A 56,832-nucleotide genomic window follows, 5' to 3' on the forward strand; every position below is an offset into this window, starting at 1 on the left:
AACAGGCGTCGAACGCGCCACACGACCTGCCGGACCAGTGCTCATGTGGGCTATTCTGCTGGGCAGAGGACTCGGGCAGCGTAGCCCCCGGGTCCTTTTGTGCTTTCGGAAGCGTTGTATACGAAGCGGGAAACCGCAGGTGTACGGGCCCCGGGATCGCAGAGCAAATCCGCTGTGCTTGCAAACGTCCTCGCAGGGACCGAGGAGGAACCAGACGTATGAGTTCTCTGCTGCTCCTGACCAATGCCCTCCAGCCGTCGACGGAGGTGCTTCCGGCCCTCGGCCTGCTCCTGCACAACGTGCGGGTCGCTCCCGCCGAAGGCCCCGCGCTCGTCGACACCCCCGGCGCCGACGTCATCCTGATCGACGGCCGCCGCGACCTGCCCCAAGTGCGCAGCCTCTGCCAGCTGCTGCGCTCCACCGGACCGGGCTGTCCACTCGTCCTGGTCGTCACCGAGGGCGGCCTCGCCGCCGTCACCGCCGACTGGGGCATCGACGACGTCCTGCTCGACACCGCCGGTCCCGCGGAGGTGGAGGCCCGGCTGCGGCTGGCCATGGGCCGGCAGCAGATCGTCAACGACGACTCCCCCATGGAGATCCGCAACGGCGACCTCTCCGTGGACGAGGCCACCTACAGCGCCAAGCTCAAGGGCCGGGTCCTGGACCTGACCTTCAAGGAGTTCGAGCTCCTGAAGTACCTCGCCCAGCACCCCGGCCGCGTCTTCACCCGCGCCCAGCTGCTCCAGGAGGTCTGGGGCTACGACTACTTCGGCGGCACCCGAACGGTCGATGTGCACGTACGACGGCTGCGCGCCAAGCTCGGCCCCGAGCACGAGTCGCTGATCGGCACCGTCCGGAACGTGGGTTATCGATTCGTTACCCCGGAGAAGGCCGAGCGTCCCGCCGAGGAGCCGCGCTCCACCGCGGCCCGGCCAAAGGCGGCGGATACGGACGAGACGGCGGTCCTGGACGGCGTGGAGGTCAGCGCGGATGCCTGACGCGCTCCGGCAGCGCTCGGGCGGGGAGTGTGCGGGCGCCCGCACGCCCTGCCCAGCGTGGGTATATCCGCGTAGACTCCGCGCGTGGCCAAGGTAACCAGGGATGATGTGGCGCGGCTGGCAGGGACCTCCACTGCCGTCGTCAGCTACGTCATCAACAACGGACCCCGGCCGGTCGCACCGGCCACGCGCGAGCGTGTCCTCGCCGCGATCAAGGAGCTGGGGTACCGGCCGGACCGCGTCGCGCAGGCCATGGCCTCGCGGCGCACGGACCTCATAGGTCTGATCATCCCGGACGCGCGCCAGCCCTTCTTCGGCGAGATGGCGCACGCGGTCGAACAGGCCGCCTCCGAGCGCGGGAAGATGGTCCTCGTCGGCAACACCGACTACGTCGGCGAGCGCGAGGTCCACTACCTGCGGGCCTTCCTCGGGATGCGGGTCTCCGGGCTGATCCTGGTCAGCCACGCGCTGAACGACCTGGCCGCGGCGGAGATCGACGCCTGGGACGCCCGTGTGGTCCTGCTGCACGAACGCCCCGAGGCGATCGACGACGTCGCCGTCGTCACCGACGACCTCGGCGGCGCCCAGCTCGCGGTACGCCATCTGCTGGAGCACGGCTACGAGTACGTGGCCTGTATGGGCGGTACGGCCGAGACCCCGTCCGTCGGCGACCCGGTCTCCGACCACGTCGAGGGCTGGAAGCGCGCCATGGAAGAAGCCGACGTCGACACCGAGGGGCGGCTGTTCGAGGCGCCCTACAACCGGTACGACGCCTACCGCATAGCGCTGGACTTCCTCGCCGGGCCCAAGCGGCCGCCGGCCATCTTCTGCTCCACCGACGACCAGGCGCTGGGTGTGCTGCGCGCGGCGCGTGAACTGCGCATCGATGTGCCGGGCGAGCTGGCCGTCGCCGGGTTCGACGACATCAAGGAAGCGGATCTGGCCGATCCGCCGCTGACCACGGTCGCCAGCGACCGCTCCGCGATGGCGCGGGCCGCGGTGGACCTGGTCCTGGACGACGGCGTGCGCGTGGCGGGCTCGCGGCGGGAGCGGCTGAAGGTGTTCCCGTCGCGGTTGGTCGTACGGCGGTCCTGCGGCTGCGAGTAGCCTCCGGGCCCTGACGCGTCCTATCCCCCTGGCATCCCTGGCGCGTCTTTATATCGGGCATACGAGGTTCTGCCGGGCTTCTCAGGCGGCACTCAGCAAGCTCTCATGGTCGGGCGACAGGCTCATGGACATGACCGAGAGCTTCCGCCGTGAGGGCGACTACGAGCAGAGTTCAGCGTCCCAGAACCCGTACCCCCAGGCCCCCGGGCACGCTCCGGGGCACGCCTCCGCGAACGCCTCCTTCAGCACCCCCGTGAACCCGGAGTGGCCGCCTCCGCCGGCCCACCAGCCGACCGTCGGCACGCACACCCCCGCCCCGGACGCCTCCGCCCCGGACGCCCCCATCCCCGACGCCCCTGTCTCCGACGCGCAGGGGCGCCGCAAGAAGCGGACCCGGGGCCCCGTCGCCCTGCTGGCGGCCGTCGCGATCGTCGCCGCGGCCGTCGGTGGCGGTACCGCCTACGCCGTGCAGGAACTCTCCGGCAACGACACCGTCGCCTCCTCCACCACGACCAGCGTGGTCCCCTCCAGCAAGAAGGGCGACATCGCGGCCATCGCCGAGGCGGTCAGCCCGAGCATCGTGGAGATCAGCGCCTCCTCCAACTCCGGTCAGTCCACCGGCTCCGGTGTGATCATCACCAGCGACGGCGAGATCGTCACCAACAACCACGTCATCTCCGGCGCCTCCTCGATCAAGGTCACGACCAGCGACGGCAAGGAGTACACCGCCGAGGTCGTCGGCACCGACAGCAGCAAGGACCTCGCGCTGATCAAGCTGAACAACGCCTCCGGGCTGAAGGCGGCGAGCCTCGGGAACTCCGACGCGGTGCAGGTCGGCGACACCGTCGTGGCGATCGGCTCGCCCGAGGGCCTGACCGGCACCGTGACCAGCGGCATCGTCTCGGCGCTCGACCGCGATGTCACCGTCTCCACGGGCGAGGGGCAGCAGCAACAGCAGCCGGACGGCGGCTGGCCGTTCGAGTTCGGCGGCCAGGAGTTCAACGGGGACACCGGCTCGTCCACGACGACGTACAAGGCGATCCAGACGGACGCGTCCCTGAACCCGGGCAACTCCGGCGGCGCGCTGATCGACATGAACGGGAACATCATCGGCATCAACTCCGCGATGTACTCCTCCGCCTCGTCCTCCGCCGACGCCGGCAGCGTGGGCCTCGGGTTCGCCATCCCGGTCAACACCGTCAAGTCCGACCTCGCCCAGCTGCGCGCGGGCCAGCAGAACTGAGGGGAACGCCATGATCACGCAGGTACGGCGCACGGCCACCGACACCGACCCGGCGAGCTTCGCGGCCGCGCTGGAAGTGGCGTACGAGCTCCACCGCCCCACCGCCACCCGGGCGCCCGAGCTGGCCACGGGACGCGGTACGGCGACGGCCGCCGCCCGGCGCCGCAACCGGGGCCGGGGCCGTACGAAGGCCCATGCCTGACCGCTCCCCCGGCGACGTGCGACGCTGAGAGCCTTGCCGAACCGACCCTCCGCACCCGAGGAACCCAAAGCCCATGAGCCCCGCCGATGGCGACCGTGACCCCCAGCGCATCCTGATCGTCGACGACGAGCCCGCGGTGCGGGAAGCACTCCAGCGCAGCCTCGCCTTCGAGGGGTACGCCACCGAGGTCGCCGTGGACGGCGCCGACGCCCTGGAGAAAGCCGGCGCCTACCGCCCCGACCTGGTGATCCTGGACATCCAGATGCCCCGCATGGACGGTCTGACCGCCGCGCGCCGCATCCGCGGGGCGGGCGACACCACCCCCATCCTGATGCTGACCGCCCGCGACACGGTGGGCGACCGGGTGACGGGCCTGGACGCCGGGGCCGACGACTACCTGGTCAAGCCGTTCGAACTGGACGAACTGTTCGCCCGTGTCCGCGCGCTGCTGCGGCGCAGTTCCTACGCGACGGCGGCCGTCGCCGCGGCCGAGGACGACGACGTACTCACCTTCGCCGACCTGCGCATGAACCTGGCCACGCGGGAGGTGACGCGGGGCGAGCGGCAGGTGGATCTGACCCGGACCGAGTTCACCCTGCTGGAGATGTTCATGGCGCACCCGCGCCAGGTCCTCACCCGTGAGCAGATCCTGAAGGCCGTCTGGGGCTTCGACTTCGAGCCGTCGTCCAACTCCCTCGACGTGTACGTGATGTACCTGCGCCGCAAGACCGAGGCGGGCGGCGAGCCGCGCCTCGTCCACACCGTGCGCGGCGTCGGCTATGTCCTGCGGCAGGGCGGCGCGGAGTGAACAGGTTCTTCCGCGGGTTCCGTGCGCTGCCGATCCGGTCGCGGCTGGCGCTGCTGGTGGCGGCGGCGGTGGCGTTCGCGGTGGCGGCGGTGTCGGTGACCTGCTGGTTCATCGTGCAGGGGAAGCTGTACGAGCAGGTGGAGAAGGATCTGACCAAGGCGTCGATCGTGAGCCCGGCCCAACTGCAGAGCGCCCTCGACAACTGCACGGACACCCCGTACGGCCCGCGGCTCTTCCACAACTTCTCCCAGGTGGTCCAGCAGGACGGGACCGTCTGCCTGCTCGGCGGCTCGGTGTCCGCGGTGCAGGTGACCGACGGGGACCAGGACGTCATCGAGAACGGGAAGACCGGCCAGAACTACTTCCGCAACGGCACGACCGAGGACGGCACCCGTGTCCGCGTCCTGACCCGGCCGTACGCCACGACCACCAATACGGGTGAGCCCGGCCCCCAGGTCGGTCTCGTCGTCGCCGCGCCCCTGAAGAACACCGAGGACACCCTCAAGGACCTCGCCCTCATCCTCCTCCTCGTCGGCGGGGTAGGAGTCGTGGGCGCCGGGGCGGCCGGACTCGCGGTGGCGCGCGCGGGCCTGCGCCCGGTGGACAAGCTCACCGAAGCCGTCGAGCACGTCGCCCGCACCGAGGACCTGAACATCCGCATCCCGGTGGAGGAGGAGTCGGACGACGAGGTCGCCCGCCTGTCCCGCTCCTTCAACTCCATGACGTCCGCCCTGGCCAGCTCCCGCGAACTCCAGCAACAGCTCATCGCGGACGCGGGCCACGAACTGCGCACCCCCCTGACCTCCCTGCGCACCAACATCGAACTCCTCACCCGCAGCGAGGAGACCGGCCGCCCGCTGCCCGAGGCGGACCGCAAGGCGCTGCTCGCCTCGGTGAAGGCGCAGATGACAGAACTGGCCGCGCTGATCGGCGACTTGCAGGAACTGTCCCGCTCGGAGGGACAGCGCGGTGAGCGCGTCCAGGTGGTCTCCCTCCAGGAAACCGTCGAGGCCGCGCTGCGCCGCGCCCGCCTGCGCGGACAGGAACTGACCATCACGGCCGACCTGACGCCCTGGTACGTCCGCGCGGAACCGGCGGCCCTGGAGCGCGCCGTGGTCAACCTCCTCGACAACGCGGTGAAGTTCAGCCCCGAGGGCGGCACGATCGAGGTACGGCTGGCCGAGGGTGTCCTCACCGTCCGCGATCACGGTCCCGGCATCCCCACCGATGAACTCCCGTACGTCTTCGACCGCTTCTGGCGCTCCCCGAGCGCGCGTGCCCTGCCGGGATCGGGCCTCGGCCTGTCGATCGTGGCCCGTACGGTCCAGCAGGCCGGGGGCCGGGTGACGCTGGGGGCGGCCGAGGGAGGCGGAACGGTGGCGACGGTACTGCTGCCCGGGGCGCCGACGCCGCCGCCGGAGGTGCCGTAACTCCCCTCCCCCCGGCAACCTTTCGCCGTCCGGCGGCGACCGCACGTCGACCCAACCGCCCGTACCCGACGGACGAAACGGAGCCGACGACGCATGGACGCCCCCAGGCCACGGTCCGCGAAACCACCCTCAGCGCCGCCATCAAGTCCACCCCCTGGACCGACATGAGCGGCTTCTCCTGGAAGAACGACCGTTTCGCCGAGTACAAGAACACGGGCCCGGGGGCGGGGGCCGCATCGACCGAGCGTCCCCAACTGACGGACGCGCAGGCCGCCGATCAGGAGACCGGGGACTGGCTGGGGGGATGGGTGCCTACGGCTTCTTGACGCGGAGGAGTTCGAGCAGCTCCCGCAGACGGCCCCACCCCTCCTCGGCCCGGCTTCCGTCCCCCAGGCGGTAGTGCAGGGCGCGGCCGAGGCGCAGAGGGGTGGGGCCGGTGGGTGGTGGGTCGGCGACGACCGTGAACGCCACGGGAACCGGCGCCGGTTCCAGCCGGGCGGGGACGGTCAGATCGCGGCGGGCCGTGCGCAGCGAGGTCAGCAGGGAGATCAGGCCGTGCCCGGAGCCGAGTTCGGCCGCCAGGGTCTCGATCGCGTCCAGGGGTACGTCCTCGTCGGTGCCGTATCCGAGGGCGAGCGTGATGTCCTCCTCGACCCCGGCCGGGGTGCGCAGCACGCGCAGGGTGGCGACGGCCGGCCGCTCGGGGTGGCCGACAGCGACCAGCCAGGTCGACCGGGGGGCGCGGGAGCGGGCTAGGTCCGTCAACTGCCGTGTGGACCAGGGGAGGTTGACCGGCTCGGCGGTGCTCCACCCGGCGGGCGGGCGTCCGGTGAGGTGCTGCCAGGCGGTCTCCAGGGCCCGCCCGAGGACGAGGTCCGCCTCGGCCGGGTGCCGGGTGCGCAGGGTCAGCAGGAGCTGGCGGTCCCCTGTGTCGGTGAAGGCGGGCCACTCCACTGGCGAGCCCGTGGGGGTGAAGGCGCCGTCCTTCCAGTGGAGTCGGGCGCCCGACAGGCCATCGTAGAAGCCCTGCTCGGGGTCCTGCACGACCCAACGGTTGGGCAGGCCCCGGAGGGCGGCGCGGGTGGGCAGGGTGAGTCGGGTGGTGGGCGGGGTGACGATCTGGAGGGCGAGCTCGCCTTCGGCGGCGGTGCGCAGGGCGTCCGACAGCCAGCTGGTCAGCGGGACCACGGGGCGGTCCTGCATCACCACGGCCGCCCGGTCGGTGAGGACGTCCACGGCCGGGGTGGCGGGGGCGGGCACCGCGGAGACGTCGGAGGTGATCGGGACGACATCGGTGGTGGCCGCTTCCGAGGGCCAGACCGTGCCGCCCAGGACCGTGGCCAGGCGTCCGGCGAAGGAGCCCGCGAGCCGTCCGGCCTCGGCCGCCGCCGTGGAGGCGCGGGCCTCGGTCCACCACACGGGCCCGTCCGCCACCGGATGATCCAGCAGCCGTGCCGTCTCGCCGGGGACCTGCACCAGGATGGGCGCCTCGACCGAGACCAGCGGGCGTCCGCCGGGCGCGCACAACTGCACGACGGCTCCGTCGGCGAGGGTCCGGACCCCGAGGTCGGGTCCGCCCGCGTACAGGCCCGCGAGCAGTGTGGGCAGGTCCGGCATCCTCGGGGTGAGGGCGATGACGTCCTTGGTCACGGGTTCTCTTCGTCCACTACGGCGGTCTGGATGAGCTGGTGGGGGCGGCCCCGGCGGACCAGAGTGCCCCGCCCCGGTGGCTGCCGGGAGGCGTACAGGCCGGGGAAGAGCTGGCCCTCGCTCCGTTCCCCGGCCATGACGAGGGTGGTGGCTCCGGTCTCGCGCAGGCTGGTCAGGAAGGGCTCGAACAGGGCCCGGGCGGCGCCGGACACGCGTCGTGCGACGACGAAGTGCAGCCCGATGTCCTGGGCGGAGGACAGATACGGCAGGAAGGGCGCGAGCGGCTGCTGACCGGCCGCGGTGAGGATCTCGTAGTCGTCCACGAGGATGACGATCCGCGGCCCGGTGAAGGACGGTTCACCCGTCACCGGTGCGTCCGGGTCGGCGGTCTCGGGCAGGCGCTTCTCCAGTTCGGTCGCGATACCGGAGGACAGGGCGGCGGCGAGCTTGGTGTTGTGCGCGTAGCCCCCGCGGTAGGGCTCGGGGACGACTCCGCGCAGGCCGCGGCGGGGGTCGTAGACGCCGAAGACCAGCTCCTTGTCCGTGTGCCGGGCGACGAGTCGGCGGGTGATCAGCTTCAGCAGGTTGGTCTTGCCGCACTCGTTGTCCCCGAGGATCAGCAGGTGCTGATCGGCTCCGGTGAGGTCGAGGAGCACCGGTGCGAGGGCGTCCTGGTCGACGCCCAGGGGAATACGGGCCGGGTCCTCGTGCTCGGGGAGCGCGGTGACCGGCAGGCGGGCGGGGAGCACCCGTACAGGCGGGGCGACGTCCCCGTGCCAGGAGGCGCGGACCGTGCGGACGGTGGCTTCGAGGGCCGCGCCGAGGTCGTCCTTGGCCGGCCGGCTGTCGATACGCGGCAGGGCGACCTGTGCGAACAGCTTGCCGTCGGTGAGCGCCCGGCCGGGCACGTCCGGGGTGAGCGTGTCGGAGAGCTTGCGGTCGATGGAGGAGTCCGCGGGGTCGTTCAGGCGCAGTTCGATCCGGGTGCCGAACATCGACTGGGCGGCGATGCGCACCTCGTTCCAGCGCAGCATGCCCGCGACGACGTGGATGCCGTACCCGGCACCCCGCTTCAGCAGGTCGGACACGGCGTCGTCGAGTTCGGCGAACTCGTCGCGCAGGGCGCCGAATCCGTCCACGAGCAGCACGATGTCGGTGGCGCCCAGTTCGGGCAGCCGCCCTTCGGCGCGCAGTCGGCGCAGCTGGTCGACGGAGTCGATGCCGTGCGCGCGGCACAGTTCCTCGCGCTGGGCGAGCATGGCGCGCACCTCGGCGACCGTGCGGGCGGCCCGCTCGTGGTCGGCGCGCCCGGCGATGCCGCCGACGTGCGGCAGTCCGGCGAGCGCGGCCAGGCCGCCGCCGACCAGGTCGAGGCCGTACACGGCCACGTCGTACGGGGTGTGGGTGAGCGCAAGGGACAGGGCGAGGGTGCGCAGCAGGGTGGTCTTGCCGGACTGCGGTCCGCCGATCACCGCCAGATGGCCACCGGCGAGGGTCAGGTCCAGCTCCCAGGGCTGCTGGCGCTGGCGCGCGGGGTCGTCGAGGGTGCCGAGGGGTATCCGCAGTGGGCCGCCGCGGTGTGCGAGGCGGAGTCCGCGCTGGTCGGCGGTGAGCGGACCGGCGGCCGCGTCCAGGGTGACCTCGGCGGGCAGCGGGGGCAGCCAGATCCGGCGCACCGGGGGTGCGGCGGTGGCGAGCTGGCGGACCATGTCCGACAAGACGGTGGGGCCGGTCTCCCGCCGGGCGGGCTCCTGCGCGGGGGCGGCCGCCTCCTTCGGGGTGTGGTACGCCGAGTAGGGGCGGACGAGGGGGTCGTCCTCACGTGAGGCGGTCGGCCGGTGGTGGGCGCCGGAGACGTAACCGGCCTTGAACCGCTCGTACGTCGAGGTGTCGACCTTGAGGTAGCCGAAGCCGGGCAGCGGCGGCAGGTGGAAGGCGTCGGTGGTGTCCAGGACGGTGCGCGACTCGTCGGCGCTGAACGTGCGCAGGCCCAGGCGGTACGACAGATAGGTGTCCAGGCCCTTGAGCTTGCCGCCCTCGATGCGCTGGCTGGACAGCAGCAGGTGGACCCCGATGGAGCGGCCGATACGGCCGATGGACAGGAAGAGGTCGATGAAGTCCGGCTTGGCGGTGATGAGTTCACCGAACTCGTCGATGACGACGAACAGGTGCGGGAGCGGTTCGAGGTCCGGCCGTTTCGTGGCGCGCAGTGCGGCGTAGTGACCGATGTCGGCGATGTTCCCGGCGTCCTTGAGTACCTGCTGCCGTCGGGTGACCTCGCCGGCCAGGCTGGTGTGGACCCGCTCGACGAGCCCGGCCTGGTTCTCCAGGTTGGTGATCACCCCGGCCACGTGCGGGAGTTCGGTGAACGGGGCGAAGGTGGCGCCGCCCTTGTAGTCGACCAGGACCAGGGCCAGGTCCTCGGGCGAGTGGGTGGCGGCGAGCGCGAGCACGAGGGTGCGCAGCAGTTCGCTCTTGCCGGAGCCGGTGGCGCCCACGCACAGTCCGTGCGGGCCCATGCCGAGCTGTGCGGACTCCTTCAGGTCCAGCAGCACCGGCTCGTGCCGGTCGGTGACGCCGATGGGCACGCGCAGGAAGTCCCGTTCGCCGCGCGGCGCCCACAGCCTGTGGAGATCGAGGTCGGCCGGGTCCTCGATGCCGAGCAGCGCCGGGAAGTCGACGGGCCCGGACACCGGTGTGCCCTCGGCGGCGGACTCCGCGGACAGCCGCAGCGGGGCGAGCATCCGGGCGAGGCCCTCGGCGGTCGCGGTGCTCACGGGGTCGACGGTGCCCGTGGCGGCGCTCGCGGGGGTGGCGCTCATGGGGGCGGCCTTGTCCGTGGCCGTGCTCGCGGGGGCGACCGTGCCCGTGGCGGCGCTCATGGGGGTGACCGTGCTTGTGGCGGCGGACCCGCGCAGGTCGTTTACGGCGATCCGGTCGCCGTCGACGATGATGCGCACGCTCACCTGGTCGGGCTCGTGCACCTGGCGCTCCAGCAGGTGCAGCACGGTCACACCCATGTCGGCCATGGTCACCGCCGAGTCCGGCAGCGGGAGTTCGGCCGCGGTGTCCCCGTGGGTGTCGCTGACGACGAGCATGCGGGAGGTCAGGCGCAGGGCGTCCGCGCCGCGGCCGGTGAGTCCCCGGCGGACCTCGGCGGCGTATCCGGCGCGCTGCCGCAGCTCGGCGGAGCAGAGCCGGGCCAGCGCGGACAGGTCCGGGGCGATACGGCGGGCGGCGACGGGGCCGTCGAAGGTCCGGGGATCGAGGACGTGGGGAAGCCACTTGGCCCAGGTCCACTCCGGCTCGTCACCGGAGGCCAGGGCGAGGGCGACGTCGTCGGGGGCGTGTGTGACGGCGGTCTGGACGAGCAGGGCGCGGGCGACGCGCAGGACGTCCTGGCGTTCGCCGATGACGCTGACGTTCCCGGCCCGGTCCAGGGGGACGGTGAGGGGGAAGTCGGTGGCTGTGCCGAAGCGGTTCTGGAGGGCGCGGGCCTCGTTGAGCATGAACGGGTCGGGCGGGGTGAGGACGCCACCGGTGCCGTTGTGGGCGATGGTCAGCTCCTGCGCGGGCATGTCTCCGGTACCGGCCCGCACGCGCAGGAAGTCGGCGTCGGTACGGCGTCGCTCCCACAGCCGCGCGGGGTCCCGCAGGAGGTCGTAGAGGGCCTCCGGGGGTGGGTTGAGCAGCCGGGACTCCGAGCGCCGCGCCCGCTCGGCGGCGCCCAGTTCCTCGCGCAACTCCTCCAGGTACTCCAGATAGCGCTCCCGCTGGACGCGCCGCATGCGCTGGGCCTTGCCGCGCTGGGAGAGGAACAGGGCCACGGCGCCGAGCAGCGCGACGACCAGCACCATGGCTCCGATCGCGGCGAACCGGCTGTTGCGGATCACGGTCATCAGTACGACGGAGCTGACGACACCGGCCATGGGCAGCAGCGCGGTGGCGGCGTTGCCGACCTTGCCCTCGGGGAGGTTGGGCGGAGCCTCGACGGTGCGGGGAGCGGCGGGGGCGAGGGGCCGGGTGGAGCGCGCGGGCCGGTGGACGATCTGCTGCGTCACCGGGCGCTCACCGCTCGCCGCATCGTTTCGGCGGCCAGACCCACGGCCGCCTCACGGGTGCTCCGGCCCAGCATCGCGGTGTGGATGGGCCCTCCTTGGGCGAGATGGCGGTCGTACGGGATCGGGACGACCGGAACGCCGGGCTCGCGCAGATACGCGGCGGCGGCCTTCGGGTCGAGGGTGGTGTCCGGGGCGGCGGCGCTGAGGGCGACCACAGTGGCGGCGAGGGCGGAGTGCGGCAACCGGGCCAGCCAGTCCAGCACTTGGCGGGTCCCGGCCACGCCCTCGGCGGTCATGGGGGCGACCACGACACGAGCGTGCGCGGTGTCCATCGCGGTGCGCGCCACCTCGCCGGGCAGGGTCTCGCAGTCCACGACCGTCACCGCGAAGTAGCGGCGCAGGGCGAGGGTCACGGTGCGGTAGGTGTGTACGTCCAGCGGCGGGCCGACCCGGCCGTTGCTCGCGGGGAGCAGCCAGCCGCCGTCGGCGACCGGCACCAAGTAACCGGTGAGGTCGGTGAGTTGCATGGAGGGCGTGAGGATCCGGGCGAGGTCCCCACAGGACCAGCGCACGCTCTCGGCGCCCATCCGCACCGGCAGCGTGCCGAGCGCCGCGTCCGCCTCCAGGGTGAGCACCGGATCGTGCCGGTAGTGGTTGAACGAACGGCCGAGCAGCGCGGAGACCGTGGACTTGCCGACACCGCCCCGGATCGAGGTCACGGCGATGACCCGGCCGGTGGTGACGGGCTGCTGCAACTCCTGGGCGAGACGCGTCTGCTGGGCGACCTCCTGGGCGGCGGAGGCGGTGAGCCGCCGCAGCGAGCCACCGGCCCGGCGGGTGACGGAGTCACCGTGCTGGGGGCGGCCGAGGGCTATGGCTATGCGGGGGTCGATGGTGGGGGTGGATTCGGGGGCTGGGGCTGGGACTGGGGCCGGGACCGAGGTGGGGATGCGGGGGTCGGGGGTGGGGCGGGGGGTGGGGGTTGGGGACGACGGGGCCTGTGCGGGGGCCGTGCGGGGCTCCGGGGTGGCGGATTCCGGGACTGCGGGTGCCTTGGCGGGCTCCGGGGTGGCGGGCGCCTGGACGGCAGGCTCTGGGACGGCGGGTGCCGTCGCACCGCCGGTCAACTGGCGCAGCACGTCTCCCTGCCAGTCGTTCCCTCCCCCGGTCATGCAGCCCTCCCCTTCTACGCGAAGGTGTCCAGCAGCCGCCCGTACACCCCGAACACGCCGATGACCAGCGGGAACAGGGAGATCACGGCCAGCGACTCCAGCAGGTCGCCGGCCCGCCGCAGCCGCACCCGCACATGCTCGGCAGGTTCAAAGGCGAGCGCGACGACCGGAAGGGCGGCAAGAAGGCCGAGCACGGCGACAGGCCCGGTGGCGTCCACGGCATGCTCCGCCCACCCGACTACCAGCCGTACGGCGACGGCCGAGGCGGCGAGCAGCAGCACGACGACCTCGGCGGTGAGCGGGAAGGCGCGGGCGCGCAGGGCGAGGGAGAGGGCGATGACGACGGCCAGCGAGACGGTCCACGCGGAGGGGTCCCGCAGCACGAGTACGCCCGAGGCCGCGGCGGAGACCGCCAGGACGACGGTGGCGAGGGCGAGTCCACGGTGGGTGGCCGCGAGGGCGGTGCCGACCTGGTACCGGCTGACCGAAGCGCCCCCGGTGCGGCGGTCGTCGAGCCCTGTGAGCCCGGAGGCCATGAGGGCAAGCCGGGGCAGCAGGCCGAGACCGACGACGGCGACGACAGCGAGCAGGGATCCGGCCCTGACCTGCTGCGCGCCCGTCTCGACCCCGCCTTGCAGGGCGAACCCGGCTTCCCAGAGAACAAGGAATCCGCCGAGTGTCGCGCCCCCGATCAGCGCCCCGCGCCCGACGGGGGTAAACCACCCAACGAGCAGCATGCTGAGGGTCGCGGCCCCCGCCACACCGGCCAGCCGCGCGGGCGCGCCCCAGTCGTAGGCGTCGGCACAGGTCCAGGTGGCGAGCACGGACAGGGCGGCGGCGGTGGAGAGGAGGGTGGCGGCGAGGGCGTGGCGCCGGGCGCGGCCGAGGAGCACACCGGCGAGGGCGGAGAGGGGGGTGACGGCGAGGAGGGCGGTGCCCACGGCGGGGAGTTCGAAGTGACTGCGGGCGACGAGCGCGGCGGCCACGGCCCACAGCACGGTGGCGGCACCGGCGACAACGCGTCGGGCGGAGGGGCTCCAGCGCCACGCCCTGAGGTCGAGGTCGTCGGCCACTTCATCGGTGACGTCGTGTACGACGGGCGCGGAGGGGGCGTCCTCGGCGCGTACCAGCCGCAGCACGGCGCCGTCGGCTATACCGGCCGACTCCAGGGTGCTGTCGTGCGCGAGCGCGGAGCCGTCGGCGGTGACGAGGTGCCGCAACTCGGGCCGCTCCCCGACCCTGTCGTCCAGCAGCCGCATGACCTCCGGCAACAGCACGCCCACGGGCTCCTGGGAGGGCAGTACGAGGTCCACCCGGCGCCGCTCACCGACGAGGGTGACCCGGCTGAGCGCGGTACGGCTGCGCGCCGTCGGCGTACTCAAGGCCCCCGTGGAATTCACGCGTTCGAACCTATCACCGGGCACCGACACCGGTTCCGTGCCCGGAGGAGGGCACGGACGCCCCGTACGGGCTCTCCCCGATGACTCTGTTCTCCACGAACGACCACCCGACACATCCGGCACACCCGATCGCGGCGATCACCACTCCGGCGAACACCTTCCCCAACCGCTCATCGAGCGACCGCCGCTGACGCTGGGGGCCGAAGAGCAGGGCGTCACGGAGACGGCGGCGGCGGACGGAGACGGATTCCAGGAGCTGGTTGTCGTAGTCGTGGGCGGTCACGTGGGGAACTCACCGAGCCAGCTGTGCTCGATGAGGTGCTTGGGGAGGTAGTCGGACTCCACACCGAGGGGGACTTGGCCGTCGTAGGCCCAACAGGCCATGGCAAGGGGGCCGAGGGCGATGCTGCCGTCGATGTCCGACGCCCGGTCCTCGTTCAGAGTCCAGTACGTCTGGTGCAGCTTCAGCGCATCGACCATGCCGGCCGCGAAACCGTCCCAGTCCCTCGCAATCAAGCGGGAGAAGAGGTGGATGGGCGGGTAAAGCACACCGTCCAGCAAGTCGCGCGGGGCGATACGGGCCACATCCGGGTGGGACATCTGCAGCGTGTTCGTGAGCTTCTCCACCAGACCCGGGCGGCGCAACCAGTACGTCTGAAGCGTGTCCACCCAGCTGTAGATGTACTCGTCGTACGCCCCCGGCGGCGACAGCAACCGGTCCAGCGGGATCTCACACAGCTGCGTCATGCGCTGCGTGTCGCGGCAGATCACCGCCAGCCAGAACGCAGTCAGCCAGTTACCCGCATCGGCCGATGACATCGGCCCAACCGCCGGAATCCTACGCACCTTGTGATTAATGCGACATTCAACGAAACCATCGCTCACCCCTGTCACAGCAAACAGAGCCGAGCCCAACTGCATGGCCGTCACAGCCGCTTCCCAGGTCTCCACTTTCGCCGCGATCGGGTCGCCAACGCAATGGGCACGCAGCGCAGTCACGGCTGTGTTGAAGGCGAAGCTGATCCTCCCCGACGACTCGTCAAGCCAGTCGACGCGCTCAGCCACGTCCTCGCTGAAACCTTCCGCATCGACGGTCGGCAGCTCATGCCTGGAGATGTGTACGGTCACGGAAGGGTCCCCCTGCTGATGTCAAACCGTCGATACCGGTAACCAGTGTACGTACCCGAGTTTCTCTCACCGTGGACCACGACGTACTCCAGCTTCCCCTCCTGCAACGCCTTATCCATTGCACGCACAAGATCGCGTTCACCACGCTTCGCCATTGCCGCAAGGATGTCTTCAAAATATTCTCTACTCCCTTGATAGACCTGCTTACCATTTGGAAGGGTCCGTATACCAAGTTCGGTGTCAGGGCTGCTCTTGGCCTCAATAACCAATATTCGACCGTCATCATGCTTCCAGACCTGGTCGAACTGATGATTACCGTTCTTCGGGCCGAGAAGCCTCTGCTCCACAAATCCCGGACCTTTTTCGGCCATGTAATGGGATCTGGCAGCGGTCTCTCCGAACTCCTCCGCCAGCTCCACCATCTGAGTATGCGACTCTTTGTATGTACCTCCGGCCTCAGCCCAGTCAACATAGGTCTCATCAGTGCCATACTGCTGGTGAGCGGCACCTGCCTCCGCCTTCCACTTTCGGACCAAGTTGTCCCACTGGATGGCGAGATGACGCCTCAACGCTGCATCATTCAGCTTCTTGAGCCTGGCCGCATCAGTGACGGTATCCGCCCCCTCGCGAATATACTTCTCGTCGAGGTAATACGGCCTAGGCGGTTCTGGAACATCCTTCGCCCGAATCCACGGGCCGTTGTCCGGTAGCTGTACGAGCTGAGGCGGCGTATATCCGCTCTCGTCGTAGAGACTCAGACTCAGACGGGTTCCGTTTTTCCGGTAGAAATGCTTGAGGTACCCGGGTTCATGATTGGCCCGGTATACCTGGATCTCCTCGATCTGCTCCCGCGTGAGATTTCCGCGAGGGCCGTAAGGATTGGGCCCGTCCCGCATGAAACTCGGGCGCGGAGGCTCCGAGGGCCAGCCGGGGCCCCCGCCATTCGTACCGTTGGCACCGCCCGACCCGCCGGAGCCAGCGCCGCCATGACCGTGGGCAACCGTTCCTGCACCGCCCGACTCAGGCGTATGAGAGCCGGATGCTTCATGCGTGCCCGCGCCGACCCCGGCCAACTCCCGTTCCCGTGCCGGTACGGTCCCCTCGGCCAGGGAGGGTTCCTGTCGCGGGGCCTCCGCGACAACCTCCCCATGCCTGTCGTACGCGATGAACCGGCCGTCCTCGATGACGAGTTTGGAGCCGTCCGAGAGCTCCAGCACGCTTCGGGGTCCCGTCAGTTCGGGAATGGCGTTGGTACCGCGAAGGCTTGCTGTGACGTCGGCCAGCTTCGGGGCCACGTATCCCGTCACCTTCGCCGCCGCGCTGATCGGGTCGATAACCTGCTCGACCTTTACGACCGTGCTGGCAATCTTCGCCGCAGTGCCCGCCCGCCCCGCGGTCGCTGCCTTCAGGGGGCCGCCCCATCCCAGTGTGAGGAAGTTGAAGGAGACCAAGCCCGCCGCTCGGGCGGGGTTCTCCTTCCACTGGTCCCAGGCGACGAAGCCCTTGGCGAACTCCTTCGCGTACACCTTGCTGCCCTGGGCAAACTCGGACGCGAAGACGCCAGTCGGCTCCTGCCCGCCAGCTTCCATCAGGTACGTCTCGGCGCCCACCACGGCCCGCAACAGGCTTTCCCGGGCCTGCGCGGACTCTTCACCGCCGAGCGGATTGACAAGGGTCCAAACGCCTTCGACAGTTCCCCAGGCTCCGTCGACTACAAAGCCGTCCCAGAGAACGCCCTTGGCGTAGTAGCCGAGGTCGTCCGGGTCCCACCAGTCACGGTCCTGCGTGACCGGTGTCCCCCACGGCAGTTCCTCCGCCTGGTCCAGCACCTCGGCGCTGGCGCCGTACAACTCCGCGCCCAGCGGCCGGAACTGCTTGGCGCCGGTGTTCAGGGCGTACTGCGTGCCGCCGACCAGAGCCGTGATCTTGTTGTGGCAGGCGATCTCGGCGGCGTAGAACTGCGCCCGGGCGACATTGACCTCGTGCAGCAGCTCGTTGTGCTCGGTGACCTTGTCCTCGTCCTCGGCCCAGTTCTCGTCGATCTCACCGCCCTCGGTCTTCAGACCGGCCACAAAGCCGTACGCCTTCTTCTGCAGCGCCTCCAGCCGCTTGGCGATGGGCCCGACCTCGACGGCATACGCCGACAGGGCGCTCACCACGCCCGAGACCTTGTCCGCGTACGCGTCCGCCGCGTCCCGCACCGGAGCGGTGGAGGCGAACAACTGCTCCGCCTCCGGCGCCTCGTAGCAGGCCGACAGCCCCTGGAACTGCCGGTGCGCCTCCCCGCCCGCCTTGCGAATCCCGTCCGCCTCGACGCGCAGGGCGTCGATATGCTGCTCCAGCTCCCCCAGATCACCGGTGAACAGCGGTATCGACTCCGGGTCGATCACAGACGGCCCGCCTTCCAGCCGTCCGGCATGTCCGGCCGGACCAGGCCGGCCGCCCGGTGCTGCGCCTCGGCCGCCATCTCCAGGTCACCGTCCCGGTAGGCGATCGTCGCCTCCACCGCGCCGTTGACCGACTTGCCCATCCGCACGCCGAGGAACTGCAACTCCTCGGCCGACTCCCGCAGGAACTCCGCGATCCCCGCGGCCACCAGCCCGGTCTGCCCCTTGTTCTCTCCGCCCGCCCCGCCCGGAGCGACCGTCCCGGCCGCCTTGGCCGCACCCTCCATGTCCTGCGAGTACGCCGTGATGATGTCGTTCAGGACGGTCATCACGTCCCCGACGGTCGAGACGACATGCCCGACGCCCGACGGCGATATGTCCCACTTACTCATGCGCCGACCCCCGTTTGAGAAGAACCGCCCCGCCGTCAGCCGATGTTGTCGACGGCCGCCTTCGCCCTGGCCAGCGTCGTCTGCGCGGTCCCGTCGTTCTGCTCCATCGTCGAGCGGACCAGCCGGATGATCTCGCGCACCTCACTGGCCGCGCGGTTCCAGCGCATCTCCTTGCCGTGGTACTCGTCCGCGACGCCGTCCGCCGTGAAGTCGGCCATCGCGGCCTTCACAGCGGCATCCCGGTCGGCGAGCACACGCTCCAGCTGACCGATGATCCCGGCCAGGCTCATCTGCACCTCGCCGGAGGCGCCGGTGTCGTACGAACGGCGGTCGAGGTTCTGCCCCATGGTCGAATTCCCCCTGTTGGACGGTGACGTCGGCGACGGACGGACTACAGCTCTGCGGCGCTACGGCCTCACCGCGCGCCGAAACGCGCCGCGTCGAAATTGGCGACACCGATGTTCCGGTTCGCGTTGTCCTCCAACTCCGTGTCACCGGTGCCGAACGCCGTGTCCATGCCGACCTGACCGCCGAGGATGGCATCGAGGGAACTGTTCAGCGCGCTCGTGATCTCGTCGGCGTTGAGCTTGAACCGGTCGAACGCCGCCTTACCGGCCCCGTTGAACTTCCCCTCCAACGGCTCGGCCGCCTGCACCAGCCAGCCGATCAGCGTCCCGAGATCCTGAACCGAACCCCCGGTGCTCTTCCCTAGCTCCGCCAGGGTCGTCGACCCCATGTCGAACTTCATTGCCCCTCCCCCGTAGGCCACTTGCGTCACAGCGCGTTCAGCATATCGAACACACTCTCGTACATCTGCTTGCACTCGCAACGCAGTTGACGCACCGTTGGCGCGATCGGAACGGAACCTGTCTTGTCTCACCCGTTCCTCTGATGCCCAGCCATCGGCAGGACGGCGGCTACCCCGCTGTTCATGTCGCGTACTCCCCGACCCAGAGGCGTTGCAGCAGCGCCTTGGGAAGGTAATCGGACTCGACCTCGATCGGCATGCCCACATCAAAGGCCATGCAGGCGATGGCCAGCGGAGCGAGAGCGACAAGGCCCTCGCCACTCAGGGAGCGAGCCTCGTTGGCGGTCCAGTACTCCCGGTGCCAGGTCAGCGCGTCGACCAACGCCGCGTTGAACTCGTCGGCCTGCCCGCGCAGATACCGGTGGAAGAGCTCCAGCGGGGGATAGAGAATCTTCAAGGCGAGTTCCTCGCCGGCGACGCGCGCGACTTGTGGGTCAGTACCTTGCACGGCGGTGACCAGGGCGTCCCAGGTTTCGCGGCGGTGGAAACAACCGTGCTGCAAGGCTTCCACCCAGGCGTAGACGTACTCGTCGAACTCCGCGCCGGATGCGCGGAGGATTGAGACGGGGACGCGCGCGAGCTGCTCGGCTCTGTCGTGCTCGCGGCAGATCACCGCCAAGTAGTACGCCGTGAGCCAGTTTCCGGCGTGGAGGTAGTCCAAGAGACCGGTCGCCGGGAGGTGTTTCACCTCGCCCATGCTGCCGATACGGCACGCCACGGGGCCCTCCGTCGCGGTGCCCGCGGCGAAGAGAGCGGAACCGACCTGCGTCGCCGTGACCCATGCCTCCCAGGTCGGGAACTGCCCGGCGAACGAGTCCGTCAGGCAGTTCCACTTCGCCACGGACTCCGGAAGCTCATGCCACACGATCCGCACTCTCACGCCCCGCTCTCCTCCCCCAACCGCCAACTCCTCACCAGCCGCCCCTCCTCGTCCCACTCCAAGTACTCACGAACCGTCAACCCATCGGCGTCGAACACCTGCCGGGACGCCAGTACCCCATTGCGGTGCCACTCCTTGAACTCCCCGCGAGGCAAGCCGTTCTGCACCAGGCCCTCGGAGCGCGGGGTGCCGTCCTCGTACCACTCCTGGGAGAGGCCGTTCGGGATGCCCTCGGTGTAGACGTCCAGGCTCACGAGATTTCCGGAGAGGTACTCCGCCACCTCTCCCGTGAATGGTTCGCCCCGGTAGTAGAGGAGTTGGCCTTCCGTCATGTCGACCTCGGGGTCGTCGATGTCGATGCGGCGCATCGTTTCCTCCTAGCGCTCCACCGCCACACTGTCCGCGAACTTGTCGTGCCAGCACTGACGGAGGGGCTGGTCCCAGGTGCAGCGGAGGGAATTGAGCCAGCCGAGCACCGGGATCACTACCGAGACGCCCCAGACCAGCTCCCGTGTGGTCGCGTCCCAGAAGCCCGGGTTGCCGCCCGTCTCACGGTCCACGATGCGGACGCCGCAGATGCGTTTGCCGACGGTGGAGCCGAACTGCCATACGGGCAGGGCGAAGTAGATGAGGTAGGAGGTGAGGAGCCAGACCAGGATTCCGGTCCTGGCTGTGTCGTTGCCGGCGTCGATCTCGTCGGCCAGCCACCATCCCAGGCTCATGTAGATGACGTACCAGATGATCACGTCCAGCACTCGTGCCCCGAGCCGGGAGCCGGGGAGCGCCAGGGCGTAGGGGTGCGCGAGGCCCTCGGGGTGGGGGTACGGGGAGTGGCCCGGGTGTTGGGGGTAGTGCGGGAGGTTCGACATGCCACCTTCTACGCGAGGTCCGAAATCGACGGTGTGGAAGGAGAGTTCGGAGCCGCGTCTGCGGTTGCGGTCGCAACTGAGGTGGGGTGGAGATCACATACGGCGAAGGCGGTGACGGGCCGAGCGCCCGTCACCGCCTTTCTGTCCGCCCGCTAAGGGGTCAGCTCACGATCGTGATCCGGTTCGCCGCCGGAGGCGTGATCGGGGTCGTGGGCGAGGAGTTGGCCGTCAGGTACTGCTCCAGGGCCGTGAGGTCGTCGGAGCCGACCAGGTCGTTGGTGCCCTGGCCCAGGGTGGTGAAGCCGTCGCCGCCGCCTGCGAGGAAGCTGTTCGTCGCGACGCGGTAGGTGGCGGACGGGTCGATCGGGGTGCCGTTCAGCTTGACGGAGTCCGCCAGCACGCGGTCGGCGCCCGACTTCGTCATGTCCAGCGTGTACGTCAGGCCCGCCGACGGCAGGAGGATCTTCGGCGCGGTCGCGTTCACGCCGCTGACCTGCTCCTTGAGGACCTGGATCAGCTGGGCGCCGGTGAGGTCCTGGAGGTTGACCGTGTTGGAGAACGGCTGGACCGTGAAGCCCTCGGCGTAGGTGACCACGCCGTCGCCCTCGCTGCCCTGGGCCGCGTAGGTGAGGCCGGCGCGCACGCCGCCCGGGTTCATCAGCGCCAGGTCGGTCTCGGGGTCGAGCTGCTTGCCGTGGGCGAGCTGGGCATCGGCGATCAGGTCACCCATCGGGGACTCGGTGCCGGTGTTGGGGATGTCGGCGGAGATGTAGCCGATCGGGCGGTTGCCGATGGGCGCCGCGAGGGTGTTCCACTTGCTGATCAGCGCGGTCATGTCGGCCGCCTTGGCGACGTCCCGGGTGACCACGTGGTTCGCCGACTTCACGGCCGTACGGGCGATGTCACCCGTGCGGCGGTCGTAGGTCAGCGTGGTGTCCGTGTACAGGCGGCCGAACGACGAGGCCGAGGTGACCGTGCGCGGCTTGCCCGCCGGGTCGTTGATCGTGCAGGCGTACGCCTGGTGCGTGTGGCCGGTGACCAGCGCGTCGACCTGCGGGGTGACGTTCTTGGCGATGTCGACGATCGGGCCGGAGATGCCGTCGCCGGCGCCCGGGGAGTCACAGTTGTAGTTGTACGCCGTCGACGCCGGGGCGCCGCCCTCGTGGATCAGCGCGACGATCGACTTCACGCCCTTGCGCTGCAGCTCGCGGGCGTACTTGTTGATCGTCTCGACCTCGTCCTTGAACTTCAGGCCCTTGACGCCCTCGGCCGAGACGACCCCCGGGGTGTCCTCCAGGGTCACGCCGATGAAGCCGATCTTGACGCCGTTCTTCTTCCACACCGTGTACGGCTTGAGGATCGGCTTGCCGGTCTTCTCGCTCAGCACGTTCGCCGCGAGGTAGGGGAAGTCGGCGCCCTTGAACTTCTTGCCGGTGTAGCAGCCGTCCGTCTTGTGGCAGCCGCCGTTCTGGAGGCGCTTCAGTTCCGCGGAGCCCTCGTCGAACTCGTGGTTGCCGACGCTGGTGACGTCCAGGTCGAGCTTGTTCAGCGCCTCGATGGTGGGCTCGTCGTGGAACAGGCCCGAGATCAGCGGAGAGGCGCCGACCATGTCACCGGCGGCCGCGGTGATGGAGTACTTGCTGCTCTTGCGGGCCTCGCGCAGGTGGGTGGCGAGGTACTCCACACCGCCCGCGTCGATGGTCCGGGTGGTGCCGTCCTCGTTGAGGTGGGTGACCCGGCCGGAGGAGCCGGACGGCGGCTCCAGGTTGCCGTGCAGGTCGTTGAAGGACAGCAGTTGGACGTCCTGGTAGCGGCCGTGGTCGCCCTTGTGCTTGTTCTCGTGCGCGCTCGCCGTCGTGGGCAGCGCGGCTACCAGCGCGCCGACGGTGGCGAGGCTCGCCGCGCCGGTGAGGACGAGCTGTGTCCGGCGTCTGCTGCGGTGCGGCGGCTGCTGGGACTTGGCTGGCATGCGCCCCCCTGTGGTCGTGTCGTACGGACCCCTGCGGTGGTGCCGTACGGAGCGGAAGAGAGTCATCAGAAGGCAGTAGTGCCCGGGCGCAGCCTAGAGTCAACGCGCGTAGCGCGGAAGGTGGTTCCGGTTACATCCTGGTTTATCTTTTGCCGCCGGTTCCGGTGACCTCGGCTTACCCTCGTACGCATGACCAGCGACGACACCCCACGGCGCGGCGCGGGCCGCTCCATCGAGACCTACTCCGCGCTCGAACCGGACCAGATCGAGGCCGTGCTCGCCCTGCTCGCCGAGGCCGCCCGCACCGACGGCCAGCAGGCGGTGTCCGAGCAGGGCCGGCTGCAACTGCGCGGCGGTGAACGCGAGGGCGTGGCGCACCTGCTGCTCACCGTCGGCGACCAACTCGTCGGGTACGCCCAGCTGGAGGACACCGATCCGGTGGAGGCCCCGGCCGCCGAACTGGTCGTCCACCCCGCGCACCGCGGTCACGGCCACGGCCGGGCGCTGGGCTCGGCCCTGCTCGCCGCCTCCGGCAAGCGGCTGCGGGTCTGGGCCCACGGCGGCCACTCCGCCGCCCGGCACCTGGCGCAGGTCCTCGGGCTCACCCTCTTCCGCGAACTGCGGCAGATGCGCAGGTCATTGACCGACCTGGAGCTTTCCGAGCCGGGGTTGCCCGAGGATGTGACGGTACGTACCTTCGTGCCCGGTCAGGATGACGCGGCCTGGCTCGCGGTGAACGCCGCCGCCTTCGCCCACCACCCCGAACAGGGCTCCCTCACCCAGCGCGACCTCGACGACCGGAAGGCCGAACCGTGGTTCGACCCGGCCGGGTTCTTCCTCGCCGAACGCTCCGGCGAGCTGATCGGCTTCCACTGGACCAAGGTCCACGCCGAGGAGGGACTCGGTGAGGTCTACGTCCTCGGTGTGAAGCCCGGTGCCCAGGGCGGTGGCCTCGGCAAGGCCCTCACCGCGATCGGCCTGCGGCACCTGGCGGACCAAGGGCTGCCGACCGCCATGCTCTACGTCGACGCCGACAACAAGGCCGCCGTGTCCGTGTACGAGCGGATGGGCTTCGAGACATACGAGACGGATCTGATGTACCGGACGGAGACCTAGGGTTCGTGGGGGGAGACCTGGGGTTCGTGGCGGGAGACCTGGGGTTCGTGGCGGGAGACCTGGGGTCCGTGGCTCATGGGCCGGCCGCCGGACCGGGCGGGGGCCCAGGGTCCGAAAGCACGCTCCGGACCCCGGGTCTCGTGAGTGGCTACCGGTCGGAGACCTGAGCTCCCGAACGCCGGTACCCCCGCCGCCCCAACGGTTCCCTCGCCCAGACGGCGGCCATCGTCACCGCTGCCGCCAGCACCCCCCACCACCGCTCGTGCGAGTCCGCCCAGCGCGGGTCGTCCGGGTCGACGAACAGCGTCCAGTCCTCGGGTATGAGCAGCAGCGCCAGTACGGCGAGCGTGAGCAGTGCCACCGCGATACTCACCCCCGGTTCCGGCTCCTGGGACCGCCGTATCCAGGCGGCCCCGAGGGCCAGCGCCAGCACGCCCGCGGTGACGGCCTCCAGCGTGACCGGGCCGAGCGGCGGGCGCAGACCGGTGGGGACCAGCAGGATCGCCGCGATCCACGACAGCGCCGCGAAGGGGGCGACCACCGCCAGGCGCAGAACCTGGCGGAGGGGCCGCGGCGTGGGCACGGTGGCCGTGGTGTGACGGGCCGGGTCGTCCAGGAGGAAGGCCAGGCCCAGGGCGAAGGCGAGGACCGAGGCGCGCAGGGTGTTGAGGGCGAGCCAGGGGTTGTAGTGCTCCTCCCACACCCGGGTGGTTCCGGCGATCAGCAGCCCCATCGCCGCCCCGGAGCCCAGCGCGCGCCAGGGCAGCGTGCGCCAGACGGCGGGGAGCAGTTCGGACACCTGGGCCGGGGACAGCGGCCCCGGGGCCGCCCCTCGGGCGGGGCTCCCCCCAAGCTCCCGCCCTGCGGTACTCCCCCCGGGCTCCCGGCCCACGGTGCTCCCCCCAGGCCCCCTGGGTTCCTGTCGTCGTGCAGGCCTCACTCCTCGCACCCGTCCTTCTCCGTGACGCCCTTCACGCCGACCAGTTCGGCGGCCCGCGCGGTGGTGATGCCCGGTGCCGTCAGCTCCTTCCAGTGCTTCTTCACCAGGGCGGTCACCTCGCCACGGGGCCGGTTGAGCAGGGTGCGGACGACATCGGTCTGCGCGGCCGACATGGAGATCGCCGAGGTCGGCTGGAGCACGATCGCCGAGCCGGTGATGCTGTCGTCGAGGCGGACCTTGCGCAGTTCGTCGATCGGCTTGTCCTGCCAGCCCAGGGAGAGCCACATCACGGTGACGACCCGTCCGTCGCACACTTCGGTGCCCTCCTTCTCGGTCCCCGCCACCAGGACGGCGGCGACGGCCGAGGAGAACTCGGGGACCCGGGGACCGCCCCAGCGGGTGCCGACGGTGACCTCGTTCGGGGCGTCCAGGGCCTCCAGGGCGCCGTCGGAGGAGAGGCCGTAACGGGCCTCCACGCGCTGGCGGACAAGGAGCTTCTGGTCTTTCGCGGTACCGCCCGCGAGGCCCTGGACACCGTCGACGACCTCGGCCCAGGTCCCGATCCGGGGCTCCCATTCCGGGAACGCGCAGTAGGTCGAACCGCCGCGCTGCTCACAGGTCAGGTCCGGGTCGAGCGTGGCCTTCTCCCGGGCCGCCGTCACCGAGGCCGGGGTGCCGCCGGCCTGGCCGAACGCGCCGACCAGCAGCAGGGACAGGGTCGCGCCCAGGGCGGCGTAGCAGGTCCGCACCCGGCGTCCGCCGCCGGCCAGCACGGCGAGCGCACCGAGGGTGAGGCCGAGGCCAAGCAGATACAGGGCGTGCCAGGCGGCCGGGCGTCCGAGCAGGTCGGAGGGAAGGGTGTCAGTGGTGCCCTCGCCGACCACCGGGTTCAGCCAGCGCGTGCCCTCGCCGTCCTGCGGGCTCGCCCCGAGCACGAAGAAGAACAGGAGGAACACCACCAGCATCGGGCCGACGAAGGTCGACTTCAGCACCCGTGCCATCAGCACCCCGAGCCCTCCGCACACCAGCACGGTCAGCGGTCCGACGGCCAGTTCACCCAGCGAACCGTGGCCGACGGCGCCCGGCTTGAGCGCCTCCCAGCCGAACTGGACGCCCACGCACACCGCGGTCAGCAGCACCGCCGGGACGACGGAGAGCACATGGGCGGCGGTGCGGCGCCAGGTGTTGACGGGCAGCACCGCGAAGTGCCGCTCGGTGTCGCGGCGCCGCGAGCGCAGCACGGCCTGGTTCACGCTCAGCATCACCGCGAGCCCGACCAGCAGCGGTGTGCTCTGGGTGTCCCGGTCGGCGTCCTGGAGGGCGGGGAAGCCGTTGTGGGAGTCGAGGGTGTGCCACACAATCCAGGCGATGTAGATCGCGAAGGCGATCAGGACCGGGAGGGAGAGCAGCAGGCGGCGTCCCTCGAAGCGGGCGAGGGCGAAGACGGCCGCCCAGGAGTTGCGGGGCTCGGTGGTCACGGCGGCGGGCGCCGGCTGGACGAGGGTGGTCATGCGGTCACCGCCATGCCGTAGCCGTCGAGGGTGAGGAGGTAGCCGTCCTCCAGGGTGGGTTCGAGGAGTTCGGCGCCGGGCGGCGGATCGCCCACGTTGCGGAAGGTGCCGGTGCCGGTGCGCCAGCCCGCCTTGGCGTGCGGCGCGCGTTCGGCGCTGCTCCACACCCGGCCGGCCGCCTGGGCGGCCAGTTCGGCGGGGGTGCCGTCGAAGCGGATGCGGCCGCCCGCCATCACCAGGACGCGGTGGCAGAGCATGGCCACGTCCTCGGTCTGGTGGGTGGACAGCAGCACGGTGCGGCCCTCACCCGCGTGGGCGATCAGCTCCCGGAAGCGCATGCGCTGCTCGGGGTCGAGGCCGACGGTCGGCTCGTCCAGGACCAGGAACCCGGGGTCGCCGACGAGGGCGGCGGCGAGTGCGACCCGCTGGCGCATACCGCCCGACAGCTTCTTGATCTTCCGGCCGCGCACCTCGCCGAGGCCGACCTCGTCCAGCACCCGGCGCACCTCGCGGTGGCGGGCGGAGCGCTGGTTGAGCTCCTTCAGGATCGCCACGTAGTCGACGAACTCGAAGGCGGTGAAGTCCGGGTGGAAGCCGGGCGTCTGCGGCAGGTAGCCGAGCCGCCGCCGGACCTCCTGGCGGCCGCGCAGGGAGCCGGGGTCGTGTCCGAGGACGGTGAACTCCCCGCGCTGCGGGGGAACGGCGGTGGCGAGCACCCGCAGCAGGGTGGTCTTCCCGGCGCCGTTGGGCCCGATCAGGCCGGTCACGCCGGGGGTCAGCCGCAGCGAGACCTCATCGAGGGCGCGGGTGCCTCCGTAGTGGAGGCTGAGCCCGGAGGCGGAGACGGTGGAGGTCATGCGGCGCTCCTGAGGAAGACGTCGAATCGGTCACGTACGAGGTAGAGAAGGCCGGCCGCGAGGGCGGCGACCATGGCCGCGGCGCCCTGTCCGGCCGCGGTGAAGGGGGCGAGGGAGCCGCCGTCGGCCATCGCGTCGGCGATGGCGATCAGCGCCGCCCACGCGCCGCCGACCAGCGAGGGTGCGAGGACCGGCCCGAAGCGGGGGGTCAGCGCCAGCGCGGTGGCGGTGAGGGCGAGCGCGGGCAGCAGCCAGGCCAGGGCGCGCAGGCCGTAGGAGGGCAGGGCGAGCGTCGCCAGGCCGTTGAGGACGAGTCCGGCGGTGAGCACGGCGACCGTACGGATCATCAGCAGCCGGAACCCATGCACGGGTGAGACGACCGCCATCTCGTACGTCGGGTCCAGGGCGGGTCCGTAGCTGGCCGCGACCCCGGCCAGGGGTAGCAGCGGTGCCAGGGCGAGGAACAGGGTCGGCGAACCGGACGAGTGGACCGCGAACACCGTCGCCACCAGCAGGAACACCACCGACGCCAGCCAGGAGCGGCGCAGTACGGGTGTCGCCGCGAGCAGCCGGGCGGTGTGGTCGGCGGCCCCGAGCCGCACCAGCAGCCGCTCGAAGAGCCCCGGGCGGGGCGCGTCCAGCTCGGCGTCCAGGCGCTCCCAGCCGAGGTCGACGGGTGCGCTGACCTCGGCGAGGGCGGCCCGGCACTCGGCGCAGGAGGCGAGGTGGGTGTCGGCGGACCAGAGCATGGGGGCCGCCAGCTCGGCACGCGCGTAGGCGCGCAGGTCGGCTTCGGATACGTGCCAGGTCATGCCAGCGCCTCCCGCAGTTGCTTCCGGGCCCGCATCGCCCGTGTCTTGACCGTCCCGGGCGGGATGCCCAGCACCACGGCCGCCTCCCGGGTGGTCAGCCCGTCGACGACCGTGGCCTGGATCACCGCGCGCAGTTCGGGTGAGAGCCGTATCAGGGCGCCGGCCAGGTCCCCGTGCTCAACCCCCGCGAGCACGCGGTCCTCGGCCGATGCCTCCTCCCGGTGCCGGAGCCGGGCCAGTGCCTGCCGCAGCCGGCCGCGCGCCCCGTCGCCGCGCAGTGCGTCGACGAGCCGTCGCGAGCCGATCCGCCACAGCCATCCGGCCACGTCCCCCTCCTCCCGGTAGCGCGCGCTGCCCCGCCACACCGCGAGGAACGTCTCCTGTACGACGTCGTCGACGATGCCCGGGTCGGCGCAGCGGCTGCGCAGTCGCGCGGTCAGCCAGGGCGCGAACCGGCGGTACAGCTCCTCGAAGGCGCGCCGGTCCCCGTCCGCGGCGACGGCGCGCAGCAGATCCCCGTCGCTTCTCGTTTCGCTCACGTCACCCTCATCGGACGAGCCCGGTCGATCGGTTCACGGAATCACGGCTTGACTTTTCGACACCACTTCCACCACCCTTTCACTACTCAATTAGTGAAAGGGTGGTGGAAGTGGTCGAGTACCGCATCGACCGGCGCAGCGGCGTCGCCACCTACCTGCAGATCGTGCAGCAGACCAAGCAGGCCCTGCGCCTGGGCCTGCTGGCGCCCGGGGACAAGCTCCCCACCGCCCGGGAGGTGGTGGAAGCCACCGCCATCAACCCGAACACCGTGCTCAAGGCGTACCGCGAGCTGGAACGCGAGGGCCTGGTCGAGGCCCGCCGCGGACTCGGCACGTTCGTCCGCAAGTCGCTGGGCGCCGCGCCCGCCGACTCCCCGCTGCACGCGGAGCTGACGGACTGGGCGGCACGGGCCCGCGAGGCGGGCCTGGAGCACGACGACGTGGCGGCGCTCTTCGCCGCCGTACTGGACGAGCACTTCAAGGGGGACGAGGCGTGACCGACATCGCCATGGCGGCGCGAGGGCTGGGCCGGAGATTCGGCCGACGCGGCAGGCGGGCCCTGGACGGCTGCGAATTCGTACTCCCGGCGGGCCGGGTCTGCGCCCTCGTCGGCCCCAACGGCGCCGGGAAGTCCACCCTCCTCTCCCTCGCCGCCGGACTGCTGCGGCCCAGCGAGGGCCAAGTCACCGTGCTCGGGACCACCCCGGCCGGGGCCCGCGAGCGCCTCGCCTACGTCGCCCAGGACAAGCCGCTGCACCCGCACCTCACCGTCGCCGCCACCCTGCGGCTCGGCCGGGAATTGAACCCCGGGCGCTGGGACGAGTCCGTCGCCCGGCGCATCGTCACCGACGCCGACCTGGACATGGACGCCAAGATCCGCGCCCTCTCCGGCGGCCAGCGCACCCAGGTGGCCCTCGCGCTCGCCCTCGCCAAGCGCCCCGAGCTGCTGCTCCTGGACGAGCCGATGGCCGACCTCGACCCGCTCGCCCGGCACCGGATCACCGGCCTGCTGATGGCGGACGCGGCCGAACACGGCACCACGATTGTCATGTCCTCGCATGTGGTGGCGGAGCTGGAGGGCTCCTGCGACCACCTCCTGCTCCTCGGCGCGGGCCGCGTCCGCCTGGCCGGTCCCCTGGACGACCTGCTCGCTGCCCACCGCCTGGTCACCGGCCCCGCCCAGGACAGCCTCGACCCGCACACGGTCGTGGAGTCCCGCACCACGGGCCGCCAGCTCACCGCCCTGATCCGGCCCGCGGGCCCGGTCGCCGCCTCCTGGCAGAGCGCCGAGCCGACGCTGGAGGAACTGGTCCTCGGTCATCTGCGCGGGCCGGACGCCCCCGCGCTGAGCCTGGCCGAGAGCGGGGAGGCGGCGGCATGAGGGACGTGATGACCGTTCACACCGACACCCCGGAGGCCGCCGTATGACCACCCTGACCGTGCGCGCCTCCGCCGCCGAGCCCCGCACCCGCGGCCCGCGCGGGCTGGTCTGGGTGATGCTGCGGGTGCACCAGTCGGCGCTGCTGTTCTGGCTGATGCTGGTGGCCGTCACCGCGGGCGCACTGCTGTGGGCGTACGGGCCGGGCGCCGACGCCGCCTGGGCCGAGTACGTCGCCGGGGGATGCGACTCCGCCAGGCCGGGGCTCGGCTGCGACATGTACGGGACCCGCTTCCAGCGCTACGACAACATCGTCGGCGTCAGCAGCGGCCTCCTCGCCCTCGTCCCGCTGTTCACGGCGGCCTGGGCGGCGAGCGCGCTCGTCGGACGCGAACTGGAGAACGGCACCGCCCACCTGACCTGGACCCAGTCCGTGTCCCCGGCGCGCTGGCTGGCCGCCAAGCTCGCCGTCCCGGCCACCCTGCTCACCGCCGGCATGCTCACGCTCACCCTGCTGCACCGGCTGATGTGGAGCGCGGGCACGGAACTGCACGAGGCCTGGGCCGTACGCACCTGGGACGACAGCGCGATCTTCCTCACCAACGGCACCACCGCCACCGCCCACGCCCTGCTGGGCCTGGCCCTCGGTGCCCTCGTCGGCCTGCTCCTGCCGCGCGCCCTGCCCGCCCTGGCGGTCGCCGCCGTCACGACGCTGGCCATCGCCGGTGCGCTGGTCGAACTCCGCCCGCACCTGTGGCCGACCGTGACCCTGACCTCCACGGACGACGTCCCGTCCCCCGCCGCCGTGGTCCGCGAGGGCGCCCTCACCTCCGACGGCACCCGGATCCCGCTCCCCGACTGCCTGGGCGAGCCCGGCTGCCTCACCGACCACGACATCACCGGCTTCTACGCCGACTACCACCCGACCTCGCACTTCTGGCCCCTGCACCTGGTGGAGACCGGCATCGTCCTGGCCGCGGCGGCCCTGGCCGTCGGCGCCGCGTTCTGGCTGCTCCGCCGCCGCACGGGAGGCGCCGTATGACCGCGATCCCCGTCACCTCCGTACGCACTCCCGGCCGGCTGCCCCGGCCGCGGGGCCTGCTGTGGGCGGTGCTGCGGGTGCACCGCACGGCGCTGGTCGTATGGGGGCTCGCCCTGCTCGCCGCGGCGTCCTTCCTGTTCCGGCTGGCCGCGCTCGCGGACGAGGCCCAGCGGGGCAACAGCGCCTGCGCCGAACCGGCCACCGACGGCCTGCCGTCCTGCGCGGCGGTCGACGCGATCACCGCGGACGAGACCTACTCCACCGGCATCGCCTTCGTCACCGCATGCCTGGCCTGGCTGATCGTCCCCGTGGCCGCCTGGGCGGGCGGGGCGCTCACCGGGCGCGAGCTGGAGAACGGCACCGCCCACCTGGCCTGGACCCAGTCGGTCACCCCGGCGCGCTGGCTGGCCGCCAAGCTCGCCGTCCCGGCCGCCCTGCTCACCGCCGGCACCACCGGGCTGGTCCTGCTGAACGTCTGGGCCCGCGGCGCGGACAACCCGAACCTGGTCGGGGACTGGTACTACCCGGACGTCTTCGTCGGCACCGGCCCCACCGCCGTCGCCCACGCCCTGGCCGGCCTCGCCCTCGGCGCCCTCGCCGGGATCCTCCTCGGGCGGGCGCTGCCCGCGGCCGGTGCCGCCCTCGGGGCCGCGCTGCTCCTGTACAACGTCCTGGAGCTCCACCGCGAGGACCTGTGGCCCACGGTCACCCGGGACACCACCGGCTGGGAGGCACCGCGCTCCGCCTTCCAGGTGGCCACCGACGGAGCCGAGCTGGCCTTCCACCCGCGCTCGCACTTCTGGCCGATCCAGTACGTCGAGAGCGGCATCCTGCTCGCGGTCGCGGCCCTCGCCGTCCTCGCCGCGTTCCAGGTGCTGCGCCGCCGGACCGCCTGATCTCCGGGGCCGTACGCCCCTCCTACGGGGGGGGAGGGGCGTACGGCCCCGGCACGCGCGCGGGCGGCCGACGCCCGGGATCCGCCCCGGGTACGTCCGCCGGGCCCAGGCCGACCTCGCGGGCGATCCGACGCCCGAGGGCCGCCCCGGGTACGTCCGCCGGGCCCAGGCCGACCTCACAGACGACCCGACGCCCAAGAGCCGCCCGGGTACGTCGACCAGGCGGAAGCCGACCTCGCGAGCGCCCCGACGCCCGGGGGCCGCCCCCCGGTGTCCCGCCCGCCATGTCGCCGTAACCACCGGTTCAAACAGCCTTGCGACGCTCGGCGAATGAAGCCCGCCGTGCCAGCGCCTTCGCCACCTCCCGAGGGAGCAAGGGGGGACGGAAGGACCCGACGTCTCGCCGCCGTCCTCCCTCCCGCGACTTCCGACGCGCCTGTATCGGCCATGGCGCGGAAGAATGGGTCCATGAGTCAGCAGAACGCCCAGGCATCGGCCCAGCACGCGCAGCCCTCCGTCGGCTCCATCGCGGCCCACCGCTCGCGCACCGTGGCCGGTTCGGTCTCCGATCTCGAACCCGACATCGACGCCGACCTCGACGCCTACGAGGAGTCACCGGCCGACGGTGCCCCCCTGCCCCAGGGCCGTTTCCTCGACCGGGAACGCAGCTGGCTGGCGTTCAACGAACGGGTCCTCGAACTCGCCGAGGACCCCACCACCCCACTGCTGGAGCGGGCGAACTTCCTGGCCATCTTCGCCAGCAACCTCGACGAGTTCTTCATGGTCCGGGTGGCCGGTCTCAAGCGCCGTATCGCCACCGGCGTCGCCACCCGCTCCGCCTCCGGCCTGCAGCCCACCCAGGTGCTGGAGATGATCTGGGCCCGCTCCCGGGAGCTGATGGCCCGGCACGCCGCCTGCTTCCACGAGGACGTCGCCCCCGCGCTCGCGGAGGAGGACATCCACCTGGTGCGCTGGAACGAGCTGACGGAGAAGGAGCAGGCCCGCCTGTTCACCCTCTTCCGGCACCAGATCTTCCCCGTGCTGACCCCGCTGGCCGTCGACCCGGCCCACCCCTTCCCCTATATCTCCGGCCTCTCCCTGAACCTGGCCGTCGTGGTGCGCAACCCCGTCAGCGGGCACCGCCACTTCGCCCGCGTCAAGGTCCCGCCGCTGCTCTCCCGGTTCCTGGAGTCCAGCCCCGGCCGCTACGTCCCCATCGAGGACGTCATCGCCGCGCACCTGGAGGAACTGTTCCCGGGCATGGAGGTGCTGGAGCACCACGCCTTCCGCATCACCCGCAACGAGGACCTGGAGGTCGAGGAGGACGACGCCGAGAACCTCCTCCAGGCCCTGGAGAAGGAGCTCATGCGGCGCCGCTTCGGGCCGCCGGTGCGCCTGGAGGTCGAGGAGTCCATCGACCGCGAGGTCCTGGACCTGCTGGTACGCGAGCTGAAGATCACCGAGGCCGAGGTCTACCCGCTGCCCGGCCCGCTGGACCTGACGGGGCTGTTCCGGATCGCCTCGCTGGACCGGCCCGAGCTGAAGTACCCCAAGTTCGTCGCCGGCACCCACCGCGACCTCGCCGAGGTCGAGTCCGCCTCCGCGCCCGACATCTTCGCCGCCCTGCGCAGCCGGGACGTGCTGCTGCACCACCCGTACGACTCCTTCTCCACCTCCGTGCAGGCGTTCCTGGAGCAGGCGGCCGAGGACCCGGATGTCCTCGCCATCAAGCAGACCCTGTACCGGACCTCCGGCGACTCCCCCATAGTCAACGCCCTCATCGACGCCGCCGAGGCCGGCAAGCAGGTCCTCGTCCTGGTCGAGATCAAGGCCCGCTTCGACGAGCACGCCAACATCAAGTGGGCCAAGCGGCTTGAGGAGGCGGGCTGCCACGTCGTCTACGGCCTGGTCGGCCTGAAGACCCACTGCAAGCTGTCCCTGGTGGTCCGTCAGGAAGGCGACACGCTACGGCGCTACAGCCACGTCGGCACCGGCAACTACCACCCGAAGACGGCCCGCCTCTACGAGGACCTCGGCCTGCTCACCACCGACCCGCAGGTCGGCGCGGACCTGTCCGACCTGTTCAACCGGCTCTCCGGCTACTCCCGCCGCGAGACCTACCGCCGCCTCCTGGTCGCCCCCAAGTCCCTGCGCGACGGCCTGATCTCACGGATCAACAAGGAGGTCCAGCACCACCGCGCGGGCCGCCCCGCGTTCATCCGCATCAAGGTCAACTCGATGGTCGACGAGGCCATCATCGACGCCCTCTACCGCGCCTCCCAGGCGGGCGTGCCGGTCGACGTCTGGGTACGCGGCATCTGCGCCGTCCGCCCGGGAGTCGCGGGTCTGTCGGAGAACATCCGGGTCCGCTCGATCCTCGGCCGGTTCCTGGAGCACTCCCGCGTCTTCGCCTTCGGCAACGGTGGCGAGCCGGAGGTGTGGATCGGCAGCGCGGACATGATGCACCGCAACCTCGACCGCCGTATCGAGGCGCTGGTACGGGTCACCGATCCGGCCCACCGGGCGGCCCTGAACCGGCTGTTGGAGACCGGTATGGCCGACACCACCGCCTCCTGGCACCTCGGCCCGGACGGCGAGTGGACCCGGCACGCGACCGACGCGGACGGCCAACCCCTGCGCAACGTCCAGGAGATGCTCATTGACGCCCGGAGGCGCCGGCGTGGCACAGCGACACCCTGACGGAGAGGCCCTGGAGCGCTATCTGCGCACCCAGGCCACGGAGTTCCTCCGCGCGCTCCGCCTCCTGCGGGAGGCGGGCGCGGGTGACGGCGGCGCCGGAGCCACCCTGCTCCGCCCCACCCGCCGCCTCACCGCCACCCTCCACACCTACGGCCCCCTCCTCACCCCCACCTGGAGCGACCAACTCCGCCCGGAACTCACCTGGCTCTCCTCAACCCTGACCCAGGAACCCACCTACACCACCCGCCTGAACCGCCTCCTACAAGCCCTCCAGCGCTTGTCGGGGACGACGCTGCCGACGCAGTCCAGCACGGGCGCCACCCCCTCCGCCGCAGCTGCGGGCAGTCGTGCCGCCGGGGCGGCCCCCGCAGCCACAGAAGCGGCACCCCGCCAGCGCGGGCAAGCGACACCCACCGCCACGGCACCCCCAACCCCGGCCCAGCCGCCGACCAGCGGCACCGCCCACGCCGTACCGCCCACGGCCGAGGCACCCGCCGTCCCCGCCCCCGGCGCAGCCAAAGCCGCCGCCCTCCTCACCCGCCGCCTCACCCTCGCCCGCTCCCGAGCCCACAGCACCGCCCTCCAGGCGTTGGACTCCGCCCGCTTCCACGCCCTCACCGACACCATCGCCGTACTGGCCAGCGAGGTCCCCCTGACCGGGCCGGCCCGCACGACAGACCTCCGCCCCCTCGCCGCCACCGCCGAAGAGCGCCTCGCCAGAGCAATCGCCGCCCTCCCTCCCGTAACGGCCCCCGGCCTGAACCCCCCACACCCCCAGGACACCCCCTGGCACCAGACCCGCCTTCTCCTCCGCCTGCACCGCTACGCCCGCGAGGTCATCCAGGACACGGACCAGGACCGGGACACGGGCCAGGACACGGACGACAACGCCCGCCTCCTCACTGCGGCCGAGGCCCTGGACCGCCACCGAGACGCCGCCGAGGCCGCCGCGGAAGCCGCGGCAGCAGCCCGTACCCCCCGCATCACCCCCGCCACGGCCTACGCCCTCGGCGTGCTCCACGCCGACCAGCGCCACGAGGTCGAAGCCGCCCGCTACGCCTTCCAACAGACCTGGCAGACCTGGCAGAGCCGCCAGACCGGTCAGACCGGTCAGACCGAGAAAGTCACCGTCAGCGCACGCTGACCCACGACGGACGGACGAAGGAGACGCCCATGACACAGCCCACCGCCGACGACCGCCCCGTCCAGGCCGCCGGCTGCGTCCTGTGGCGCCGCTCCCCCGACACCGGCGAGCTGGAGATCTGCCTCGTCCACCGTCCGAAGTACGACGACTGGTCGCACCCCAAGGGCAAGCTCAAGCGCACCGAGGACCCCCTGACCGGCGCACTCCGGGAAGTGGAGGAGGAGACCGGCCACCGGGCCACCCCCGGCGCGGAGCTGTCCACGGTCCACTACATGGTCGACGCCCGCCCCAAGGAGGTCCGGTACTGGGCCGCCGAGGCTGGCCCCGGCACCTTCGTGCCCAACTCCGAGGTCGACCGCATCGCCTGGCTGTCCCCGGCGGAGGCCCGCCGCAGGCTGACCCAGCCCCGCGACCGCGCCCTCCTGGACGAGCTGGGCATACCCACCCGCTGAGCCGAGAGCGGCCCGCCGCCAGGCGCACCGCACCGTCCTCAGGGGTTCACCCCGCGTTCATTCACGCCCATCGGCGCCTTCACCTGCCCTGCCTAATTTCGGCCTTACGCGGTGAGGCACGCGGTCCAGGACCCGGACTCCACACCAGGGCCGAGGACAGGACCCCGCCCCCGCCGCCCACACTTCGCACGCCGCCGAATTCAGGACGGCGGCTCCCGGAAGGAACTCCCTCAAAGTGAAGCTTCAGCGCATGAACCGGCGGGCCCTCGCTCTCGGTGCTCTCGCCGTCTCCGGCGCCCTGGCCCTCACGGCGTGCGGCTCCGACGACACCGGCGGCAGCGGCAACGGGGACGCCGCCGCCAGCGCGCAGGCCGGAAACATCAAGTGCGACGGCGCCACGGGCCAACTGCTCGCCGACGGCTCGTCCGCGCAGAAGAACGCGATCGACGCGTGGGTGAAGCAGTTCGCGGCCGCCTGCAAGGGCGTCCAGATCAACTACAAGGGCGGCGGCTCCGGCGCCGGTGTCACCGCGTTCACGCAGGGCACGGTCGCCTTCGCGGGCTCCGACTCGGCGCTGAAGCCGGAGGAGGTCACCGCCTCCAAGGAGGTCTGCGAGGGCGGCCAGGGCATCGACCTGCCGATGGTCGGCGGCCCGATCGCCGTCGCCTACAACGTCGAGGGCGTCGACAACCTCGTCCTGGACGCGCCGACCCTGGCGAAGATCTTCAGCGACAAGATCAAGAACTGGAACGACCCGGCGATCAAGAAGCTGAACCCCGACGCCGAGCTGCCCGACCTCAAGATCCAGGCGTTCCACCGCTCCGACGAGTCCGGCACCACGGACAACTTCACCAAGTACTTGATCGCCACCACCCCGGACAACTGGAAGTACGAGGGCGGCAAGGCCTGGACCGCCCCCGGCGGCCAGTCCGCGTCCGGCTCCTCCGGTGTCGCCCAGCAGGTCAAGCAGACCCCCGGCGCGATCAGCTACATGGAGCTCTCCTACGCCAAGGACTCCTCCGTCGTCGCCATCGACACCGGCGCCGGTGAGCCGGTGAAGGCCTCCGTCGAGGGCGCCACCACCGCCATCGCCGACGCCAAGATCGTCGGCACCGGCAAGGACCTGGCCCTGGAGGTCAACTACGCCACCAAGGCCGAGGGCGCCTACCCGATCACCCTGGTGACGTACGAGATCGTCTGCGACAAGGGCAACAAGTCCGACACCCTGCCGACGGTGAAGTCCTTCCTCACCTACATGGCGAGCGAGGACGGCCAGAAGATCCTCGCCGAGAACGACTACGCCCCCATGCCCGACGAGATCATCACCAAGGTCCGCGAGACCGTCGCCGGCCTGAGCTGACCCGAGCGCGGCCCGGTCCCCAGGCGGACCGGGCCGCTGACGTCCGGTGCACCGCCGCCAGGAGCCGTAGGCACGCGCACGCGGCTCCGCAGACCGGAGAATCATGGACACCACACAGATAACCGACGCACCACCCCCGGCCCCACAGCCACCCCTGTCCGAGCCCAAGCGCGCGGCCCGCGCCGCCACCCGCCCCGGAGACCGCGTCTTCCTCGGCCTCGCCCGCGGCTCCGGCATCTTCCTGCTGCTCGTCATGGCCGCGATCGCGGTCTTCCTGACCTGGCGGGCCACCGCCGCGATCAGCGAGGACGAGGGCAACTTCCTCACGACCTTCGAGTGGAACACCGCCGGAACCGAGCCGGTCTTCGGCATCGCGGTCCTGGCCTACGGCACGGTCGTCTCCTCGGTGATCGCCATGGTGATCGCCGTCCCCGTCGCGGTGGCCATCGCCCTGTTCCTCACCCACTACGCCCCGCGCCGCCTGAGCGGCCCGATCGCCTACGTGATCGACCTGCTCGCCGCGGTGCCGTCCATCGTCTACGGCCTGTGGGGCGCCCTGATCCTCGTCCCGCACATGAACGGCCTGTTCGGCTGGCTGGACGACTACCTCGGCTGGACCGGTGTCTTCGACTGGGAGGGCGGCCCGGCCCGTTCCATGCTCACGGTCGGCATCCTGCTGGCGGTGATGATCCTGCCGATCATCACCAACGTCAGCCGTGAGGTGTTCCGCCAGGTCCCGCGGATGCACGAGGAGGCCGCGCTGGCCCTCGGCGCCACCCGCTGGGAGGTGATCCGGATGGCGGTGCTGCCCTTCGGCCGCTCCGGCGTGATCTCCGCCTCGATGCTCGGCCTCGGCCGCGCCCTCGGCGAGACGATGGCGGTCGCCACCGTGCTCTCCCCGGACTTCCTGATCCACGGCAGCCTGCTCAACCCGGGCGGCGGCACCTTCGCACAGAACATCGCCAGCAAGTTCGGCGAGGCCGACGAGTTCGGCCGGGACGCGCTGATCGCCTCCGGTCTCGTCCTGTTCGTCATCACCCTGCTGGTCAACGGCGCGGCCCGCGCGATCATCGCCCGCCGCAAGGAGTACTCGGGGGCCAACGCATGAGCACCGTCGTCCAGCACCCCGGCTCCCTCAAGGGCGCCCGGCTGCCGAAGTGGTCCCCCTGGGCCATCGCGGCCGGCTCCGTCGCCGTCTCCGTCGGCCTGGGCCTGGCCACCGGCATCGAGAGCCGCATCCAGTGGGGCCTGATCGCCGCGCTGCTGTTCGTACTCGGCACCTATGTCCTCGCCGCCCGCGTCGAGGGCAGGCGGCAGGCCAAGGACCGTATCGCCACCTCGCTGGTCTGGGTCGCCTTCCTGCTCGCCGTGGTCCCGCTGTTCTCCCTGGTCTGGTCGACCGTGGAGCGCGGGGTGAAGGTCCTCGACGTCTACTTCCTCACCCACTCCATGGGCGTCGTCGGCGACAGCGAGGCGGGCGGCGGCATCTACCACGCCATCATCGGCACCCTGGAGCAGGTCGGCATCGCCACCCTCATCGCCGCCCCGATCGGTGTGCTCACCGCGATCTACCTGGTGGAGTACGGCCGCGGCGCCCTGGCCCGCGCCGTCACCTTCTTCGTCGACGTGATGACCGGCATCCCCTCGATCGTCGCCGGTCTGTTCATCCTCAGCCTGCTGCTCATCCTCGACATGAGCTTCTCCGGCTTCGCGGGCGCGCTGGCCCTGGCGATCCTGATGATGCCGGTCGTGGTGCGCTCCACCGAGGAGATGCTCAAGCTCGTCCCGAACGAGCTGCGCGAGGCCTCCCTGGCCCTCGGCGTGCCCAAGTGGCGCACGATCCTGAAGGTCGTCCTGCCCACCGCGGTCGGCGGCATCACCACCGGCGTCATGCTGGCGGTCGCCCGGATCGCCGGTGAGACCGCGCCGGTCCTGCTGCTGGTGTTCGGCAACCCGTTCATCAACACCAACCCCTTCGACGGGGCGCAGGCGTCGCTGCCGCTGTACATCTACCAGCAGTACGCCAACAGCGCGGGCTCCCAGGCGGCGTACGACCGCGCCTGGGCCGCCGCCCTCACCCTGATCGCCTTCGTGATGATCCTGAACCTCGCGGCCCGCGGCATCGCCCGCTGGAAGGCCCCGAAGACCGGTCGCTGACGCGGCCATACAGCGACCGGGCGCCGGCCCTGCCCGGCGGCGCCACACCTTCCCGAAAGAAGCAGTGATACCCATGGCCAAGCGCATCGACGTGAGCGGCCTCAGCGCCTACTACGGCTCCTTCCGGGCCATCGAGGACATCTCGATGACCGTCGAGCCCCGCTCCGTGACCGCCTTCATCGGCCCCTCCGGCTGCGGCAAGTCCACCTTCCTGCGCACCCTGAACCGTATGCACGAGGTCACCCCCGGCGGCCGGGTCGAGGGCAAGGTCATGCTCGACGCCGAGGATCTGTACGGCGCCGGCGTCGACCCGGTGACCGTGCGCCGCGAGGTCGGCATGGTCTTCCAGCGCCCGAACCCGTTCCCGACGATGTCGGTGTACGACAACGTCGCGGCCGGCCTGCGCCTGAACGGCTCGTACAAGAAGTCCCAGCTCGACGACGTCGTGGAGAAGTCCCTCAGGGGCGCCAACCTCTGGAACGAGGTCAAGGACCGCCTCAACAAGCCCGGCTCGGGCCTGTCCGGCGGTCAGCAGCAGCGCCTGTGCATCGCCCGGGCCATCGCGGTGGAGCCGAAGGTGCTGCTGATGGACGAGCCCTGCTCGGCGCTGGACCCGATCTCCACCCTCGCCATCGAGGACCTGATCGGGGAGCTGAAGCAGCGGTTCACGATCGTCATCGTGACCCACAACATGCAGCAGGCGGCCCGCGTCTCGGACCGCACCGCCTTCTTCAACCTTGCGGCCGTCGGACAGCCCGGCAGGCTGATCGAGATCGACGACACGGAGCGCATCTTCTCCAACCCCTCGGTCCAGGCCACCGAGGACTACATCTCCGGCCGCTTCGGCTGACAGACCCCTCGCGGTGCTGCATGGCGGTGCCACCGCGGGGCACGAAGAGGGCCCGCCCTCCGGGTTCTCCCGGGGGACGGGCCCTCCGCCGTGACGTTTCTCCTACGCCCCGGCACAACTCCGCGCGTCCGCTACAGGAACGCCAGGTCCACGATCCCGAACGACGCCGCGGCCACCACCGCCGCGGCCGGCATGGTGATGAACCAGCCGAGGACGATGTTCTTGGCGACGCCCCAGCGCACCGCGTTCACCCGCTTGGTGGCGCCGACGCCCATGATCGCCGAGGTGATGACATGGGTCGTGGAGATCGGCGCCTTGAACAGGAACGCCGTGGTGAACATGATCGACGCGCCGGTGGTCTCGGCCGCGAAGCCCTGCGGCGGGTCCAGCTCGATGATCTTCCGCCCCAGCGTCCGCATGATCCGCCAGCCGCCCGCGTAGGTACCCAGCGACAGCATCACGGCACAGGCGATCTTCACCCACACCGGGATCGGGTCGCCGTAGTCCTCGACATCGGCGATGACCAGGGCCATCACCACGATGCCCATGGTCTTCTGGGCGTCCTGCAGACCGTGGCCGAGGGCCATGCCGGCCGCCGAGACGGTCTGCGCGATCCGGAAGCCGCGCTTGGCCTTGTGCGGATTGGCCCGCCGGAAGATCCACAGGATCGCGGTCATGACCAGGTAACCGACGACCAGACCCACGACCGGCGAGACGAACATGGGGATGACGACCTTCTCCAGCACCCCACTCCAGTACACGGTGGTGCCGCCCGCGAGCGCGGCGCCCACCATGCCGCCGAACAGCGCGTGCGAAGAGGACGAGGGCAGCCCGAAGTACCAGGTGATCAGGTTCCAGGCGATGGCGCCCACGAGCGCGGCGAAGAGGATGCCCATCCCCGTCGAGCCCTCGGGCGTCTCGATCAGGCCCTCACTGACGGTCTTGGCGACCCCCGACCCGAGGAAGGCGCCGCCGAGGTTCATCACCGCGGCCATCGCCAGCGCGGCCCGCGGGGTGAGGGCCCGGGTGGAGACGGAGGTGGCGATGGCGTTCGCCGAGTCGTGGAAGCCGTTGGTGTACGTGAAGAAGAGCGCGACCCCGATGGTCACGACCAGAGCGAAGGTGTCCATGGACGCGCTCAGGACTCCTTCACGGCGATCGTCTCCACCGTGTTCGCCACGTGCTCGAAGGCGTCGGCCGCCTCTTCCAGGACGTCCACGATCTGCTTGAGCTTGAGGACCTCGATGGCGTCGTACTTGCCGTTGAAGAGGTGCGCGAGCAGCTTGCGGTGGATCTGGTCCGCCTGGTTCTCCAGCCGGTTGACCTCGATCCAGTACTCGGTGAGGTTGGCCATGGTGCGCAGATTGGGCATGGCCTCGGCGGTCAGCTCGGCGGCCCGGGCCAGCACCTCGATCTGCTGCTCGACGCCCTTGGGCAGTTCCTCGACGTTGTAGAGGACGACCAGGTCGACGGCCTCCTCCATGAAGTCCATGATGTCGTCGAGGGACGACGCGAGGGAGTAGATGTCCTCGCGGTCGAAAGGCGTGATGAACGAGGAGTTCAGCTGGTGGAAGATCGCGTGCGTGGCGTCGTCACCAGCGTGTTCCGCTGCCCGCATACGCTCCGCGATCTCGACCCGGGCGGCGGAGTCCGCCCCGAGCAGTTCCATGAGGAGTTTCGAGCCCGTGACGATGTTGTCCGCGGACGCGGCGAACATGTCGTAGAAGCTCGTCTCCCTGGGGGTCAGACGAAAGCGCACGTGGGGTCCTCGGGGTGCTTCGGTTTCGGTCAGGCTGATGCTAGGCGCATCATCCGGCCACGGCTAATGGGCCGTCCCCCAGTGTCGCCCATCAGGCAGAGTGATCATCACGGGGGCGTACCAAGGGCCCTATACCCAGCAAAGTTCGGTACGATATACCCAGTAGGGGTATATGTCTGGAGGACGCGATGACGACGACCGAGGCCGGCGCCACGGCGCCCTCCGAGCAGGCGCACGACCACGCCACGCACGGTTACCACAAGCAGAAGGACGAGCACCTCAAGCGACTGCGGCGCATCGAGGGCCAGATCCGGGGCCTGCAGCGGATGGTCGACGAGGACATCTACTGCATCGACATACTCACCCAGGTATCGGCCTCCACCAAGGCCCTGCAGTCCTTCGCCCTCCAGCTCCTGGAGGAGCACCTGCGGCACTGCGTCGCGGACGCGGCGGTCAAGGGCGGCGACGAGATCGACGCGAAGGTGGAAGAGGCGACGAAGGCGATCGGCCGCCTACTGCGGACCTGAGCCGGACCGGCCGAAAATCACCACCGCGCTCTCGGCTCGGCCCTCGCGGAGTCAGAGCCGGGGCCGGGGCCGGACCGACGATCCCGCTCCTCGGCCACCCGCAGCACCTGGTCAATGCTCTCCATGCTGAGGCGGTCCTCGGCGGCCGAGGCCGCGATGATCAGTTCACCGCACAGCTCGATCTCGGCGAGGGCCACGTGGTCCTGAACTGCCGTACCGCCGACCGGAGCCACGCGCATCACCTCTTCTCTGCCGTTACCGACTTCCTAGAGTAGGGAGAGGTCTACACACCGCGCATGGCACGGACGGGCTAGTTCTTGACGACCCTCACTCTTCCGCGATACGCCCCGCGAAGATGTCGTCACGGTCCGGCAGCCGTACGTCCACGTCGACGCCGAAGTCGTACAGCAGGGTCGTGGAGGCGACGTCGACGGGCCGCTCCTGCTGCCCGTTCACAAAACTGAACCGGTGCCGGACCTTCCTGATCCGCCCCTCCTCATCGAGGTACACATCGAACGGAACCCGGGGAGTGGCGAACCCTTTCGCCGCCGCGGCCAGCGCGTCGCGCGGCCCCTCGGAGGCCCGCCGGGCGGCCCGCCCCAGGTCGGCGACCCCGCGATAGTGCCGCACGTCGACCCCGCCGACCCGCTCCGCGCCCACGTACCGGACGTCCCGGGCGCCCCGCAGGATCTCGGCGGCGGCGAGCGGATCGGTGGCACCCCCGGTGACCAGATTCCCGTCCGCCATGGACCCGGTCTCCACCCGCACCCACTTGTCCTCGGGAACCCCGGCCCCCCGGTTCTTCATGAACAGGGCCCCAGGAGCGAGCAGCTCGGTGATGGGCTGCCGCGAGGAGTCCTCGACAGGCCCTTGAGGCAGCGACACCCTCAACTGCCCAACCTGCTCCCGGAAGTCATAAACCCCCCGCCCCCGAATGGTCACCCGCGTCCCCCCGGCAGCCATCTCCATGGAGGTGTGCGCCTTGGAACTACGAGCCCGCACCAGCTCGGCAGCGGCCCCCCGCACCACGGCGACCCCTTCCCCACCACCCCCGTCCGGCACGGCCTCACCACACCCACCGGCCACCATCACGACCCCGGCGGCGACAACCGCCCCCCGACGCCTGTACTGCCGCTCCGCCATCGCCTGCCTACCCCCCAGCCGGTACGTCCGTCACGGGCCCCCATCGCTCCCCTTAACGACGACTCCGAGCGCCCGTAACGCACGCCGGACCCCACCCGGAGAGGGCCAACGGCGACTCCCAGCCCGTCCGGCGAGCGGCGGAAGAAGACCCCGGCCGACTCCCAGCCCGTCCGGCGCTTGAGGACGAGGCCCGTCCAGGGCCGACAGCGGGGGTCCCGGGGGCGGCAGCCCCCGGGGACGGGACGGGTAGGGGCGGCGGGGGCGTAACTTGCTCACAGGCGCGGCGGCGATGGAACCCCCGCCCCCACCACCCCGTCTCGTTCCACGTAACCCAGGGGAGGCGACATGGAACGGCGTACCTTCATCGCAGCCGGCGCAGCCGCACTCGCGAGCACCACCACCGCCGCCTGCACAGGCACCGACAGCAACACCAAGAGCAGCCCCACCCCCAACTCCACCCCCGCCGCCGCCACCTCCTCCCGCGCCCCCTCCTGGTCCGCCCTCGCCCAGGACCTCGACGGCACCCTCGTCCGCCCCGGCGACACGGCCTGGCCCAGCGCCCGCCAGCTCTACAACACCCGCTTCGACACCCTGAAACCGGCCGCCGTCGCCTACCCGGCCCACCCGGAGGACATCCGCACGGCCCTCGCCTACGCCCGCACGAACAGCATCCGCGTCGCGATCCGCAACGGCGGCCACTCCTACGCCGGCTGGTCCTCCGGCAACGACCGCCTGGTCATCGACGTCTCCGAGCTGAACCGCATCCGCACCGGCAACGGCACCGCGGTCATCGGCGCCGGCGCCAAACTCATCGACGTCTACCGCGCCCTGGCCGCCAAGGGCGTCACGATCCCGGCCGGCTCCTGCCCCACCGTCGGCGTCTCCGGCCTCACCCTCGGCGGCGGCCATGGCGTCGTCTCCAGGGCGTACGGCCTGACCTGCGACAGCCTGACCTCGGCGACCCTCATCACGGCCGACGGCAAGCAGCTCACCGCCGACGCCGGCCACCACAAGGACCTCTTCTGGGCCCTGCGCGGCGCGGGCAACGGCAACTTCGGCGTCGTCACGGAACTCCGCTTCAAGACCCACCCGGCGCCCCAGGCGGTGACGGCGTACATGTCCTGGCCGTGGTCGAGGGCGGCCGCCGTACTGAAGGCCTGGCAGGAATGGGGCCCCACCCAGCCGGACGAGATCTGGTCCTCGCTGCACCTCGCGAACGCCGCCGGCGGTACCCCCACCGTCTCGGTCGCCGCCTTCTCCCTCGGCACGTACGGCGAACTCCAGAACGCCGTCGACCGCCTGGCCGACCGCATCGGCGCCCCCGCCACCAGCGTCTCCCTGCGCCGCCGCTCCTACGAGGAGTCGATGGAGCTGTACGCGGGCTGCTCCTCCTTCGCCTCGGACGCCCAGTGCCACCTCCCCGGCAGCACCCCGGGCCGCTCCCCACAGGGCGCCCTGCAGCGCGAGACGTACGCGGCGAAGTCGGACTTCTTCGACCGCTCGATCTCCGACGCGGGCGTCCAGGCCCTGCTGGCGAAGATCAAGTCGGTCCGCGGCGGCTCCGGCAGCATCGCCCTCACGGCGCTCGGCGGCGCGGTGAACCGCGTGGACCCGACGGCGACGGCGTTCGTGCACCGCCGCTCGCGCATGCTGGCCCAGTACATCGCCGCGTGGCGGGCGGGCACGAGCGGCACGACGGCCCAGTCCTGGCTGACCGAGGCCCACACCGCGATGCGCCCGTACGCGTCGGGCGCGGCGTACCAGAACTACACGGACCCGACCCTGAAGAACTGGCGCACGGCGTACTACGGCGACGCGGCGAACCGGCTGACGCGTCTGAAGAGGGTGTACGACCCGAAGGGCTTCTTCAGGTACCCGCAGTCACTGTGACGAACCTGAACTCAGCCCCGGACCCGACCTCAGCCCCCGGACCCGAACTCAGCCCCGGACCCGAACACGGCACCCGACCCCGAACACAGCCCCGAGGCAGAACACAGCCCCCGGCCCCGGGCACGGCCCCCGCACCCCTCAGGCCGCCAGATCCCGCTCCTCGGCCCCCGAGCTCTCCTTGCGGGCGCCGGGAACGAACGCCTGCCCGTCCCGCGCCGCCTTCCGCGACCGGATCAGCCACGCGCCCCGCTGCGACCGCCCGATCGCCTTCATCAGCGGAGTGAGCAGCGCCGAGGCGACCGGCGAGAGGAGCAGGGTGACGGCCGTGCCGAGCGCGAACCCGCCGATGACGTCGGTCGGGTAGTGCACACCCATGTAGACCCGGCAGAAGCCTTCGAGGAGCCCGAGCAGGATTCCGAAGAGACCGAACTTGCGGTTGGCGACGAACAGTCCGACGCCCATGGCCATGGTGATCGTCGCGTGGTCGCTGACGAAGGAGAAGTCGGTCTTGCCGGAGACGAGGACTTCGAGTCCCTGATGGTCGAGGAACGGCCGGGGCCGTTCGACGAAGCCCCGGATCGGCACGTTCACGAGCACCGCGACGGCCGCGGCGAGCGGCGCCCACACCAGCGCGGCGACGGACGCGGGCGCGTCCTCCCCGCCCTTGCGGCGCACGGACAGCCAGCACCACAGGATGAGCGCGATCATGGCGAAGAGCAGGCCGTACTCGCCCACGTACTCCATGACTCGGTCGAACCACGGCGGTGCGTCCTTGGCCAGGCCATTGATGTCGTACAGCAGCTCGACGTCAGGGTTCGACCCGGATGCGGCGAGTCCAGCCATGATGCTGCGGCCCCTTCGTCGTCTCTCTCACGGCACGCCTGTTCACGCGCCCTTCCGCCACCCCCGTGGTTGTAGATCCGCGCTCGGCTACGACAACAGGAACGCACGGCCCCTGTTGATACGTTCCACACTCCACTGAATGATCACGCAGACGTTATCGAAGAGAGATACATCGCCGCAGCTCAGGGGGTGGGTTCACGCTGCGCTTACACCGAGGTGGGGAGCGCTTTCGCGCCATCTTCGGTGACCCGGGTGGCCCCGAAGTAGTCGGGGGTGTCGATCGGGTCGAACCGGATCACAGCACCTGTTCTCGGGGCGTCGATCATGTACCCGCCGCCGACATAAATCCCGACATGGCGGATGGCACGGGAGTTCGTGAGGTCGTCCGAGAAGAACACCAGGTCCCCCGGAAGCAGTTCGTCCCGCGCCGGATGGGGGCCCGCGTTGTACTGGTCGTTGGCGACCCGGGGGAGCGAAATCCCGACACTTTCGTACGCGGCCTTGGTCAGCCCCGAGCAGTCGAACCGCCCGCCGTCCTCGGCGGTGCCGTCACCGCCCCACAGATAGAGCGTGCCGAGCTTCTTCTGCGCGTAGGCGATGGCCCCGGCGGCCTGCTCGGAGGGATCGACGCGTCCGACGGGCGCGGCGAAGCTGGCCTCCAGGGTGGTGATGGTCTTCACGTAGTTCTGGGTCTCCCGGTACGGCGGCACGCCCCCGTACTTGATGACCGCGTACGCCCCGGCGTTGTAGGCGGCGAGCATGTTCTTGGTCGGGTCCCCGGGCACGTCCTCGACGTACTTGGCGAGTTCGCAGTCGTAGGAGGCGGCGGACGGAATGGCGTCCTGCGGGTCCCACACGTCCCGGTCCCCGTCCCCGTCCCCGTCGATGCCGTGGGTGGCCCAGGTGCCGGGGATGAACTGCGCTATCCCCTGCGCGGCGGCCGGACTCTGCGCCTTCGGATTGAACCCGCTCTCCTGGTAGAGCTGGGCGGCGAGCAGCGCGGGATTGATGGCCGGGCAGAGCCCGCCCCACTTCTGCACAAGATCCTGGTACGCGGCCGGCACGGCTCCCTTGGCGAGGTTCTTGGCCCCGCCCCCGACCCCGTTGGCGAGGTTCCCGGCGACGACGTAGACCCCGACGACGAGCAGCATCACAAAACTGAGCCCCGCCGCGACAGCGCCACCCGCCACGATCCACGCCTTACGCACCGTCAACCGCCCCTCACCCACCGGGATTCCGCCCGCGCCAGTCTAGGAGCTTCCCCCGTACAACAGACCGCAACCGGGCACCCGCGGCGAGGGCGCCATTACCTGACAGGTCATCGACCCCGTCGCCGCGCACTGCCACGATCGTGACCACAGGGATCCCGACCGCAGCGCCGCACCGCGACCGGAAAGGACGTCAGATGACCGCCTACGCCATAGCCCACCTCCGCGAGATCACCCCGCACCCCGAGATCGCCGACTACATCGAGCGCATCACCGCCACCTTCGAGCCCTACGGCGGCCGGTTCCTGGTGCACGGCGCGACCCGCGAGACGGTGGAGGGCGACTGGCCCGGCGACGTGGTGGTGATCGCCTTCCCCACCCTCACCGAGGCCCGCGAGTGGTGGACCTCCCCCGCCTACCAGGAGATCGCCCCACTCCGCTCCCGGCACATGGAGAGCGACATCATCCTGGTCGAGGGCGTCCCCGACGGCTACGACCCGACCACGACGGCCAAGGCGGTACGGGCCCTGTGCGAGGACGACGGCACGTCCGAGCGGTGAGGTTCGCAGTGCCAGGCCCTTCGGTGCCCGCCCGCTCGGCATCCGTGCCGGTCCGCCGGTAGTCGACCAGTGCCGCCATCACGCGCCGACGGCCGACAGCCAGGCGTCCGGTTCAGGCCGCATGCACCTCCAACGGCCAGCGCACCCCCGTGAGTTCCTCCGACACCGTCCACAGCCGCCGGGCCGCCACCGGATCGCTCGCCGCACGGGAGCGGCTCACCAGGGTGGGGTGGCCCCGCCACTCACCGAAGCCGTCGGGCCCGACATAGCTGGCGCCCGGCAGGTCCTGCGTGGCGGCGTACAGCGTCGGCAGCGCCCCCGCGCGGTCGGACTGGGCCACGAGGCGGTTGGAGATCCACATCCCCACCCGGGCCACCGGGCTGGCCGCGTGGCTCTGCAGGTTGGTCGCGGAGTACCCGGGGTGCGCGGCCAGGGCGCGGACCTCGGAGCCCGCCTCGGTGAGCCGGCGCTGCAGTTCCAGCGTGAACAGCAGGTTGGCGAGCTTGGACTGCCCGTACGCGCGGCGCGGGTCGTAGTCCGCGTCCATGTTCAGGTCGTCGAAGCGGATGGTGCCGTAGCCCCAGCGGTGGGCGGCCGAGGCGACCGTGACCACGCGGCCGGTGACGTGCGGCAGGAGCAGGTTCGTCAGGGCGAAGTGCCCGAGGTGGTTGGTGCCGAGCTGCATCTCGAAGCCGTCCTTGGTCCGCTGCGCCGGGACCATCATCACGCCCGCGTTGTTGATCAGCAGATCCAGCGGCCCCTGCCAGCCCGCGGCGAACTCCCGCACGGAGGCCAGATCGGCCAGGTCGAGACGGCGCACCTCGGTGCTGCCGGACACGGTCGCGGCGGCGGCCCGGCCGCGCTCGGGGTCCCGTACCGCGAAGACGACATGTGCCCCCGCGCGGGCCAGCGCGTCGGCGGCGGTGAGCCCGATGCCGCTGTTGGCACCCGTGACGACGGCCGTACGGCCGTGCAGGTCGGGCAGATGGGTCTCGTTCCACTTCTGCGTCTCGGTCATGCCCCCTGAATGTAGACGCCGCCAACAATGCTGTCAATGACAACAATGTAGACACCGCCAATAAAATTGACGGCGTCAACATCCCGCTACCATGAACCCATGCCCGAGAGCCGCCCCTACCACCACGGAGACCTGCGCTCCACCCTGCTCGCCAGCGCCGAGCGCACCCTGCGGACCAAGGGCGTCACCGCGCTCTCCCTGCGCGAACTGGCCCGCGAGGCCGGCGTCAGCCACGCCGCCCCCGGCCGCCACTTCAAGGACAAGCAGGCCCTGCTCAACGCCCTGGCCCTGGTCGGCTACGACCGCCTGGAGCAGGCCCTGAACGCCGCCGACGACCCCGCACTCCCCCTCGAACCCCGGCTCATCGCCCTGGCCCGCGCCTACCTCAGCTTCGCCCTCGACCACGCCGAGCTGCTGGAACTGATGTACGCGCGCAAGCACGACCCCGACGCCCACGAGCAGATGGCCGCCGCCGTCGACCGCACGGTCGGCTCACTGGAGCGGGTCGTGGCCGACGCCATGCACCGGGGCGAGATCATCGAGGCCGACCCCGCCCACCTCACCATCATCACGGGCGCCGGCGTGCACGGCCTCGCCTCGCTCGCGGCCGGCGGCATACTCGCCCCCGAGGAGGCCCTGGGCAGCATCGAGGAACTGGTCCACTACCTGCTGTACGGCATCAAGCCCCGCTGACCGCTCACACCGTGACGCCCGCTCAGAGGCCGGGCACGCCGAGGGCGTAGCCTTCACCCGGGGAACATCTCCCCGACCCGCCACCCGACCGGCCGTCAGAAACCGTACGAGCCGGGCAAGTAGGCGCAAGAGGGGTCAACGACGGAACCACACGACAGGTTCCGCTCCGACTTCGTTGCCCGGTGTAACCTGCCGTGATACACAGAGTGACGATACGACTCCGCGTACACCGCCCCGCGCGCCCCGAGGAGACCCCGCGCGCGACGGTGACAAGCTATTCATACGAAACCCGCCAATCAATGACGCCAAGTCGACATACGGCAGCGGCATTGTCGGCGACAATGATGCCTGACCTCTGCGCCACGACAGAGGAAGCGGAACTACCCAACAGGGGCGGTGACTTACATGCTCTTTGCGGCCGACAAGGGAGACATCAACACCATCATCGGCGGGATCGCTCCGGACTGGGGCCCCTTCGGCAGCCTGGGCAACGAGGCCAAGGTGATGATCGAGGTGGTGATGGCGGTCGCCATCCTGCTCTGCCTCGGCATCGCCATCTGGGGTGCCGCCAAGCAGCGCATCGGAGCCACCGCACTGCGCGACACGTTCAGCGCGGAACAGGGCAAGGGCCTCATCATCGCGGGCCTGACCGGCGTCTTCATCATCGGTTCGCTCGGCACGCTGTTCACCATCGTGTACGGCATGGCCGTGTAGCCGCGCCCACCCGTCCCCTCCGGGCACGCCCGGTCCGGTACCCCGTCCTTCCCACCCGCCCGTCGTGCCCACCGGCTGAGGTTGCGTTTCCCTGATGTCGAGTCACCACACCGCGCCCGCGCGGGAACCAGCACGGCTACCGTCGTACTCCAACGGCTATCACGGCTTCCGGTGCGACGGTGAGGGGGCGTACCCGGTATGAGTCTCGGCGACGACCGCGAATCCTCCGGCGGCTACGGAGGCACGGGCCACACCCGCACCCGACTCCCGGAGAACGAAACCGACCCCTACGCCCCGCCGCGCCGCACCTCCTCCCGGAGCCTGGTGACGGTGGTGGGCGTCGTCGTCCTCCTCATCGCCGCGATCGCGTTCGCGAACCGTGGAGGAGACGATTCCCCTTCCGAGGACGCCCCCGAGAACAAGCCGAAGGCCGCGCCGACGGCCGCGACGGGCACCCAGCCCGTGAAGTCGGGCTTCGCCCGGGACGAGCAGGGGGCGCAGAGTGCGGCGGCGAATTATGCGGTGGCGCTGGGCTCGACCGGGATGTTCAACAAAGACAGTCGGCACGCCATCGTCGAGAGTATCTATACGCCCAGCGCGGCGGCCAAGCTTCAGGGAGCCCTGGACAAGGCCTACTCGGCGGAGTTCCTCGGCAAGATGGGACTGGACGCGAACGGCAAGGCCCCTGAGGGCAACACCTTCGTGTCGCGCACGGTTCCGGTAGGCACGACAGTCGAGCAGTTCAGCGACAGCAACGCCAAGGTGTCGGTCTGGTACGTGGGCCTCATCGGCATGTCGGGTGAGGCATCGACCGATCCCGTGAGACCCACATGGAAGACCTGGACCTTCGATCTGCAGTGGGACAGCGGGGACTGGAAGATCAGCGCGGACACCCAAGAGGACGGCCCCGCGCCGGTACCCGGCGACGACAGGGCGGCGAGCTCTGAAGAGATCAGCAAGGCCATCGAGGAGTACGGAGGGTTCACGTATGCCCGATAGCCCGCGCCGCACACTCAGGCTCGTCAGCCTCCTGGCCGCCGTACCGACTACCACTGTGCTCCTGACAGGCCGCGCTTTCGCTGCTCCCACGCCTACGCCAACCCCGAGCAACGACCCCTGCGACCTGCTCATCGGCCCTGCCAAGAAGTACTGCGAAAGCGACAAGGGCGGCAGCGGCGGAGGCGGCACCACCGGTGACGTCCTCCCCTCCACCCTCGACCCCCTCTCCTCCCTGGCAAAAGGCTGCGCCGACGCCGCCGCATGGACCGTCGACAAGCTCAGTGAGGCGGTCAAGGACACCGCGAACGTCGACTTCACGAACCCCAAGTTCCTCCAGCAGTACGCGGTCGTGTTCGCGGCGTCGACCGTGCTCACCCTCCTCCTCTGGCTGCTGGCCGTGGCCAAGCGGGCCGTGAGAGGCGTACCGCTCACCACCGCCCTCAGCGAAGCGATCGGCTTCCTCTGGCTGACGGTGCTCGCGTCGGCGTTCACCCCGCTGATCCTGTACACGGTGGTCTCCGCGACCGACGGCATCTCCGAGGTGCTGGCCACGACGACCGGCGACCAGACAGACACCTTCTTCGGCACCTTCTCCGGCGCCCTGGAGAAGGGCGAGGACATCGGCGGCGGACCGATCATGCTGATCGTCGTCTCCCTGGTGTCCATCCTCGCCGCCGGAGTCCTCTGGCTGGAGCTGGTCATCCGCGCCGCCCTGCTCTACGTCGGCGCCCTCCTCGGCACCGTCGTCTACGCGGGCCTGGTCGACAAGAACCTGTGGGGACACGTCCGCCGCTGGGCCGGAATCATGATCGCCGTCATCCTGGTCAAGCCGGTCATCGTGATCGTGCTGGGCCTGGCCGGCGCCCTGTCCGCCGACGACGGACCCGACGCCTTCTCCGCCGTCGTCTCCGGCCTCGCCATCATCCTGCTCGCCATCTTCGCCTCGGCGATGATCTACCGCTTCGTCCCCGGCTTCGGCGACGAGATCGCGAACTCCCGCAACAACCGCATCATGCAGGGCGCCGAGGGCAAGGCCGCGGCCGTCATCAGCTCCCCGGCGACCCTCGTCGCCCAGGGCATCAAGACCCACAGCTCGCGGGCCGACAACAACGGCGGCCAGAGCTCGGCCACCCCCCGCCCCGCCAACCAGGCGGCCGGCGGAGTCGCCGCGCACAGCTCCCGTACCGCGAACGGAGGCGGCGGATCTGTCCCCTCCGCCGCACCCGTACCCCGCTCCGGCAGCAGCACCGCGGTCAACACCCCGCACGCCAGCAACACCCGCAACAGCAGTACCAACCGCACGGGAGGTGAAGGGCGTTGACGACCGAGTCCCACCTGTCCCATCCGGTCACGCCCCGCCGTACATATCTGATCGGCCGCGCCCGGCCGAACGCGATTGTCGGCCGGAATCGTGAGACCGGCGAGATCGCGCTGATCATCGGCGGCGCGTTCCTCGGCATGATGTGCGGGCTCCTCGTTCCCTTCCTGGCCCTGCGCATCGTGCTGCTGATGGGCTTCCCACTGCTCGCGCTGGCCGCCGTCTACGTGCCGTACAAGCGCCGCACGTTCTACAAGTGGTTCGAGATCAACCGCAGCTACAAGCGCACCCTGCGGGCCGGCACCGTCTACCGCTCGGCGGCGATGGAGGCGGGCACCCGGATCGACGGACGCGAGGTCGAGATCGGCCCGCCCCCCGGCATCGGCCGGATCACCTGGCTCGCCGCGCCCTTCGGCCCCGACGAGATCGCCGTACTGCTGCACGCCGACCGCAAGACCGTCACCGCCGCCATCGAGATCGAGGGCCCCGGCGTCGGTCTGCGCGACTCCGAGGACCAGGAAGCCCTCGTCGACCGCTTCGGCACCCTGCTCAAGCACGTGGCCAACGGCGACGGCTTCGTCACCCGCCTGCAGATGCTCGCCCGCACCCTCCCCGCCGACCCCGACGCCCACGCCAAGGACGTCGCCGTACGCGGGGACGACAAGGCGCTGCCCTGGCTCCAGCAGTCGTACGACCAGTTGCAGTCGATGGTGTCGACCAGCAGCGAGCAGCACCGCGCCTACCTCGTCGCCTGTATGCACTACACGCGCGAACTGGCCGCCGAGGCCCACGCCATGGCCCGCGCCGCGCGCCCGCAGCAGGGCCGGAAGATCGACAAGGACGCCGGGCTCGCCGTCGTCATGGCCCGTGAGCTGACCGACATCTGCTCACGGCTCCAGGAGGCCGACATCCGCGTACGGCAGCCGCTCGGTCAGGGGCGGCTGGCTTCGCTGATCCACTCCATGTACGACCCGGACCACCCCATCGACCACATCCAGGCGATGACGAAACGTAATGCCTGGCCCGCCGAGCTCGACGCCATGGAGCCCACCTACCTCCAGGCCAAGACCCGCGAATCCTCCACCCGGGCCCCCTGGTGCCACGCCACGGCCTGGATCAAGGAGTGGCCGATGACCCCGGTCGGCGTGAACTTCCTCGCGCCGCTGCTCGTGCACACCCCGGACGTCATCCGCACGGTCGCCGTCACGATGGACCTCGAACCCACCGAGATCGCCATCGAGCGCATGCTCACCGAGAAGACCAACGACGAGGCCGAGGCGTCCCGCGCCGCCAAGATGAACCGCACCGTCGACCCCCGTGACATCGCCGCCCACAACCGCCTCGACCAGCGCGGCGAGGACCTGGCGAGCGGCGCCGCGGGCGTCAACCTCGTCGGCTACATCACCGTCTCCTCCCGTTCCCCCGAGTCCCTGGCCCGCGACAAGCGCACCATCCGGGCCTCGGCCGGCAAGTCGTACCTGAAGCTGGAGTGGTGCGACCGCGAGCACCACCGCGCCTTCGTGAACACACTCCCGTTCGCCACCGGCATTCGAAGGTAGGGCCGCCGCATGCGGGATCCGCTGTCCATCCTCACCGACGCCTTCACCTCCTTCCTCTTCGGCAAGGTGGAGACGACCCGGCCGCCGGTACGCACCTCCACCGGGCAGGCCCAGGCCGTCTACCTCCCGACCGCCGCGCCCGGCCTCGGCGACTCGGGCGTGATCATCGGCCGCGAGGTGTACTCCGGGAAGGGCTACATCTACGACCCCTTCCAGCTGTACGGCCAGCAGTTGCCCGCCCCGCACTGGCTCGTCCTCGGCGAGTCCGGCAACGGCAAGTCGGCGCTGGAGAAGACATACGTCCTGCGCCAGCTGCGCTTCCGCGACCGGCAGGTCGTCGTCCTGGACGCGCAGGGCGAGGACGGGGTCGGCGAATGGAACCTGATCGCGCAGGAGCTGGGGATAACTCCCATCCGGCTGGACCCGATGGCCGCCCTGGACCACGGCATCCGGCTCAACCCCCTGGACCCGGCGATCACCACCACCGGGCAGCTCGCGCTGCTGCGCACCATCATCGAGGTCGCCATGGGCCATGGCCTCGACGAGCGTTCCGGCTTCGCGCTCAAGGTCGCGCACGCCTACGTCAACGAGACCATCGTCGAACGCCAGCCGGTCCTCACCGACATCGTCGAGCAACTCCGGCACCCCGAGCCGGAGTCCGCGGAGGCGATGAACGTCGCCATAGACGATGTACGGGCCTGGGGCCTGGACGTCGCCCTGGTGCTGGACCGGCTGGTCGACGGCGACCTGCGCGGCATGTTCGACGGCCCGACCACGGTCGGCATCGACCTGGACGCCCCGCTGATCGTCTTCGACCTGTCCCACATCGACCGCAACTCCATCGCCATGCCCATCCTCATGGCGATCGTCGGCGTGTGGCTGGAGCACACCTGGATCCGCCCCGACCGGAAGAAGCGCATCTTCCTGGTCGAGGAGGCCTGGCACATCATCAACAGCCCCTTCGTGGCCCAGCTCTTCCAGCGCCTGCTGAAGTTCGGCCGACGCCTGGGCCTGTCCTTCGTGGCGGTGGTCCACCACCTGTCCGACGTCGTCGACGGCGCGGCGGCCAAGGAGGCGGCGGCCATCCTGAAGATGGCCTCCACCAGGACCATTTATGCCCAGAAGGCGGACGAGGCGAGGGCGACGGGACGGGTGCTCGGCCTGCCCAGGTGGGCGGTGGAGATCATCCCCTCGCTCACCCCGGGTATCGCCGTCTGGGACGTCAACGGCAATGTCCAGGTGGTCAAACACCTGGTCACCGAGACCGAACGCCCGCTGGTCTTCACCGACCGCGCGATGACCGAGTCCTCCAGCGAGATCACCGACGACGCCCTGCGCGCCGCCGAGCTGGAGGCCGAGGAGCGGGCGGCGGCCTTCGTGGAACAACACCTCGGCGACTCCGAGTCGACGGTGGCATAAGGGGGAGGGCGGCAAGTGCGCGCGGACGACCGGCGGCGGGAGACTACGGGCGGCATCCCCGACGGGCTGCTGGTCGGCATACTCGCCTTCCTCCTCGGCATGACCCTGATGGTGTGGACGGCGACCGGCCTGGCCGGCCTCCTCGCCCACGGCTCCTGGCCGACCGGCGTCACCTTCACCCGCACACCCCTGGCCATGCGCCACCTCTTCGGCGCCGCCCACGACCTCCCCGGCGCCTGGCCGGACACCCCCGCGGCGGAACTTTCCGGGTACGGCCTGTTCTGGGGCCTGTTCATCGGCCAGCTGATGGTCCTGATCGTGCTCGCGGTGTTCGTGATGGGCACTCTGGCCCGCTGGCGGGCGGTACGGGCCCGGCGCCGCGAGGAGAAGCGCCTGGCGGCCCAGAACCCCGAACCGCAGCCCGAGCCCCCCGTCACCCACGAGGTACCGACCCCTCGCCCCGCGGAACCAGTCACCCACAGACCGGTGCAGGAGCCCCCAAGACCCGCGCCCCTCGAACCGGCGAACACGTGGGAACCCACCCGCTCCCCCGTCGTCTACGGCTCCAAGGACACCCGCCACACCACCGCCGCCCAGGCCGTACGTGACGCCGACGGCCCCGCCCTCGTCATCACCTCCAACCCGGCCGTCTGGCAGGACACCAAGGACGCCCGCGCCAAACTGGGCCCGGTCCACCTCTACGACCCCACCCACCTGTGCGACACCCCGTCCCGCCTCCACTGGTCACCCACAGCGGGCTGCGAGGACAAGCAGACAGCGGCGGCCAGAGCAGCGGCCCTGCTGGCCCCCGTCCGCCCCACCGCGAAGATGGACCAGGCGGTGGCCGACGTCGCGGAAACGCTCCTCCGCAGCGCCCTGCACGCCGCCGCGATAGACGGCCGCACCATCCGCCACGTCCACCGC

At 70.8% G+C, this 56,832-nt stretch carries 55 protein-coding genes and 1 pseudogene (2 of these 56 running past the window's edge); 29 read left to right on the forward strand and 27 right to left on the reverse strand.

Translation table 11 applies throughout. The features are described from left to right. On the reverse strand, nt 1-45 hold the 5' portion of the coding sequence (locus ACZ7L7_RS27615) for an alpha/beta hydrolase (RefSeq protein ID WP_472077560.1). Its footprint begins 819 nt before the window's first position; 45 of the gene's 864 nt are visible here — the first part of the coding sequence; its start codon is at nt 43-45; its stop codon lies off the left edge, out of view. Nucleotides 46-218: 173 nt separating this feature from the next. Between ACZ7L7_RS27615 and ACZ7L7_RS27620 the strand changes: the two genes are divergently transcribed. From ACZ7L7_RS27620 to ACZ7L7_RS27650, 7 genes and pseudogenes are all read left to right on the forward strand, one after another. Further along, entirely contained in the window at nt 219-998 is a 780-nt protein-coding gene (locus ACZ7L7_RS27620; protein WP_285514890.1) for a winged helix-turn-helix transcriptional regulator, read from the forward strand. A gap of 84 nt (nt 999-1,082) precedes the next feature. Then, nucleotides 1,083-2,105 carry a LacI family DNA-binding transcriptional regulator gene (locus ACZ7L7_RS27625; RefSeq protein ID WP_285514891.1) on the forward strand — a complete coding sequence of 341 codons (1,023 nt, stop codon included), beginning with the start codon at nt 1,083-1,085 and terminating at the stop codon, nt 2,103-2,105. Between the two features lie 130 nt (nt 2,106-2,235). Beyond that, nucleotides 2,236-3,348 carry a S1C family serine protease gene (locus tag ACZ7L7_RS27630; protein WP_453606367.1) on the forward strand — a complete coding sequence of 371 codons (1,113 nt, stop codon included), beginning with the start codon at nt 2,236-2,238 and terminating at the stop codon, nt 3,346-3,348. 10 nt (nt 3,349-3,358) lie between these two features. Next, nucleotides 3,359-3,550, forward strand: coding sequence for a hypothetical protein (locus tag ACZ7L7_RS27635; RefSeq protein WP_285514893.1), 192 nt, complete (start codon nt 3,359-3,361; stop codon nt 3,548-3,550). A gap of 73 nt (nt 3,551-3,623) precedes the next feature. After that, complete coding sequence (locus tag ACZ7L7_RS27640; protein ID WP_285514894.1) at nt 3,624-4,358, forward strand: response regulator transcription factor; 735 nt, start codon at nt 3,624-3,626, stop codon at nt 4,356-4,358. Then, nucleotides 4,355-5,788 (forward strand): HAMP domain-containing sensor histidine kinase, encoded by a 1,434-nt coding sequence (locus tag ACZ7L7_RS27645; RefSeq protein ID WP_285514895.1) that lies wholly within the window; start codon nt 4,355-4,357, stop codon nt 5,786-5,788. Before ACZ7L7_RS27640 ends, ACZ7L7_RS27645 begins: the two co-directional genes overlap by 4 nt. A 101-nt stretch (nt 5,789-5,889) precedes the next feature. After that, nucleotides 5,890-6,114, forward strand: a pseudogene (locus ACZ7L7_RS27650) (pectinesterase family protein); the annotation flags it as partial. On the opposite strand, the gene ACZ7L7_RS27655 reads toward ACZ7L7_RS27650, so the two are convergent. From ACZ7L7_RS27655 to ACZ7L7_RS27720, 14 genes are all read right to left on the reverse strand, one after another. Beyond that, nucleotides 6,101-7,438, reverse strand: coding sequence for a DUF6177 family protein (locus ACZ7L7_RS27655; RefSeq protein ID WP_285514896.1), 1,338 nt, complete (start codon nt 7,436-7,438; stop codon nt 6,101-6,103). The pseudogene ACZ7L7_RS27650 and the gene ACZ7L7_RS27655 sit on opposite strands and share 14 nt — an antisense overlap. Further along, complete coding sequence (eccCa, locus tag ACZ7L7_RS27660) at nt 7,435-11,499, reverse strand: type VII secretion protein EccCa (protein ID WP_472077561.1); 4,065 nt, start codon at nt 11,497-11,499, stop codon at nt 7,435-7,437. The genes ACZ7L7_RS27655 and eccCa overlap by 4 nt, the downstream gene beginning before the upstream one ends. Further along, nucleotides 11,496-12,671: a hypothetical protein gene (locus ACZ7L7_RS27665; protein ID WP_472077562.1), complete on the reverse strand. Its 1,176-nt coding sequence runs from the start codon at nt 12,669-12,671 to the stop codon at nt 11,496-11,498. The genes eccCa and ACZ7L7_RS27665 overlap by 4 nt, the downstream gene beginning before the upstream one ends. A 14-nt stretch (nt 12,672-12,685) precedes the next feature. Continuing rightward, nucleotides 12,686-14,053 carry a type VII secretion integral membrane protein EccD gene (gene eccD, locus ACZ7L7_RS27670; RefSeq protein WP_285514899.1) on the reverse strand — a complete coding sequence of 456 codons (1,368 nt, stop codon included), beginning with the start codon at nt 14,051-14,053 and terminating at the stop codon, nt 12,686-12,688. A 31-nt stretch (nt 14,054-14,084) separates the two neighbouring features. Next, on the reverse strand, nt 14,085-14,354 hold the full coding sequence (locus ACZ7L7_RS27675; RefSeq protein ID WP_285514900.1) for a hypothetical protein: 270 nt from the start codon (nt 14,352-14,354) through the stop codon (nt 14,085-14,087). After that, nucleotides 14,351-15,199, reverse strand: coding sequence for an immunity 49 family protein (locus ACZ7L7_RS27680; RefSeq protein ID WP_285514901.1), 849 nt, complete (start codon nt 15,197-15,199; stop codon nt 14,351-14,353). Before ACZ7L7_RS27680 ends, ACZ7L7_RS27675 begins: the two co-directional genes overlap by 4 nt. Further along, the gene (locus ACZ7L7_RS27685; RefSeq protein WP_472077563.1) at nt 15,196-17,589 is read right to left on the reverse strand and encodes a hypothetical protein; all 2,394 of its coding nucleotides are present in this window, start codon (nt 17,587-17,589) and stop codon (nt 15,196-15,198) included. Before ACZ7L7_RS27685 ends, ACZ7L7_RS27680 begins: the two co-directional genes overlap by 4 nt. Beyond that, nucleotides 17,586-17,978, reverse strand: a complete 393-nt coding sequence (locus ACZ7L7_RS27690) for a DUF6507 family protein (protein WP_285514903.1) — start codon at nt 17,976-17,978, stop codon at nt 17,586-17,588. The genes ACZ7L7_RS27685 and ACZ7L7_RS27690 overlap by 4 nt, the downstream gene beginning before the upstream one ends. A gap of 35 nt (nt 17,979-18,013) precedes the next feature. Beyond that, nucleotides 18,014-18,325: a pore-forming ESAT-6 family protein gene (locus ACZ7L7_RS27695; protein ID WP_093725588.1), complete on the reverse strand. Its 312-nt coding sequence runs from the start codon at nt 18,323-18,325 to the stop codon at nt 18,014-18,016. Nucleotides 18,326-18,393: 68 nt separating this feature from the next. Further along, nucleotides 18,394-18,726: a hypothetical protein gene (locus ACZ7L7_RS27700; RefSeq protein ID WP_471432781.1), complete on the reverse strand. Its 333-nt coding sequence runs from the start codon at nt 18,724-18,726 to the stop codon at nt 18,394-18,396. Nucleotides 18,727-18,907: 181 nt separating this feature from the next. After that, on the reverse strand, nt 18,908-19,666 hold the full coding sequence (locus ACZ7L7_RS27705) for an immunity 49 family protein (RefSeq protein ID WP_285514904.1): 759 nt from the start codon (nt 19,664-19,666) through the stop codon (nt 18,908-18,910). Beyond that, complete coding sequence (locus tag ACZ7L7_RS27710) at nt 19,663-20,034, reverse strand: toxin-antitoxin system YwqK family antitoxin (protein ID WP_285514905.1); 372 nt, start codon at nt 20,032-20,034, stop codon at nt 19,663-19,665. The genes ACZ7L7_RS27705 and ACZ7L7_RS27710 overlap by 4 nt, the downstream gene beginning before the upstream one ends. A 9-nt stretch (nt 20,035-20,043) precedes the next feature. Continuing rightward, nucleotides 20,044-20,535 carry an RDD family protein gene (locus ACZ7L7_RS27715; RefSeq protein ID WP_285514906.1) on the reverse strand — a complete coding sequence of 164 codons (492 nt, stop codon included), beginning with the start codon at nt 20,533-20,535 and terminating at the stop codon, nt 20,044-20,046. Between the two features lie 160 nt (nt 20,536-20,695). Continuing rightward, a complete protein-coding gene (locus ACZ7L7_RS27720; protein ID WP_285514907.1) occupies nt 20,696-22,504 on the reverse strand; it encodes a bifunctional metallophosphatase/5'-nucleotidase in 1,809 nt (602 codons plus the stop codon). Nucleotides 22,505-22,693: 189 nt separating this feature from the next. On the opposite strand from ACZ7L7_RS27720, the gene mshD reads away from it, so the two are divergent. Then, complete coding sequence (mshD, locus tag ACZ7L7_RS27725; RefSeq protein ID WP_471432558.1) at nt 22,694-23,620, forward strand: mycothiol synthase; 927 nt, start codon at nt 22,694-22,696, stop codon at nt 23,618-23,620. Between the two features lie 148 nt (nt 23,621-23,768). On the opposite strand, the gene ACZ7L7_RS27730 is transcribed toward mshD, so the two are convergent. The 5 genes from ACZ7L7_RS27730 to ACZ7L7_RS27750 form a co-directional block, all read right to left on the reverse strand. Continuing rightward, entirely contained in the window at nt 23,769-24,419 is a 651-nt protein-coding gene (locus tag ACZ7L7_RS27730; RefSeq protein ID WP_471432560.1) for an ABC transporter, read from the reverse strand. A 137-nt stretch (nt 24,420-24,556) separates the two neighbouring features. Further along, the gene (locus ACZ7L7_RS27735) at nt 24,557-26,071 is read right to left on the reverse strand and encodes an ABC transporter permease (RefSeq protein ID WP_472077564.1); all 1,515 of its coding nucleotides are present in this window, start codon (nt 26,069-26,071) and stop codon (nt 24,557-24,559) included. Further along, nucleotides 26,068-26,928: an ABC transporter ATP-binding protein gene (locus tag ACZ7L7_RS27740; protein ID WP_285514911.1), complete on the reverse strand. Its 861-nt coding sequence runs from the start codon at nt 26,926-26,928 to the stop codon at nt 26,068-26,070. Before ACZ7L7_RS27740 ends, ACZ7L7_RS27735 begins: the two co-directional genes overlap by 4 nt. Then, entirely contained in the window at nt 26,925-27,740 is an 816-nt protein-coding gene (locus tag ACZ7L7_RS27745; RefSeq protein ID WP_472077565.1) for a cupin domain-containing protein, read from the reverse strand. The genes ACZ7L7_RS27740 and ACZ7L7_RS27745 overlap by 4 nt, the downstream gene beginning before the upstream one ends. Then, entirely contained in the window at nt 27,737-28,279 is a 543-nt protein-coding gene (locus ACZ7L7_RS27750) for an RNA polymerase sigma factor (RefSeq protein WP_093723581.1), read from the reverse strand. Before ACZ7L7_RS27750 ends, ACZ7L7_RS27745 begins: the two co-directional genes overlap by 4 nt. 110 nt (nt 28,280-28,389) lie before the next feature. Here ACZ7L7_RS27750 and ACZ7L7_RS27755 point away from each other — a divergent pair, with 110 nt between their 5' ends. The 11 genes from ACZ7L7_RS27755 (at nt 28,390) to pstB (ending at nt 40,258) form a co-directional block, all read left to right on the forward strand. Continuing rightward, nucleotides 28,390-28,776, forward strand: a complete 387-nt coding sequence (locus tag ACZ7L7_RS27755; RefSeq protein ID WP_285514913.1) for a GntR family transcriptional regulator — start codon at nt 28,390-28,392, stop codon at nt 28,774-28,776. After that, nucleotides 28,773-29,660 (forward strand): ABC transporter ATP-binding protein, encoded by an 888-nt coding sequence (locus ACZ7L7_RS27760; RefSeq protein ID WP_453608751.1) that lies wholly within the window; start codon nt 28,773-28,775, stop codon nt 29,658-29,660. The genes ACZ7L7_RS27755 and ACZ7L7_RS27760 overlap by 4 nt, the downstream gene beginning before the upstream one ends. A 43-nt stretch (nt 29,661-29,703) precedes the next feature. Next, on the forward strand, nt 29,704-30,699 hold the full coding sequence (locus tag ACZ7L7_RS27765) for an ABC transporter permease (RefSeq protein WP_453608748.1): 996 nt from the start codon (nt 29,704-29,706) through the stop codon (nt 30,697-30,699). Further along, complete coding sequence (locus ACZ7L7_RS27770; RefSeq protein WP_285514916.1) at nt 30,696-31,595, forward strand: hypothetical protein; 900 nt, start codon at nt 30,696-30,698, stop codon at nt 31,593-31,595. The genes ACZ7L7_RS27765 and ACZ7L7_RS27770 overlap by 4 nt, the downstream gene beginning before the upstream one ends. Nucleotides 31,596-32,063: 468 nt before the next feature. Continuing rightward, complete coding sequence (locus ACZ7L7_RS27775) at nt 32,064-34,295, forward strand: RNA degradosome polyphosphate kinase (RefSeq protein ID WP_285514917.1); 2,232 nt, start codon at nt 32,064-32,066, stop codon at nt 34,293-34,295. After that, nucleotides 34,276-35,439, forward strand: a complete 1,164-nt coding sequence (locus tag ACZ7L7_RS27780) for a CHAD domain-containing protein (protein WP_472077566.1) — start codon at nt 34,276-34,278, stop codon at nt 35,437-35,439. Before ACZ7L7_RS27775 ends, ACZ7L7_RS27780 begins: the two co-directional genes overlap by 20 nt. A gap of 29 nt (nt 35,440-35,468) precedes the next feature. After that, nucleotides 35,469-35,891, forward strand: coding sequence for an NUDIX hydrolase (locus ACZ7L7_RS27785; RefSeq protein ID WP_285514919.1), 423 nt, complete (start codon nt 35,469-35,471; stop codon nt 35,889-35,891). 235 nt (nt 35,892-36,126) lie between these two features. Next, a complete protein-coding gene (gene pstS, locus ACZ7L7_RS27790; protein WP_453607923.1) occupies nt 36,127-37,251 on the forward strand; it encodes a phosphate ABC transporter substrate-binding protein PstS in 1,125 nt (374 codons plus the stop codon). A gap of 103 nt (nt 37,252-37,354) precedes the next feature. After that, a complete protein-coding gene (pstC, locus tag ACZ7L7_RS27795; RefSeq protein ID WP_285514921.1) occupies nt 37,355-38,359 on the forward strand; it encodes a phosphate ABC transporter permease subunit PstC in 1,005 nt (334 codons plus the stop codon). Next, nucleotides 38,356-39,408: a phosphate ABC transporter permease PstA gene (gene pstA / locus ACZ7L7_RS27800; RefSeq protein WP_471432567.1), complete on the forward strand. Its 1,053-nt coding sequence runs from the start codon at nt 38,356-38,358 to the stop codon at nt 39,406-39,408. The genes pstC and pstA overlap by 4 nt, the downstream gene beginning before the upstream one ends. A gap of 73 nt (nt 39,409-39,481) precedes the next feature. Further along, nucleotides 39,482-40,258, forward strand: coding sequence for a phosphate ABC transporter ATP-binding protein PstB (gene pstB, locus ACZ7L7_RS27805; RefSeq protein WP_285514923.1), 777 nt, complete (start codon nt 39,482-39,484; stop codon nt 40,256-40,258). 131 nt (nt 40,259-40,389) lie between these two features. Here the strand turns inward: pstB and ACZ7L7_RS27810 are convergent, their stop codons facing one another. Both ACZ7L7_RS27810 and ACZ7L7_RS27815 read right to left on the reverse strand, forming a co-directional pair. Then, a complete protein-coding gene (locus ACZ7L7_RS27810) occupies nt 40,390-41,388 on the reverse strand; it encodes an inorganic phosphate transporter (protein WP_285514924.1) in 999 nt (332 codons plus the stop codon). 8 nt (nt 41,389-41,396) lie between these two features. Continuing rightward, entirely contained in the window at nt 41,397-42,017 is a 621-nt protein-coding gene (locus ACZ7L7_RS27815; RefSeq protein WP_285514925.1) for a DUF47 domain-containing protein, read from the reverse strand. Nucleotides 42,018-42,205: 188 nt separating this feature from the next. Here ACZ7L7_RS27815 and ACZ7L7_RS27820 point away from each other — a divergent pair, with 188 nt between their 5' ends. Next, on the forward strand, nt 42,206-42,544 hold the full coding sequence (locus ACZ7L7_RS27820; protein WP_285514926.1) for a metal-sensitive transcriptional regulator: 339 nt from the start codon (nt 42,206-42,208) through the stop codon (nt 42,542-42,544). A 17-nt stretch (nt 42,545-42,561) separates the two neighbouring features. Here ACZ7L7_RS27820 and ACZ7L7_RS27825 read toward each other — a convergent pair whose 3' ends face one another. Beyond that, nucleotides 42,562-42,783 carry a hypothetical protein gene (locus tag ACZ7L7_RS27825; protein WP_285514927.1) on the reverse strand — a complete coding sequence of 74 codons (222 nt, stop codon included), beginning with the start codon at nt 42,781-42,783 and terminating at the stop codon, nt 42,562-42,564. A gap of 88 nt (nt 42,784-42,871) precedes the next feature. Continuing rightward, the gene (locus tag ACZ7L7_RS27830) at nt 42,872-43,687 is read right to left on the reverse strand and encodes an SCO4651 family lipoprotein (RefSeq protein ID WP_453607913.1); all 816 of its coding nucleotides are present in this window, start codon (nt 43,685-43,687) and stop codon (nt 42,872-42,874) included. Between the two features lie 345 nt (nt 43,688-44,032). Here ACZ7L7_RS27830 and ACZ7L7_RS27835 point away from each other — a divergent pair, with 345 nt between their 5' ends. After that, complete coding sequence (locus tag ACZ7L7_RS27835) at nt 44,033-45,577, forward strand: FAD-binding oxidoreductase (protein WP_472077567.1); 1,545 nt, start codon at nt 44,033-44,035, stop codon at nt 45,575-45,577. A 138-nt stretch (nt 45,578-45,715) separates the two neighbouring features. Here the strand turns inward: ACZ7L7_RS27835 and ACZ7L7_RS27840 are convergent, their stop codons facing one another. Together ACZ7L7_RS27840 and ACZ7L7_RS27845 are read right to left on the reverse strand one after the other, a co-directional pair. Next, on the reverse strand, nt 45,716-46,420 hold the full coding sequence (locus ACZ7L7_RS27840; protein WP_453607908.1) for a phosphatase PAP2 family protein: 705 nt from the start codon (nt 46,418-46,420) through the stop codon (nt 45,716-45,718). 206 nt (nt 46,421-46,626) lie between these two features. Beyond that, nucleotides 46,627-47,649, reverse strand: coding sequence for a C40 family peptidase (locus tag ACZ7L7_RS27845; protein WP_285514930.1), 1,023 nt, complete (start codon nt 47,647-47,649; stop codon nt 46,627-46,629). A gap of 176 nt (nt 47,650-47,825) precedes the next feature. Between ACZ7L7_RS27845 and ACZ7L7_RS27850 the strand changes: the two genes are divergently transcribed. Then, nucleotides 47,826-48,188 carry a DUF1330 domain-containing protein gene (locus ACZ7L7_RS27850; protein WP_285514931.1) on the forward strand — a complete coding sequence of 121 codons (363 nt, stop codon included), beginning with the start codon at nt 47,826-47,828 and terminating at the stop codon, nt 48,186-48,188. Between the two features lie 112 nt (nt 48,189-48,300). Here ACZ7L7_RS27850 and ACZ7L7_RS27855 read toward each other — a convergent pair whose 3' ends face one another. Next, nucleotides 48,301-49,206 carry an oxidoreductase gene (locus ACZ7L7_RS27855; RefSeq protein WP_471432572.1) on the reverse strand — a complete coding sequence of 302 codons (906 nt, stop codon included), beginning with the start codon at nt 49,204-49,206 and terminating at the stop codon, nt 48,301-48,303. A 99-nt stretch (nt 49,207-49,305) separates the two neighbouring features. Between ACZ7L7_RS27855 and ACZ7L7_RS27860 the strand changes: the two genes are divergently transcribed. The 7 genes from ACZ7L7_RS27860 to ACZ7L7_RS27890 all read left to right on the forward strand — a co-directional run. Further along, nucleotides 49,306-49,899, forward strand: coding sequence for a TetR/AcrR family transcriptional regulator (locus tag ACZ7L7_RS27860; protein WP_285514933.1), 594 nt, complete (start codon nt 49,306-49,308; stop codon nt 49,897-49,899). Between the two features lie 405 nt (nt 49,900-50,304). Beyond that, nucleotides 50,305-50,613: a hypothetical protein gene (locus ACZ7L7_RS27865; protein WP_003991275.1), complete on the forward strand. Its 309-nt coding sequence runs from the start codon at nt 50,305-50,307 to the stop codon at nt 50,611-50,613. A 198-nt stretch (nt 50,614-50,811) separates the two neighbouring features. Then, the gene (locus tag ACZ7L7_RS27870) at nt 50,812-51,612 is read left to right on the forward strand and encodes a DUF8175 domain-containg protein (RefSeq protein WP_472077568.1); all 801 of its coding nucleotides are present in this window, start codon (nt 50,812-50,814) and stop codon (nt 51,610-51,612) included. Beyond that, nucleotides 51,602-52,933 (forward strand): hypothetical protein, encoded by a 1,332-nt coding sequence (locus ACZ7L7_RS27875; protein ID WP_472077569.1) that lies wholly within the window; start codon nt 51,602-51,604, stop codon nt 52,931-52,933. Before ACZ7L7_RS27870 ends, ACZ7L7_RS27875 begins: the two co-directional genes overlap by 11 nt. Continuing rightward, on the forward strand, nt 52,930-54,489 hold the full coding sequence (locus tag ACZ7L7_RS27880) for an SCO6880 family protein (protein WP_285514936.1): 1,560 nt from the start codon (nt 52,930-52,932) through the stop codon (nt 54,487-54,489). The genes ACZ7L7_RS27875 and ACZ7L7_RS27880 overlap by 4 nt, the downstream gene beginning before the upstream one ends. Before the next feature lie 9 nt (nt 54,490-54,498). After that, a complete protein-coding gene (locus ACZ7L7_RS27885; RefSeq protein WP_453607901.1) occupies nt 54,499-55,908 on the forward strand; it encodes an ATP-binding protein in 1,410 nt (469 codons plus the stop codon). A 15-nt stretch (nt 55,909-55,923) separates the two neighbouring features. Next, on the forward strand, nt 55,924-56,832 hold the 5' portion of the coding sequence (locus tag ACZ7L7_RS27890; protein WP_472077570.1) for a type IV secretory system conjugative DNA transfer family protein. Its footprint extends 543 nt past the window's final position; only the first 909 of its 1,452 coding nucleotides appear in the window; it begins with the start codon at nt 55,924-55,926; its stop codon lies beyond the right edge, outside the window.

This window comes from Streptomyces sp. NPDC110618 (assembly GCF_055657065.1).

Coding starts and splice junctions, on each gene's coding strand:
- ACZ7L7_RS27620 (WP_285514890.1), top strand. CDS start 219: ATGAGTTCTCTGCTGCTCCTGACCAATGCCCTCCAGCCGTCGACGGAG.
- ACZ7L7_RS27630 (WP_453606367.1), top strand. CDS start 2,236: ATGACCGAGAGCTTCCGCCGTGAGGGCGACTACGAGCAGAGTTCAGCG.
- ACZ7L7_RS27635 (WP_285514893.1), top strand. CDS start 3,359: ATGATCACGCAGGTACGGCGCACGGCCACCGACACCGACCCGGCGAGC.
- ACZ7L7_RS27640 (WP_285514894.1), top strand. CDS start 3,624: ATGAGCCCCGCCGATGGCGACCGTGACCCCCAGCGCATCCTGATCGTC.
- ACZ7L7_RS27665 (WP_472077562.1), bottom strand. CDS start 12,671: ATGACCGGGGGAGGGAACGACTGGCAGGGAGACGTGCTGCGCCAGTTG.
- ACZ7L7_RS27690 (WP_285514903.1), bottom strand. CDS start 17,978: ATGAGTAAGTGGGACATATCGCCGTCGGGCGTCGGGCATGTCGTCTCG.
- ACZ7L7_RS27695 (WP_093725588.1), bottom strand. CDS start 18,325: ATGGGGCAGAACCTCGACCGCCGTTCGTACGACACCGGCGCCTCCGGC.
- ACZ7L7_RS27700 (WP_471432781.1), bottom strand. CDS start 18,726: ATGAAGTTCGACATGGGGTCGACGACCCTGGCGGAGCTAGGGAAGAGC.
- ACZ7L7_RS27710 (WP_285514905.1), bottom strand. CDS start 20,034: ATGCGCCGCATCGACATCGACGACCCCGAGGTCGACATGACGGAAGGC.
- ACZ7L7_RS27715 (WP_285514906.1), bottom strand. CDS start 20,535: ATGTCGAACCTCCCGCACTACCCCCAACACCCGGGCCACTCCCCGTAC.
- ACZ7L7_RS27720 (WP_285514907.1), bottom strand. CDS start 22,504: ATGCCAGCCAAGTCCCAGCAGCCGCCGCACCGCAGCAGACGCCGGACA.
- mshD (WP_471432558.1), top strand. CDS start 22,694: ATGACCAGCGACGACACCCCACGGCGCGGCGCGGGCCGCTCCATCGAG.
- ACZ7L7_RS27735 (WP_472077564.1), bottom strand. CDS start 26,071: ATGACCACCCTCGTCCAGCCGGCGCCCGCCGCCGTGACCACCGAGCCC.
- ACZ7L7_RS27740 (WP_285514911.1), bottom strand. CDS start 26,928: ATGACCTCCACCGTCTCCGCCTCCGGGCTCAGCCTCCACTACGGAGGC.
- ACZ7L7_RS27745 (WP_472077565.1), bottom strand. CDS start 27,740: ATGACCTGGCACGTATCCGAAGCCGACCTGCGCGCCTACGCGCGTGCC.
- ACZ7L7_RS27765 (WP_453608748.1), top strand. CDS start 29,704: ATGACCACCCTGACCGTGCGCGCCTCCGCCGCCGAGCCCCGCACCCGC.
- ACZ7L7_RS27770 (WP_285514916.1), top strand. CDS start 30,696: ATGACCGCGATCCCCGTCACCTCCGTACGCACTCCCGGCCGGCTGCCC.
- ACZ7L7_RS27775 (WP_285514917.1), top strand. CDS start 32,064: ATGAGTCAGCAGAACGCCCAGGCATCGGCCCAGCACGCGCAGCCCTCC.
- ACZ7L7_RS27785 (WP_285514919.1), top strand. CDS start 35,469: ATGACACAGCCCACCGCCGACGACCGCCCCGTCCAGGCCGCCGGCTGC.
- pstC (WP_285514921.1), top strand. CDS start 37,355: ATGGACACCACACAGATAACCGACGCACCACCCCCGGCCCCACAGCCA.
- pstA (WP_471432567.1), top strand. CDS start 38,356: ATGAGCACCGTCGTCCAGCACCCCGGCTCCCTCAAGGGCGCCCGGCTG.
- pstB (WP_285514923.1), top strand. CDS start 39,482: ATGGCCAAGCGCATCGACGTGAGCGGCCTCAGCGCCTACTACGGCTCC.
- ACZ7L7_RS27810 (WP_285514924.1), bottom strand. CDS start 41,388: ATGGACACCTTCGCTCTGGTCGTGACCATCGGGGTCGCGCTCTTCTTC.
- ACZ7L7_RS27820 (WP_285514926.1), top strand. CDS start 42,206: ATGACGACGACCGAGGCCGGCGCCACGGCGCCCTCCGAGCAGGCGCAC.
- ACZ7L7_RS27825 (WP_285514927.1), bottom strand. CDS start 42,783: ATGCGCGTGGCTCCGGTCGGCGGTACGGCAGTTCAGGACCACGTGGCC.
- ACZ7L7_RS27830 (WP_453607913.1), bottom strand. CDS start 43,687: ATGGCGGAGCGGCAGTACAGGCGTCGGGGGGCGGTTGTCGCCGCCGGG.
- ACZ7L7_RS27835 (WP_472077567.1), top strand. CDS start 44,033: ATGGAACGGCGTACCTTCATCGCAGCCGGCGCAGCCGCACTCGCGAGC.
- ACZ7L7_RS27840 (WP_453607908.1), bottom strand. CDS start 46,420: ATGGCTGGACTCGCCGCATCCGGGTCGAACCCTGACGTCGAGCTGCTG.
- ACZ7L7_RS27850 (WP_285514931.1), top strand. CDS start 47,826: ATGACCGCCTACGCCATAGCCCACCTCCGCGAGATCACCCCGCACCCC.
- ACZ7L7_RS27855 (WP_471432572.1), bottom strand. CDS start 49,206: ATGACCGAGACGCAGAAGTGGAACGAGACCCATCTGCCCGACCTGCAC.
- ACZ7L7_RS27860 (WP_285514933.1), top strand. CDS start 49,306: ATGCCCGAGAGCCGCCCCTACCACCACGGAGACCTGCGCTCCACCCTG.
- ACZ7L7_RS27865 (WP_003991275.1), top strand. CDS start 50,305: ATGCTCTTTGCGGCCGACAAGGGAGACATCAACACCATCATCGGCGGG.
- ACZ7L7_RS27870 (WP_472077568.1), top strand. CDS start 50,812: ATGAGTCTCGGCGACGACCGCGAATCCTCCGGCGGCTACGGAGGCACG.
- ACZ7L7_RS27875 (WP_472077569.1), top strand. CDS start 51,602: ATGCCCGATAGCCCGCGCCGCACACTCAGGCTCGTCAGCCTCCTGGCC.
- ACZ7L7_RS27885 (WP_453607901.1), top strand. CDS start 54,499: ATGCGGGATCCGCTGTCCATCCTCACCGACGCCTTCACCTCCTTCCTC.